The organism is Mizugakiibacter sp. (assembly GCF_039680435.1).
In the GTDB taxonomy this organism is placed as follows: domain Bacteria; phylum Pseudomonadota; class Gammaproteobacteria; order Xanthomonadales; family Rhodanobacteraceae; genus Mizugakiibacter.
The window spans coordinates 1-55,664 of sequence record NZ_JBDKSX010000077.1; the positions used below are offsets into that span (position 1 = coordinate 1).

At 71.5% G+C, this 55,664-nt stretch carries 54 protein-coding genes and 1 tRNA gene (1 of these 55 running past the window's edge); 23 read left to right on the top strand and 32 right to left on the bottom strand.

The window, feature by feature from the left end:
- From ABFC67_RS07860 to ABFC67_RS07870, 3 genes are all read right to left on the bottom strand, one after another.
- The coding region (locus ABFC67_RS07860) for an L-aspartate oxidase (RefSeq protein WP_346737444.1) at positions 1-1,234 on the bottom strand (1,234 nt) is incomplete at its 3' end.
- 124 nt (positions 1,235-1,358) lie between these two features.
- Positions 1,359-2,375, bottom strand: a complete 1,017-nt coding sequence (gene nadA, locus ABFC67_RS07865; RefSeq protein ID WP_346737445.1) for a quinolinate synthase NadA — start codon at positions 2,373-2,375, stop codon at positions 1,359-1,361.
- Positions 2,376-2,454: 79 nt separating this feature from the next.
- The gene (locus tag ABFC67_RS07870; protein WP_346737446.1) at positions 2,455-2,733 is read right to left on the bottom strand and encodes a DUF2007 domain-containing protein; all 279 of its coding nucleotides are present in this window, start codon (positions 2,731-2,733) and stop codon (positions 2,455-2,457) included.
- 73 nt (positions 2,734-2,806) lie between these two features.
- Between ABFC67_RS07870 and ABFC67_RS07875 the strand changes: the two genes are divergently transcribed.
- From ABFC67_RS07875 to ABFC67_RS07895, 5 genes are all read left to right on the top strand, one after another.
- The gene (locus tag ABFC67_RS07875) at positions 2,807-3,325 is read left to right on the top strand and encodes a DinB family protein (protein ID WP_346737447.1); all 519 of its coding nucleotides are present in this window, start codon (positions 2,807-2,809) and stop codon (positions 3,323-3,325) included.
- An 85-nt stretch (positions 3,326-3,410) separates the two neighbouring features.
- Positions 3,411-5,144, top strand: coding sequence for a glutamine--tRNA ligase/YqeY domain fusion protein (locus tag ABFC67_RS07880; protein ID WP_346737448.1), 1,734 nt, complete (start codon positions 3,411-3,413; stop codon positions 5,142-5,144).
- A 56-nt stretch (positions 5,145-5,200) separates the two neighbouring features.
- Positions 5,201-5,761, top strand: coding sequence for a nucleoside deaminase (locus ABFC67_RS07885; protein WP_346737450.1), 561 nt, complete (start codon positions 5,201-5,203; stop codon positions 5,759-5,761).
- A 17-nt stretch (positions 5,762-5,778) separates the two neighbouring features.
- Positions 5,779-6,819 carry a 23S rRNA (cytidine(2498)-2'-O)-methyltransferase RlmM gene (gene rlmM, locus ABFC67_RS07890; protein ID WP_346737505.1) on the top strand — a complete coding sequence of 347 codons (1,041 nt, stop codon included), beginning with the start codon at positions 5,779-5,781 and terminating at the stop codon, positions 6,817-6,819.
- Positions 6,820-6,900: 81 nt separating this feature from the next.
- Positions 6,901-7,599 carry a VTT domain-containing protein gene (locus tag ABFC67_RS07895; protein WP_346737451.1) on the top strand — a complete coding sequence of 233 codons (699 nt, stop codon included), beginning with the start codon at positions 6,901-6,903 and terminating at the stop codon, positions 7,597-7,599.
- Positions 7,600-7,627: 28 nt separating this feature from the next.
- On the opposite strand, the gene ABFC67_RS07900 is transcribed toward ABFC67_RS07895, so the two are convergent.
- The 20 genes from ABFC67_RS07900 to clpB all read right to left on the bottom strand — a co-directional run bounded on the left by ABFC67_RS07900 (position 7,628) and on the right by clpB (position 26,072).
- Positions 7,628-7,840: a hypothetical protein gene (locus ABFC67_RS07900; RefSeq protein WP_346737452.1), complete on the bottom strand. Its 213-nt coding sequence runs from the start codon at positions 7,838-7,840 to the stop codon at positions 7,628-7,630.
- Positions 7,841-7,891: 51 nt separating this feature from the next.
- Positions 7,892-7,966 (bottom strand) — tRNA-Lys (locus ABFC67_RS07905).
- Between the two features lie 78 nt (positions 7,967-8,044).
- Positions 8,045-8,719, bottom strand: a complete 675-nt coding sequence (gene queC, locus ABFC67_RS07910; protein ID WP_346737453.1) for a 7-cyano-7-deazaguanine synthase QueC — start codon at positions 8,717-8,719, stop codon at positions 8,045-8,047.
- A gap of 100 nt (positions 8,720-8,819) precedes the next feature.
- Complete coding sequence (gene queE, locus ABFC67_RS07915) at positions 8,820-9,509, bottom strand: 7-carboxy-7-deazaguanine synthase QueE (RefSeq protein ID WP_346737454.1); 690 nt, start codon at positions 9,507-9,509, stop codon at positions 8,820-8,822.
- Between the two features lie 10 nt (positions 9,510-9,519).
- Entirely contained in the window at positions 9,520-10,395 is an 876-nt protein-coding gene (gene ybgF / locus ABFC67_RS07920; protein ID WP_346737455.1) for a tol-pal system protein YbgF, read from the bottom strand.
- 11 nt (positions 10,396-10,406) lie between these two features.
- Positions 10,407-10,910 carry a peptidoglycan-associated lipoprotein Pal gene (pal, locus tag ABFC67_RS07925; RefSeq protein WP_346737456.1) on the bottom strand — a complete coding sequence of 168 codons (504 nt, stop codon included), beginning with the start codon at positions 10,908-10,910 and terminating at the stop codon, positions 10,407-10,409.
- Between the two features lie 72 nt (positions 10,911-10,982).
- Entirely contained in the window at positions 10,983-12,299 is a 1,317-nt protein-coding gene (gene tolB / locus ABFC67_RS07930) for a Tol-Pal system beta propeller repeat protein TolB (protein ID WP_346737457.1), read from the bottom strand.
- Positions 12,300-12,304: 5 nt separating this feature from the next.
- Positions 12,305-13,285, bottom strand: coding sequence for a cell envelope integrity protein TolA (locus ABFC67_RS07935; RefSeq protein WP_346737458.1), 981 nt, complete (start codon positions 13,283-13,285; stop codon positions 12,305-12,307).
- Positions 13,272-13,721 carry a protein TolR gene (gene tolR / locus ABFC67_RS07940; RefSeq protein ID WP_346737459.1) on the bottom strand — a complete coding sequence of 150 codons (450 nt, stop codon included), beginning with the start codon at positions 13,719-13,721 and terminating at the stop codon, positions 13,272-13,274. The genes ABFC67_RS07935 and tolR overlap by 14 nt, the downstream gene beginning before the upstream one ends.
- A 24-nt stretch (positions 13,722-13,745) precedes the next feature.
- Positions 13,746-14,432, bottom strand: coding sequence for a protein TolQ (gene tolQ, locus ABFC67_RS07945; protein ID WP_346737460.1), 687 nt, complete (start codon positions 14,430-14,432; stop codon positions 13,746-13,748).
- A gap of 129 nt (positions 14,433-14,561) precedes the next feature.
- Positions 14,562-14,999, bottom strand: a complete 438-nt coding sequence (gene ybgC, locus ABFC67_RS07950; RefSeq protein ID WP_346737506.1) for a tol-pal system-associated acyl-CoA thioesterase — start codon at positions 14,997-14,999, stop codon at positions 14,562-14,564.
- Positions 15,000-15,035: 36 nt separating this feature from the next.
- On the bottom strand, positions 15,036-16,076 hold the full coding sequence (gene ruvB / locus ABFC67_RS07955; RefSeq protein WP_346737461.1) for a Holliday junction branch migration DNA helicase RuvB: 1,041 nt from the start codon (positions 16,074-16,076) through the stop codon (positions 15,036-15,038).
- Between the two features lie 104 nt (positions 16,077-16,180).
- Positions 16,181-18,073 (bottom strand): potassium transporter Kup, encoded by a 1,893-nt coding sequence (locus tag ABFC67_RS07960; RefSeq protein ID WP_346737462.1) that lies wholly within the window; start codon positions 18,071-18,073, stop codon positions 16,181-16,183.
- A gap of 23 nt (positions 18,074-18,096) precedes the next feature.
- Positions 18,097-18,693 (bottom strand): Holliday junction branch migration protein RuvA, encoded by a 597-nt coding sequence (gene ruvA / locus ABFC67_RS07965; RefSeq protein WP_346737463.1) that lies wholly within the window; start codon positions 18,691-18,693, stop codon positions 18,097-18,099.
- Positions 18,690-19,262 (bottom strand): crossover junction endodeoxyribonuclease RuvC, encoded by a 573-nt coding sequence (gene ruvC, locus ABFC67_RS07970; protein ID WP_346737464.1) that lies wholly within the window; start codon positions 19,260-19,262, stop codon positions 18,690-18,692. The genes ruvA and ruvC overlap by 4 nt, the downstream gene beginning before the upstream one ends.
- A 106-nt stretch (positions 19,263-19,368) precedes the next feature.
- A complete protein-coding gene (locus ABFC67_RS07975; protein WP_346737465.1) occupies positions 19,369-20,100 on the bottom strand; it encodes a YebC/PmpR family DNA-binding transcriptional regulator in 732 nt (243 codons plus the stop codon).
- A gap of 39 nt (positions 20,101-20,139) precedes the next feature.
- Positions 20,140-20,766, bottom strand: coding sequence for an alpha/beta fold hydrolase (locus ABFC67_RS07980; protein WP_346737466.1), 627 nt, complete (start codon positions 20,764-20,766; stop codon positions 20,140-20,142).
- A gap of 276 nt (positions 20,767-21,042) precedes the next feature.
- The gene (gene aspS, locus ABFC67_RS07985) at positions 21,043-22,842 is read right to left on the bottom strand and encodes an aspartate--tRNA ligase (RefSeq protein WP_346737467.1); all 1,800 of its coding nucleotides are present in this window, start codon (positions 22,840-22,842) and stop codon (positions 21,043-21,045) included.
- A gap of 236 nt (positions 22,843-23,078) precedes the next feature.
- Positions 23,079-23,372, bottom strand: coding sequence for a zinc ribbon domain-containing protein (locus ABFC67_RS07990; RefSeq protein WP_346737468.1), 294 nt, complete (start codon positions 23,370-23,372; stop codon positions 23,079-23,081).
- 114 nt (positions 23,373-23,486) lie between these two features.
- Positions 23,487-26,072, bottom strand: coding sequence for an ATP-dependent chaperone ClpB (clpB, locus tag ABFC67_RS07995; RefSeq protein ID WP_346737469.1), 2,586 nt, complete (start codon positions 26,070-26,072; stop codon positions 23,487-23,489).
- Positions 26,073-26,225: 153 nt separating this feature from the next.
- On the opposite strand from clpB, the gene otsB reads away from it, so the two are divergent.
- The 4 genes from otsB to ABFC67_RS08015 all read left to right on the top strand — a co-directional run bounded on the left by otsB (position 26,226) and on the right by ABFC67_RS08015 (position 31,172).
- Positions 26,226-27,020 (top strand): trehalose-phosphatase, encoded by a 795-nt coding sequence (gene otsB, locus ABFC67_RS08000; RefSeq protein ID WP_346737470.1) that lies wholly within the window; start codon positions 26,226-26,228, stop codon positions 27,018-27,020.
- Complete coding sequence (locus ABFC67_RS08005; RefSeq protein ID WP_346737471.1) at positions 27,017-28,798, top strand: glycoside hydrolase family 15 protein; 1,782 nt, start codon at positions 27,017-27,019, stop codon at positions 28,796-28,798. Before otsB ends, ABFC67_RS08005 begins: the two co-directional genes overlap by 4 nt.
- Positions 28,795-30,171 (top strand): alpha,alpha-trehalose-phosphate synthase (UDP-forming), encoded by a 1,377-nt coding sequence (gene otsA / locus ABFC67_RS08010; RefSeq protein WP_346737472.1) that lies wholly within the window; start codon positions 28,795-28,797, stop codon positions 30,169-30,171. The genes ABFC67_RS08005 and otsA overlap by 4 nt, the downstream gene beginning before the upstream one ends.
- A gap of 104 nt (positions 30,172-30,275) precedes the next feature.
- On the top strand, positions 30,276-31,172 hold the full coding sequence (locus ABFC67_RS08015) for a GGDEF domain-containing protein (protein ID WP_346737473.1): 897 nt from the start codon (positions 30,276-30,278) through the stop codon (positions 31,170-31,172).
- 32 nt (positions 31,173-31,204) lie between these two features.
- On the opposite strand, the gene pgeF is transcribed toward ABFC67_RS08015, so the two are convergent.
- Together pgeF and rluD are read right to left on the bottom strand one after the other, a co-directional pair.
- Positions 31,205-31,960 carry a peptidoglycan editing factor PgeF gene (gene pgeF, locus ABFC67_RS08020; protein ID WP_346737474.1) on the bottom strand — a complete coding sequence of 252 codons (756 nt, stop codon included), beginning with the start codon at positions 31,958-31,960 and terminating at the stop codon, positions 31,205-31,207.
- A gap of 1 nt (position 31,961) precedes the next feature.
- Entirely contained in the window at positions 31,962-32,933 is a 972-nt protein-coding gene (gene rluD, locus ABFC67_RS08025) for a 23S rRNA pseudouridine(1911/1915/1917) synthase RluD (protein ID WP_346737475.1), read from the bottom strand.
- Between the two features lie 80 nt (positions 32,934-33,013).
- Here rluD and ABFC67_RS08030 point away from each other — a divergent pair, with 80 nt between their 5' ends.
- A complete protein-coding gene (locus ABFC67_RS08030; protein ID WP_346737476.1) occupies positions 33,014-33,844 on the top strand; it encodes an outer membrane protein assembly factor BamD in 831 nt (276 codons plus the stop codon).
- A 115-nt stretch (positions 33,845-33,959) separates the two neighbouring features.
- Here the strand turns inward: ABFC67_RS08030 and ABFC67_RS08035 are convergent, their stop codons facing one another.
- The 3 genes from ABFC67_RS08035 to sucC form a co-directional block, all read right to left on the bottom strand.
- Positions 33,960-35,573, bottom strand: a complete 1,614-nt coding sequence (locus ABFC67_RS08035; RefSeq protein ID WP_346737477.1) for an NAD+ synthase — start codon at positions 35,571-35,573, stop codon at positions 33,960-33,962.
- Positions 35,574-35,725: 152 nt separating this feature from the next.
- Positions 35,726-36,601 (bottom strand): succinate--CoA ligase subunit alpha, encoded by an 876-nt coding sequence (gene sucD / locus ABFC67_RS08040; RefSeq protein ID WP_346737479.1) that lies wholly within the window; start codon positions 36,599-36,601, stop codon positions 35,726-35,728.
- Positions 36,602-36,618: 17 nt separating this feature from the next.
- Complete coding sequence (gene sucC, locus ABFC67_RS08045) at positions 36,619-37,782, bottom strand: ADP-forming succinate--CoA ligase subunit beta (RefSeq protein WP_346737480.1); 1,164 nt, start codon at positions 37,780-37,782, stop codon at positions 36,619-36,621.
- Positions 37,783-38,077: 295 nt separating this feature from the next.
- On the opposite strand from sucC, the gene ABFC67_RS08050 reads away from it, so the two are divergent.
- Both ABFC67_RS08050 and ABFC67_RS08055 read left to right on the top strand, forming a co-directional pair.
- Positions 38,078-39,706, top strand: a complete 1,629-nt coding sequence (locus ABFC67_RS08050) for an ATP-binding protein (protein WP_346737481.1) — start codon at positions 38,078-38,080, stop codon at positions 39,704-39,706.
- A gap of 116 nt (positions 39,707-39,822) precedes the next feature.
- Complete coding sequence (locus ABFC67_RS08055) at positions 39,823-41,205, top strand: sigma-54 dependent transcriptional regulator (protein WP_346737482.1); 1,383 nt, start codon at positions 39,823-39,825, stop codon at positions 41,203-41,205.
- A gap of 241 nt (positions 41,206-41,446) precedes the next feature.
- On the opposite strand, the gene ssb is transcribed toward ABFC67_RS08055, so the two are convergent.
- On the bottom strand, positions 41,447-41,938 hold the full coding sequence (ssb, locus tag ABFC67_RS08060; protein ID WP_346737483.1) for a single-stranded DNA-binding protein: 492 nt from the start codon (positions 41,936-41,938) through the stop codon (positions 41,447-41,449).
- 172 nt (positions 41,939-42,110) lie between these two features.
- Between ssb and ABFC67_RS08065 the strand changes: the two genes are divergently transcribed.
- Positions 42,111-43,115: a polyprenyl synthetase family protein gene (locus tag ABFC67_RS08065; protein ID WP_346737484.1), complete on the top strand. Its 1,005-nt coding sequence runs from the start codon at positions 42,111-42,113 to the stop codon at positions 43,113-43,115.
- 84 nt (positions 43,116-43,199) lie between these two features.
- On the opposite strand, the gene ABFC67_RS08070 is transcribed toward ABFC67_RS08065, so the two are convergent.
- Positions 43,200-43,988, bottom strand: a complete 789-nt coding sequence (locus ABFC67_RS08070; protein ID WP_346737485.1) for a dienelactone hydrolase family protein — start codon at positions 43,986-43,988, stop codon at positions 43,200-43,202.
- Between the two features lie 99 nt (positions 43,989-44,087).
- Between ABFC67_RS08070 and ABFC67_RS08075 the strand changes: the two genes are divergently transcribed.
- The gene (locus ABFC67_RS08075; RefSeq protein ID WP_346737486.1) at positions 44,088-44,546 is read left to right on the top strand and encodes a cytochrome c; all 459 of its coding nucleotides are present in this window, start codon (positions 44,088-44,090) and stop codon (positions 44,544-44,546) included.
- A 174-nt stretch (positions 44,547-44,720) separates the two neighbouring features.
- Here ABFC67_RS08075 and ABFC67_RS08080 read toward each other — a convergent pair whose 3' ends face one another.
- Together ABFC67_RS08080 and ubiH are read right to left on the bottom strand one after the other, a co-directional pair.
- Complete coding sequence (locus ABFC67_RS08080) at positions 44,721-45,902, bottom strand: UbiH/UbiF/VisC/COQ6 family ubiquinone biosynthesis hydroxylase (protein ID WP_346737487.1); 1,182 nt, start codon at positions 45,900-45,902, stop codon at positions 44,721-44,723.
- Positions 45,899-47,107: a 2-octaprenyl-6-methoxyphenyl hydroxylase gene (ubiH, locus tag ABFC67_RS08085; RefSeq protein WP_346737488.1), complete on the bottom strand. Its 1,209-nt coding sequence runs from the start codon at positions 47,105-47,107 to the stop codon at positions 45,899-45,901. The genes ABFC67_RS08080 and ubiH overlap by 4 nt, the downstream gene beginning before the upstream one ends.
- A gap of 52 nt (positions 47,108-47,159) precedes the next feature.
- On the opposite strand from ubiH, the gene cobC reads away from it, so the two are divergent.
- The 9 genes from cobC to rsmA form a co-directional block, all read left to right on the top strand.
- Positions 47,160-47,765: an alpha-ribazole phosphatase family protein gene (gene cobC / locus ABFC67_RS08090; protein ID WP_346737489.1), complete on the top strand. Its 606-nt coding sequence runs from the start codon at positions 47,160-47,162 to the stop codon at positions 47,763-47,765.
- Between the two features lie 10 nt (positions 47,766-47,775).
- A complete protein-coding gene (locus ABFC67_RS08095) occupies positions 47,776-48,339 on the top strand; it encodes a DUF6580 family putative transport protein (protein WP_346737490.1) in 564 nt (187 codons plus the stop codon).
- A 167-nt stretch (positions 48,340-48,506) separates the two neighbouring features.
- Positions 48,507-49,076 (top strand): cob(I)yrinic acid a,c-diamide adenosyltransferase, encoded by a 570-nt coding sequence (locus ABFC67_RS08100; protein WP_346737491.1) that lies wholly within the window; start codon positions 48,507-48,509, stop codon positions 49,074-49,076.
- Positions 49,073-49,273 carry a hypothetical protein gene (locus ABFC67_RS08105; protein WP_346737492.1) on the top strand — a complete coding sequence of 67 codons (201 nt, stop codon included), beginning with the start codon at positions 49,073-49,075 and terminating at the stop codon, positions 49,271-49,273. The genes ABFC67_RS08100 and ABFC67_RS08105 overlap by 4 nt, the downstream gene beginning before the upstream one ends.
- 2 nt (positions 49,274-49,275) lie before the next feature.
- Positions 49,276-50,193 (top strand): histone deacetylase family protein, encoded by a 918-nt coding sequence (locus ABFC67_RS08110; RefSeq protein ID WP_346737507.1) that lies wholly within the window; start codon positions 49,276-49,278, stop codon positions 50,191-50,193.
- A gap of 78 nt (positions 50,194-50,271) precedes the next feature.
- Positions 50,272-52,545, top strand: a complete 2,274-nt coding sequence (gene lptD / locus ABFC67_RS08115) for an LPS assembly protein LptD (protein WP_346737493.1) — start codon at positions 50,272-50,274, stop codon at positions 52,543-52,545.
- Positions 52,546-52,582: 37 nt separating this feature from the next.
- Positions 52,583-53,914, top strand: a complete 1,332-nt coding sequence (locus ABFC67_RS08120; RefSeq protein ID WP_346737494.1) for a peptidylprolyl isomerase — start codon at positions 52,583-52,585, stop codon at positions 53,912-53,914.
- Positions 53,915-53,919: 5 nt separating this feature from the next.
- On the top strand, positions 53,920-54,927 hold the full coding sequence (gene pdxA / locus ABFC67_RS08125) for a 4-hydroxythreonine-4-phosphate dehydrogenase PdxA (RefSeq protein WP_346737508.1): 1,008 nt from the start codon (positions 53,920-53,922) through the stop codon (positions 54,925-54,927).
- Between the two features lie 67 nt (positions 54,928-54,994).
- On the top strand, positions 54,995-55,664 hold the 5' portion of the coding sequence (gene rsmA, locus ABFC67_RS08130) for a 16S rRNA (adenine(1518)-N(6)/adenine(1519)-N(6))-dimethyltransferase RsmA (protein ID WP_346737495.1). The gene runs 107 nt beyond the window's last position; the window shows 670 of its 777 coding nt (coding positions 1-670); it begins with the start codon at positions 54,995-54,997; its stop codon lies beyond the right edge, outside the window.

Here is a 55,664-nt window from a genome sequence, read left to right on the forward strand (position 1 = left end):
TTGCGTCGGCAGCCGGAGTTCGATGGGGAACATCGGCCGGCACCTGGCCCAAGATGTCTTGCGCGGCAGCCCGTCCCGTCACCACGCACTCCAGCAGCGAATTGCTGGCCAGGCGGTTGGCGCCGTGCACGCCGCTGCACGCCGCTTCGCCGACCGCGTACAGCCCGGGCAGCGAAGTGCGCGCCTGCGCGTCCACGCGCACGCCGCCCATGTAGTAGTGCGCGGCAGGCACCACCGGAATCGGCTCGCGGCGCGGATCGAGGCCGCGCGCCGCGCATGCCGCGAACACGGTGGGGAAGCGCGCGGGGAAGGCGTCGCCGACCGCGCGCGTCGCGTCCAGGTAAGCGCGCCCGCCGCGCTCGCATTCCGCCCACACGGCGCGTGCGACCACGTCGCGCGGGGCCAGCTCGGCGTCCGCGTGCAGCGCCGGCATGAAGCGCCGGCCGCGCGCGTCCAGCAGCACCGCGCCGGCGCCGCGCAGCGCTTCGGTCAGCAGCGGCAGTTGGCCGCGCTCGCCGTCGCGCGGCGCCAGCGCGGTCGGGTGGAACTGCACGAATTCGAGGTCGGCGAGCTCCGCGCCGGCGGCCAGCGCCAGCGCCAGCCCGGCGCCGTCGGCGTAGGCCGGGTTGGTGGTGTAGCGGTACAGCGCGCCGATGCCGCCGCTGGCCAGCACCACCGCGCCGGCGCGCCACAGTTCCGGGCCCCGTTCGCCGTGCGCCCACGCGCCGACCACGCGGCCGTCGCCGGCACGCGCCAGCTCGAACGCGGTGCGCCGCTCCAGCACGGTGACGTGCGGCGCCGCGCGCACCGCCGCGCGCAACGCACGCATCAGCTCGGCGCCGCTGGCGTCGCCCTGCGCATGCACGATGCGCGCGTGCGCGTGCGCGGCCTCGCGGCCCAGCGCGTAGGCGCCGTCCGTGGCGCGGTCGAAGCGCGCGCCCAGCGCGTCCAGCCAGCGCACGGTATCCGGCGCGGCCGCGGTCAGCCGCGACACCGCGTCGGCGTCGTTGAGCCGCTGGCCGGCGGCGAGCGTGTCGGCGGCGTGCTGCGCCGGGCTGTCGCCCGGCCCCAGCGCGGCGGCGATGCCGCCCTGCGCCCAACGGCTGGCGCCGTCCTCGCCCGGCGCGCCGCGCGTCAGCACGGCAACGCGCCGCGGCGCCGCCGCGAGCGCGGTGGCGAGACCGGCGACGCCGGAGCCGACCACCAGGATGTCGAACGCAGTTTGTGACGTCACGCTTGTCGTCCCGTATTTGCCACGCACACGCCTTTGGCATGGGAGTGGGGAGTGGGGAGTGGGTGCGCAGTCGCTGCCGCACCGTGCTTTCCCCTACTCCCTACTCCCTACTCCCCGCCCGCGATCACGCGGCCTCGCGCCGCCCGACCGCGAGCATGCGCTCCAGCGAGCGCCGCGCGCGCTCGATCACTTCCGGCGCGATCTCGATGCGGTTGCTCATGTTCTGCAGCACGTTGTGGATCTTCGGCAGGGTGTTCTTCTTCATGTACGGGCACAGGTTGCACGGCCGGGTGAACTCGATGTGCGGGAACTCGGCGGAGACGTTGTCGCTCATCGAGCACTCGGTGATCATCACCACCCGCTTCGGCTGCGCCTTGCGCAGGTGCGTGACCATCGCCGCGGTGGAGCCGACGAAATCGGCCTCGGCCAGCACCTCCGGCGTGCACTCCGGATGCGCCAGGATGTGCACCTCGCCCTGCTCGGCGCGGATGCCGCGCATCTGCGCGGCGGTGAAGCGGTCGTGCACCTCGCAGGCGCCGTGCCACAGGATCAGCTTGACCTTGGTCTGCGTGGCCACCCACTTGCCGAGGTACTGGTCGGGCAGGAAGATCACGCGGTCCGAGCCCAGCGACTCGACCACGTGCACGGCGTTGGCCGAGGTGCAGCACACGTCGACCTCGGCCTTCACCTCCGCCGAGGTGTTGACGTAGGCGACCACCGGCACGCCGGGATAGCGCTGCTTCAGCAGGCGCACGTCGGCGGCGGTGATCGAGGCGGCCAGCGAGCAGCCGGCCTCGAGGTCGGGAATCAGCACCGTCTTGGCCGGGTTCAGCACCTTCGCCGTCTCGGCCATGAAGTGCACGCCGCACAGCACGATCACGTCGGCGTCGGTGCGTGTCGCCTGCTGCGCCAGCGCCAGCGAGTCGCCGGTGAGGTCGGCGACGGCGTGGAAGATCTCGGGCGACTGGTAGTTGTGCGCGAGGATCACCGCGTTGCGCTGCTTCTTCAGGCGCAGGATCGCGTCGATCCAGGGCAGGTGCGCCTGCCACTCGAGTTCCGGCATCACGCGACTGACGCGGGTATACAGGTCGGCGTAGCGGCGCTGCAGTTCGGGCAGCGAAGCGGCGACGGGGGGTAGCATGGCGGCCTCCTTATGCTCACGACGAGCATATATAGCCCGAAATGCTACATCCGAGCAAAAGGACGGGCAAGCGGCGAGGTCAAGCCGGCTGCGGATTGCCGTCCGGCAGCGCTTCGTCCGTGTCGGCGTCGTCGCGCGCGGCGGCCAGCAGGTCGCGCTCCAGCTCGCGCACCCGCGGCATGGCGGCATCGACCAGGCTGTCCGGCACCATCACCGCGATCAGGTCGCGCGCCGGCAACTGGCCGACGCCGCCGGTCAGGTATTCGCCGGACACGAAGGCGGGGATGCCGGCCTGCTCCAGCGCACCCTTGACCAGGTGTGCGTCGATGATCGATTCGGCTCGATAGACGATGCGCATGCCGTCACGCTAACGCCGCGCCCACGGCGCCGCAAGCACGCTAGGATCGTCGCTTATCCAGCCGGAGCGCCCCATGGACCTGCACCAGCACATGCGCCTGATGGCCGACTACCACCACTGGGCGTTCGCGCGCCTGTACGCCGAGGTGGACACGCTCGACGAGGAGACCTACCGCCGCGACGTCGGCCTGTTTTTCCGCAGCGTGCACGGCACGCTCAACCATCTGCTGCTGGTCGAGCATCTGTGGCAGGCGCGGCTGCGCGGCACGGTGTTCGCGGTCAGCGGGCTCGACCAGGAACTGGAGCCGGACCGCACGCGGCTGCGGGCGCGCATCCTCGAGTTCGCGCGCGGCTGGCGGCCGTTCGTGGACGCACTGACGCCGGCGCAGGTCGCCGGCGACCTCGACTACCGCAACACCGAGGGCAAGCCCTTCACCCTGCCCTGCGCCAGCCTGGTGCTGCACGTGTTCAACCACGCCACCCACCACCGCGGCCAGATCACCACCGCGCTGACCCAGCACGGCGGCAAGGCGCCGGTGCTGGACCTGCCCTACTTCCTGCTCGCCGTGCCGCGCGAGGCGCTGCACGGCTGAGGCGCGGCCCGCGGCGCGGGCGCCGGCGGCGGGCCTCCGCTACACTTGCGCGCTTCGGTCCCCACGCATCCGGCAACGTCTCACCATGGCGAACGAAACGCCCGTCGCGCAGCACTTCATCCGCCAGATCGTGGCGGCCGACAACGCCTCCGGCAAGCACGGCGGGCGCGTGGTCACGCGCTTCCCGCCCGAGCCGAACGGCTACCTGCACCTCGGCCACGCCAAGTCGATCTGCCTCAACTTCGGCATCGCCGCGGAAAACGGCGGCACCTGCCACCTGCGCTTCGACGACACCAATCCGGGCAAGGAGGACGTCGAGTACGTCGAGTCGATCAAGGACGACGTGCGCTGGCTCGGCTTCGAATGGGACCTGCTGCGCCACGCCTCCGACTATTTCGAGGTGTTCTACCGCGGCGCCGAGAAGCTGATCCGCCTCGGACTCGCCTACGTCGACGACCTGAGCGCCGACGAGGTGCGCGCCTACCGCGGCACGCTGACCGAGCCCGGGCGCAATTCGCCGTGGCGCGAGCGCGGCGTCGAGGAGAACCTCGACCTGTTCCGGCGCATGCGCGCCGGCGAGTTCGCCGACGGCGCCAAGACGCTGCGCGCCAGGATCGACATGGCCGCGGGCAACATCAACCTGCGCGACCCAGCGATCTACCGCATCCGCAAGGTGCCGCACCAGAACACCGGCGACGCCTGGTGCATCTACCCGATGTACGACTACGCGCACTGCGTGTCGGACGCCGTCGAAGGCATCACCCATTCGCTGTGCACGCTGGAATTCGAGGACCATCGGCCGCTGTACGACTGGTTCCTGGAAAAGCTCGACCTGCCGAACGATCCGTCGCTGACCGAGCCGCTGCGCGCCGCCGGCCTGTGGCTCGCGCCGGGCAGGCCGCAGCAGATCGAGTTCGCGCGCGGCAATCTCGACTACACCGTCATGAGCAAGCGCAAGCTGATCGCGCTGGTGCAGGAAGGCCTGGTCGACGGCTTGGACGACCCGCGCATGCCCACGCTGGCCGGCGTGCGCCGGCGCGGCTTCACGCCCGCGGCGATCCGCGCGTTCTGGGAGCGCGTCGGCATCAGCAAGCAGAACAGCGTGATCGACGTCGGCGTGCTGGAAGGCTGCGTGCGCGAGGACCTCGACGCCGCCGCGCCGCGCCGCCTCGCGGTGCTCGATCCGCTGAAGCTGGTGATCGCCAATCTGCCGGACGGCCACGCCGAAACGCTCACCTTCCCCAACCACCCGAAGGACGAATCCTTCGGCACGCGCGCCGTGCCGTTCTCGCGCGAGCTGTGGATCGAGCGCGAGGACTTCATGGAAGCGCCGCCGAAGGGCTTCCACCGCCTGGTGCCGGGCGGCGAGGTGCGCCTGCGCGGCGTCGGCATCGTGCGCTGCGACGCGGTGATCAAGGACGCCGCCGGCGCGATCGTCGAACTGCGCTGCACGCTCGATCCCGACACCCGTGCGGGCATGCCGGGCGCCGAGCGCAAGGTGAAGGGCACGATCCACTGGGTCAGCGCACGCCACGCGCTGGCTGCCGAGGTGCGCCTGTACGACCGCCTGTTCAACGTCGCCGCCCCGGACGACGACCGCGACGGCAAGACCTACAAGGACCACCTCAACCCGGACTCCAGGCGCGTCGTGCGCGGCTACGTCGAACCGTCGCTGGGCGACGCGGCGCCGGAGGCGCGCTTCCAGTTCGAGCGCCTCGGCTATTTCGTCGCCGACCGCCGCGACCACGCGCCCGGCCGGCCGGTGTTCAACCGCGCGGTCACGCTGCGCGACACCTGGGCGAAGCAGGCGAAAGGCTGACGCCGGTCACGCCGCGGGCCGCTGCTAGAATCGCGCGGATCGCAAGGTAGCCGCGCATGCTCTACGCCCAGGTTCATCTCACCCTGCCGCCCTGGGTCCACCAGGTGGTCGATCCGCTGCGCGTCTATGCCGACGACGATGCGCGCATCGCGCTGGCGATCGAACTGGCGCGGCGCAACGTCGAACTGCGCACCGGCGGGCCGTTCGGCGCGGCGGTGTTCACCGAGGCCGGCCGGCTGGTGTCGGTGGGCGTCAACCGCGTGATCGCGCAGAGCTGCTCCGTCGCGCACGCCGAGATCATGGCGCTGATGACCGCGCAGACGCGCATGCAGCGCTACCGCCTCAACGAGGACGGCCACCGCTTCGCGCTGGCCGCCAGCGCCCAACCCTGCTGCCAGTGCTACGGCGCCACCGTCTGGGCCGGCATCGACGAGCTGTTGATCGGCGCGCGCAACGAGGACGTCGCCGAACTGACCGAATTCGACGAGGGCCCGCTGCCGGCAGACTGGATCGGCGAGCTGCAGCGTCGCGGCATCGCGGTCAAGCGCGACCTGCGCCGCGACGAAGCGCGCGCGGTGCTGGCCACCTACGCGCAGGCCGGCGGCGCGCGCTACTGATGGCGACGATCGAGCCGCTGGCCGGGCGCCTGCTGTACTGCCGCCCCGGCTTCGAGCGCGAATGCGCGCAGGAGCTGGAAACCGTCGCCGCGGCCGCAGGCGCGTCCGGCTTCGCGCGCGCCGCCGCGGACAGCGGCCTCGCCGAATACGTGCTGCACGACACCGCCGCGCAGGCCGCGCTGGATGCCGCCGCCGGCTGGCGCGGGCTGGCCTTCGCGCGCCAGTCGCTCGGCCTGCTCGCGCGCGTGCGTGGACTCGATCCGCAGGATCGCCTCGGACCGCTGCTGGACGCGCTGCGCGCGCGCGGCGAGGTCTACGCCGACGTGTGGATCGAACACGCCGACAGCGACGCCGGCCGCGAGCTGGCCGGCCTGTGCCGCAGCTTCGCGCCGGTGCTGCGCGCGGCGCTGCGGCGCGAACGGCTGCTGGGCGACGACGCGCCGCGCCGGCTGCACCTGTGCTTCGCTTCCGGCACCGACGCGCTGCTCGCCGCCGAACCGCCGGCGCGCGCCGCGCCCTGGCCGGGCGGCATCCCGCGCCTGCGCTTCCCGCGCGGCGCGCCCAGCCGCTCGACGCTGAAGCTGGAGGAAGCGCTGCTGGTGCTGCTCGACGACGCCGAGCGCGCGCGCTGGCTGACCCCGGGCATGCGTGCGGTCGACCTCGGTGCCGCGCCGGGCGGCTGGACCTGGCAGATGGTGCGGCGCTCGATCCGCGTCATCGCGGTCGACAATGGCCCGATGGACGCCGCGCTGATGGACAGCGGCCTGGTCGAGCACCGCCGCGAGGACGGTTTCCGCTACCGGCCAGCGAAGCCGGTCGACTGGCTGCTGTGCGACATGGTCGAGCAGCCGCGCCGCATCGCCGCGCTGATGGCGCAGTGGTTCGCCGAGGACCGCTGCCGCATGGCGCTGTTCAACCTGAAGCTGCCGATGAAGAAGCGCTACGACGAGGTGCGCCTGTGCCTCGGCCTGCTGCGCGACGCCGGCTTGCGCGACCTGCGCGCCAAGCAGCTCTATCACGACCGCGAAGAAATCACCGTGTTCGCCCGGCGCGGCTGAGACGCGCCTGGCTGCGGCCGCCCGGCCGCTCACGGTATGCTTGGCGTTCCGCCACGCCCGGACGTCGACGCCCGGTCCCACATGAGCCGACTACGCGCCGTCCTGCCGCTGCTGCTGCTGATCGCCACCGGCGCCCTGCTGTTCGCATCGGGCGCGTTGGACCGCTTCCGCCCCGAGCACCTGGCCGCCTCGCAGGCGGGGCTGCGCGCGTCGGTGGCGGCGCATCCCGCGCTGTCCGCGCTCGGCTACGTCGGCGCGGTCGCGCTGAGCATCGCCACCGGCATCCCCGGCAGCCTGTTCGTGATCCTCGCCGGCGGCCTGCTGTTCGGCGTCGCCGCCGCCACCGCGCTGACCGGTATCGGGCTCACCCTCGGCTCGCTGCTGCTGTTCCTGGCCAGCCGCTTCGCCTTCGGCAGTGGCCGCCAGCCGCCGGCGCTGGCCGAACGCCTGCGCGCCGGCTTCCAGGCGCACCCGCTGAGCTACACGCTGTTCCTGCGCCTGGTGCCGGTGTTTCCCTTCGGTGGCGTGACCGTGGCGCTGGCCTGGCTGCGCTGCCCGCTGTGGCTGTTCCTCGGCGCGACCGCGTTCGGCGGTTCGCTGATGGCGGTGTTCGAAACCTCGATCGGCGCCGGCCTCGGCACCACGCTCGCCGAAGGCCATCCCGCCGACCTCGGCCTGCTGCTGGAGCCGCGCGTGCTGCTGCCGATGCTGGCGCTCGGCCTGCTCGCGCTGCTGCCCGTGCTGCTGCGGCGCCGACGCCGCCCGCTGCCGCCGGGCTGACGCGCCGCGGCCGCGCGTCATGTCGCGGTCATCCGCGCGGCCGCGGCCTGCAACATGCGCGGGCCAGACTGCGCGCCGTCGATGCCGACGGAGCGCCCTCATGCAGGATCACCTCGTCGCCGCCGCAGGCGAGCGCCGCCGGGCCGAGGTCTGGCGCGATTTCGCCCGCGCCTGCCGCAACCGCGGCGACGAGCGGCTGGCCGCCGAAGCGATCGAGCTTGCGCTGCTGCACGAGCGGCACGCGGCGCTGCTCGAAGTCGTGCGCCCGGATGTGCGTCGCGATGCGGGGAGTTGGTGGGCCGTGAAGGGATCGAACCTTCGACCAACGGATTAAAAGTCCGCTGCTCTACCGCTGAGCTAACGGCCCGGGTTTGCCTCGAAGAGCGAGACGGCGAAGCGCGCTCCCGGCGTGGCCGGGGCTGCGGATTCTAACCGGCTGCCATCGTCAACGGTAGCGCGTCGGGTCGGCGACGCCGGCCTCGCGGAAGCCCTGCGCGCGCAGGCGGCAGGCGTCGCAGCGGCCGCAGGCGCGGCCGTCGGTGTCGGCCTGGTAGCAGGACACGGTGGCGGCGAAGTCGACACCGAGGCGCACGCCCTCGCGCACGATCGCCGCCTTGCTCATCGCGATCAGCGGCGCGTGCACGCGGAGATTCGCGCCCTCGACGCCGGCCTTGGTGGCGAGATTGGCGAGCCGTTCGAACGCCTCGATGAAGGCCGGCCGGCAGTCGGGGTAGCCGGAGTAGTCGACCGCGTTGACGCCGCAGAAGATGTCGGCCGCGCCGAGCACTTCGGCCCAGCCCAGCGCGATCGACAGCATGATCGTGTTGCGCGCCGGCACGTAGGTGACCGGGATGCCGGCACCGCCCTGCTCGGGCACCGCGATGTCGTCGGTCAGCGCCGAGCCGCCGATGCTGCGCAGGTCCACGCGTACCGTCTTGTGCGCGACGGCGCCCTGCACCCGCGCGATGTGCGCGGCGGCATCCAGCTCGGAGGTGTGGCGCTGGCCGTAGGCGACGCTGAGCGCGTGGCAGGCGAACCCTCGCTCGCGCGCGATCGCCAGCGTCACTGCCGAGTCCATGCCGCCGGAGACGAGGACGACGGCGTTGCGGGGGGTGGTCATGCGGAAGTGTTCCCGTTGCAGGGGGCGTCAAAAGTCGAAGGTCAAAAGTCGATGAAGATCACGGCGCAACGCGTGCCGTTGACCTTTGACTTTGCCGCGCTCACCGCCCCGGCGCCTCGCCCCACAGCGCCTTGTGCAACTGCAGCTGGAAGCGCACCGGCAGGCGGTCGGCGAGGATCCACTCGGCCAGTTCGCGCGGCGGCAGCGCGCCGTACACCGGCGAGAACAGCACCGTGCAGCGCTCGGCGATGCGGTGTTCGCGCACGCGCGCGACCGCCCAGTCGTAGTCGGCGCGGTCGGCCAGCACGCACTTGACCTGGTCGCGCGGGGTCAGGTGTTCGAGGTTGGACCACAGGTTGCGCGCCGATTCGCCGGAACCGGGCGCCTTGAGGTCCATCACCTTGCGCACGCGGCGGTCCACGCCGGACACGTCGAGCGCGCCCGAGGTTTCCAGCGCCACGTCGTAGCCGGCGTCGCACAGCCGCGCGAGCAGCGCCAGGCAGCGCTTCTGCGCCAGCGGCTCGCCGCCGGTGACGCAGACGTGGCGCGCGCCGTAGCCGGCCACCTCGGCGAGAATCGCGTCGATGTCGCGCCATTGGCCGCCGTGGAAGGCGTATTCGGTATCGCACCACACGCAGCGCAGCGGGCAGCCGGTCAGGCGCACGAACACGGTCGGCCAGCCGACCGCATCGGCCTCGCCCTGGATCGAATGGAAGAGCTCGCTGACGCGCAGCCGTCCGGACGACGCTTCCGCCGCCGGCGCGGCAGGCTCGGGAACGGGCGCCGTCATTGCCGTGCGCTCAGCGCCCGGCCTGCAGCTTCAGCGCGCGCAGGCGCCCCTCGGCAAGGCGGGCGGGCGTGGTGTTGGGATACTTGGCGATCACGCCGTTGAACGATGCCGCGGCCGCGTCCCACTGCTTCAGCTCGTACTGGCAGTAGCCGACCTTGAGCAACGCATCGGCGGCCTTGGCGCTCTGCGGGTAGCGGTCGAGCACCTTCTGGAAGGCGTCCACCGCGATCGGGTAGTTCTGCGTCGCGTAGTACGACTCGCCCAGCCAGTAGTAGGCGTTGGGCGTGAGTTCGGTGTTCGGGTATTGCTGGATGAAGGCCTTGAAGCGGCGCGAGGCCTCGGCGAAGTCGCCGCCGCGGATCGACTGGAAAGCCTGGTCGTAGGCGGCCTGCGCGTCGGCCGGCGTGCCGCCCGCGGGAGCGGCGGCCGCTGCCGCGGGAGCCCTCGACGGCGCGCCCTGGGCCGCTGCGGCCGGCGCCGTCGGCGCGGGCGCGGCGGCGGTCGGCGGATTCGTACCGGCGGGTGCCGGGGGATTGGCGCCCTGGGCGCCCGGGCCGGCCTGGCCCGCGGCCGGCGTCCGCCCTTCCAGGCGGCCGATGCGCGAATCGAGGTCGACGTACTGATCCTTGTTGCGCTGCTGCAGCTCCTGCAACTGGTGGCTGAGTTCCTCCACCTGGCCCTGCAGCTGCTGCACCTGCGACTGCAAGGCCTGCACCTGGTTGACCAGGCTGACGCTGCCCTGCTCCTGCTGCGCCTGCTGCTCGAGGCGGGCGACCCGCTCGGCCAGGCTCAGGCGCTCCTGCGCCTGCACGGACACAAATGCGGCGGCGGCCACGAGGGCCGCCGCCAGGCGACTGACAACCTTGCGGGTGCCGGTCACGTTCATCGCTTACGCCCTTACTTCGCCGTGTAGACGAACTCGACGCGGCGGTTCTTCGACCAGCACGCCTCGTTGTGCTCGCGGCAGGTCGGACGCTCTTCGCCGTAGCTCACCACGTTGAGCTGGCTGGCGGAACCGCCGGCCGCCTGCAGCGCGCTCGACACCGCGTTGCCGCGACGCTCGCCCAGGCCCATGTTGTATTCGCGCGAGCCGCGCTCGTCGGCGTTGCCCTCGAGGGTCATGCGCGCATCCGGGCGGTCCTGCAGGTACTTGGCGTGGCAGGCGACGATCTGCTGGAACTCCGGCTTGATCTCGCTCTTGTCGAAGTCGAAGTAGACCACGCGCTGACGCAGGCACGCGTCGGTGTCGAGGTCGGCCGGGGTGTACTTGCCGGTGGTCGGCGCCGCCTCGGTGGCCGGCGCAGCCGCTTCGGGCTGCGGCTTGACTTCCTGCTTCTTGGCGCAGGCTGCCACGCCGATGCACAGCAGTGCAGCCATGGTGACGCGAACAGTCGTGTTCATTGTTGTTCCCTCAATAGATGGTGGTCGACAGTACGGTACGGGGTGTTTTTTCGGCCGGTTGCCCGGCGGTTGTCAGCGTTGCCGGAAGGGGCCCCATGCGGGCTCGCGCACGTCGCCATCGGCGAGGACGAGGCGCTGCCGCACGCGGCCATCTTCCGACACCGCGTAGAGCACGCCGCGGGGCCCTTCGGCCGCGGCGTAAAGAAGCATGCTTCCGTTCGGAGCGAAACTGGGCGACTCGTCCATATCGCCAGGAGAAACAAAGTGATACTGGTCGCCGATACTACGGTCCATGACCGCAATACGATACACGTTTCCGTTGCCCTGCACCATGGCGATCTGCTTGCCGCCGTAGGCGATCGAGGCGCGCGCGTTGTACTGGCCCTGGAAGGTGAGCCGTTGCGGGTTGCCGCCGGTCACCGGCACCTGGTAGAGCTGCGGCTTGCCGGAACGGTCGGACGTGAACACCAGGTTCTGGCCGTCCGCGGTCCAGGTCGGCTCGGTATCGATCGAGAAATTGTTGGTGAGGCGGGTCAGCGCCTTGCTGCCCAGCTCCATCACGTAGATCTCGGGATTGCCCTCGTAGGACAGGGTCAGGGCCAGCCGGCTGCCATCCGGCGAGAACGCCGGCGCGCCGTTGATGCCGCGGCGCGCGCTGATCAACTGGCGCGAACCGGTGGCGACGTCCTGGATGTAGATCGCCGAGTCGCCGCGTTCGAACGACACGTAGGCCAGGCGCTTGCCGTCCGGCGACCACGCCGGCGACAGCAGCGGCTCGCGCGAGCGCACCACCACCTGCGGGTTGTAGCCGTCGGAGTCGGCGACCATCAGCGAGTACTGGATGTTCTTGCCGACGCCGGTGGCGGTGACGTAGGCGATGCGCGTCCAGAACGCGCCGCGCACGCCGAGGATCTTCTCGTAGATCAGGTCGGCGATCTGGTGCGCGACCCCGCGCAGGTCGCCGGGCTGGCCGGTGATGGCCAAGCCGAGCATGCGCTGCTGCGTGCCCACGTTGTACAGCTCGAACTCGACGCGCAGCGCGCCGCCGCCGGCGTCGCCGACGCGGCCGACCGTGATGTAGTCCTGCTTGAGCAGCTTCCAGGTCGGGAACTTGATTTCCCCGCCGCGCGTCGGGAATTCCACCACGTCCTGCCGGGGCAGCGCGCGGAACTTGCCGGAGCGGTTGAGATCCATGCGGATCACGTCGGCGACGTCGGTCGACGGCGGCAGCCCGGGCGTCTCGTTGGCGAACGGCACGATCGCGATCGGGATCGCCGACGGCACGCCGTTGACGATGTCGAGGGTCAGCCCCTGCGCATCGGCGCGGCCCGTGGCCACGGCGGCGCAGACGAGCGCGAATGCGGCGAGGAGGAATTTGAAGCTACGCATGGTTCTCAGTCCTGGACCGTGAAATTCAGGGTGACGTCGCGCGAGAACACGTTCTCGAAGCCCTTGTAGGGCAGCGGCGACGCCTTGCCGACGGCGTTCTCGACCGAACGCCGGCCGAGATCGTCGTAGGGGCAGCTCGGGTCGACCCTGGCGCTGATCACCTCGCCGCCCGGAATCTGCACGATGTGGATCGGGCACACCGCACCCTTCGGGATGTTATCCGGCCGCAGCCAGTTCTGCGTGATCACGCTGATCAGCGCGGCCTGGTACTGCGCCGACAGCGAATTGTCCTGGCCGGCCATGCCGGAACGCGCCTGCGCGGCTTCCGGCACGGTGGCATCGGTGGCCGCGGCATCGCGCGTGCTCTGCTTGGCCTGCTCCTTCTTCAGATCGGCCAACTGCTGCAGGCGCTGCTGCTCCAGCTTGCTCTTGCGCTCGGCGGCGAGGCGCTGCTGCTTGATCTCCTCGAGCTGCTTGATCAGCTCGCGCGCCTTCTGCTGCTGCGCTTCCAGCTCCGCCTGGCGCATGCGCTCGCGTTCTTCCTGCTCCTTCTTTTCCTGCTCGGCCTTCTGCTGCGCCTCGGCGACGACCTTCTCCTGGTCCTTGACGTCGGGCTGCTTCGGCGGCGGCGGCAGCACCTTGACCGGCTCCGGCTCCGGCTTGGGCGGCGTCGGCTGCGGCACCTGCGGCGGCGGCGCGCTGGCCTGCGACGGCTTCGGCGGCTCGCTCTTGACCTTCGCCGGCTTCGCCGCCGCCGGCGGCGGCGCGCCGGCCGGCCCGACCAGGGTCGCCTCGATCACCGGCCCGGGCAGCGCGACCGGTTTGGCGCAGGTCACCGGGTTCATCCAGCCGGGCAGGTGCAGCACGCCGAAAAAACCCTCCCAGCTCGCGCAGGACAGCGTCGCCAGCCACAGGAAGGCGAGGATGCCGACATGCAGCAGCGCGGAGAGGACGACCGCACGCGGCGTCGTATCAACCTCGTCCATGGCCCCCACGCGGCTCCTGCACCGGCTGGCTCATCAGCCCCACCTTGGGCACGCCGGCCTGCTGCAACAGCACCATCGCCTGATAGATGCGGCCGTAGTCGACGCGCTCGTCGCCGCCGATCAGCACCGGCACCTCGGGATTCTGCCGCACGAACGCGGCGACCTTCTGCACCAGCGCGTCGGCCTCGATCGGCTCGCGCGTCGCGCCGCCCAGCGTCAGGAACAGGTTGCCGTCCTTGTCGACGCTGACCAGGATCGGCTGCTTGTCGTTCTGCAGCGACTTCGCCGCGGCCTGCGGCAACTGGATGTCCACGCCGAGGTTCAGCAGCGGCGCGGTCACCATGAAGATGATCAGCAGCACCAGCATCACGTCGATGTACGGCACGACGTTGATCTCGGCCTTCAGCTTGCGCTTGCGACGGTGCATGTTCTGCATGGCGGTATCCCCTCCGGCGTCGGCTCAGGCGCGGTCGTCGGACTGGATCTGGCGCTGCAGGATGGAGGAGAACTCGTCCTGGAAGGTGTCGTAGCGCGTGGAGATGCGTTCGAGCTTGGTGGTGTAGCGGTTGTAGACCCACACCGCCGGGATCGCCGCGAACAGGCCCATCGCGGTGGCGACCAGCGCCTCTGAGATGCCCGGCGCGACCATGGCGATGGTCGCCTCCTTGACGCTGCCCAGGCCCTGGAACGCGGCCATGATGCCCCACACCGTGCCGAACAGGCCGACGTAGGGGCTGATCGAGCCGACGTTGGCGAGGAATTCGAGATTGCGTTCGAGGCGGTCGACTTCGCGCATCACCGCCACGCGCATCGCGCGCTGCGCGCCTTCCAGCACCGAGCGCGGGTCCAGGCTCTTGCGCTGGCGCTGGCGCGCGAACTCGCGGAAGCCGGCCTCGAACACGCCCTCCAGGCCGCGCGCGCCGTCGCCCTTGCCGCTGACTTCGCGGAACAGCGCGGCGAGGTCGGTGCCGGACCAGAAGCGGTCCTCGAAGGCGTCGGCGTCGCTCATCGCGCCGTCCAGCATCGCCTTCTTGCGGAAGATGATCACCCACGAGGCGAACGAAAAGCCGATCAGGAGCAGCAGCACCGCCTTCACCGGCAGGCTGGCATGCAGCACCAGGTCGAGGATGTTCAGCGAACCGTTCATGCGTCGATGTCCCTCAGGGTGTCGCGTCTGTCTCGTTGCAAGCCCGCCCGGGCCCGCCGCCCACCTGCCGCGAACGGGCCCGCGCGTGCGCGGGCCCGTCGCTTGCGGCAGCGCCCGCGCGCGTCCGTATCAACCGTCCGCCAGCCGCTCCGCCAGCAGCCGCGGAATCGGCGCGGGCCGGAATCCGTCCGCTTCCACGCACGCCGCGCGCACCGTGGCCCGCACCAGCGCCGTGCCGTCGCCGACCCGCTCCAGCGCCTGCGCGAACTCCAGGCTCGCGGCGCGGCGGCGGACCGGCGTCACGCAGGCATCGACCTCGTCGTCGAGCCGCGCCGGGCGCAGGAACTCGATGGCGAGGTCGCGCACCACGAAAACGATGCCGTGCTCTTCGCGCACGCGGGTCTGGTCGATGCCGTGCGCGCGCAGCCATTCGGTGCGGGCGCGCTCGAGGAAGCGCAGGTAGCTGGCGTGGTAGACCACCCCGCCCGCGTCGGTATCTTCCCAATACACCCTTATCCGCCACCTGAACGGAGGCGGAAGCGAAGCGGGATCAGGCGGGTTCGGCAGCGGCACCGGCGGGCCTCGCGGCGGTTGCGGAAAGCATCACTCGGCGCCCTTCTCCGCGAACAGGTCGGCCGCGGCCGGGGTGCGCGGCGGCGCCAGGCCGAAGTGGCGCCAGGCGCGCGCGGTGGCCATGCGCCCGCGCGCGGTGCGGGTCAGGAAGCCCTGCTGGATCAGATACGGCTCCAGCACGTCCTCGATGGTGCCGCGATCCTCGCTGAGCGCGGCGGCCAGCGAATCGGCGCCGACCGGGCCGCCGTCGAAGCTCTCGATGATCGTGCGCAGCAGGCGGCGGTCCAGCTCGTCGAAGCCTTCCGGATCGACCTTGACCAGATCCATCGCCGCCATCGCCGCGTCGCGGGTGATGGTGCCGCCGGCTTTGACCTCGGCGAAGTCGCGCGCGCGCCGCAGCAGGCGGTTGGCGATGCGCGGCGTGCCGCGCGAGCGGCGCGCGATCTCGGTCGCGCCGTCCGCGTCGCAGGCGATGCCGAGGATTCTCGCCGAACGGCGCACGATCGCGGTCAGCTCGGCCGGCGAGTAGTACTCCAGCCGCTGCACGATGCCGAAGCGGTCGCGCAGCGGCGAGGTCAGCAGGCCGGCGCGGGTGGTCGCGCCGATCAGGGTGAACGGCGGCAGGTCCAGCTTGATCGAGCGCGCGGCCGGCCCCTCGCCGATCATGATGTCGAGCTGGAAGTCCTCCATCGCCGGATAGAGCACCTCCTCGACCACCGGCGACAGGCGGTGGATCTCGTCGACGAACAGCACGTCGCGCGGCTCGAGGTTGGTCAGCAGCGCGGCGAGGTCGCCGGCGCGCTCCAGCACCGGGCCGGAGGTCGAGCGCAGGTTGACGCCCAGCTCGTTGGCGATGACGTGCGACAGCGTGGTCTTGCCGAGGCCCGGCGGGCCGAAGATCAGCACGTGGTCCAGCGCCTCGCCGCGCCGGCGCGTCGCCTCGATGTAGATCGCCAACTGCTCGCGCACCGCCTGCTGGCCGAGGTACTCGTTTAGGCGCCGCGGCCGGATCGAAGCCTCGATGGCCTCGTCCTCGCGGGTGGCGGCGGCGGCGATGACGCGGTCGGTCATGGCGGCATTATGCATTGAGACGGGAGTGGGGAGTGGGGAGTGGGAAGTGCACTGCGTATAGCCATCGCACTTACTCACTACTTCCTACTTCCTACTCCCATTTATCAAATCTCCACCTGCGTCCCCAGCTCGATCAGCCGGTTGCCGGGGATGCGGAAGAAGGCGGTCGCCGGCATCGCGTTGCGCGACATGAACGCGAACACCTTGTCGCGCCACAGCGCCATGCCGGGGCGGCTGCTGGCCACCACGGTTTCGCGGCTGAGGAAGAAGGTGGTGTCCATCATGTCGAAGCCGAGGCCCTTGGCCGCGCAAGCGCCCAGCAGCGCCGGGACGTTCGGGTCCTCGGCGAAGCCGACGCGCAGCAGCAGCCGGAAGAAGTCGTGGCCGAGCGCCTGCAGCTCGATGCGCTCCTCCGGCTCCGCGGTCGGCGTGTCCAGCGTCTCCACGGTGAGCAGCACGTTGCGCTCGTGCAGCACCTTGTTGTGCTTGAGGTTGTGCAGCAGCGCGTGCGGCACCGCTTCCTGGTTGGCGGTGAGGAATACCGCCGTGCCGGGCACGCGCAGCGGCGGGTGCCCGGCGATGTTGGCGACGAACGGCTCCAGCGCCAGGCCGCTCTGCTTGATCTCGCGCATCACCAGCTCGCGGCCGCGCCGCCAGGTGGCCATCAGCGTGAAGATCACCGCGCCCAGCACCAGCGGGAACCAGCCGCCGTGCTCGACCTTGTCGGCGTTGGCGGCGAGGAAGGCCAGGTCCACGGTGAGGAACACCAGGCCGACCGCGCCGACCTTCGGCCAGCTCCAGTGCCACAGCCGGCGGAACACGATCATCACCAGGATCGAATCGATGGTCATGGTGCCGACCACCGCGATGCCGTACGCCGCGGCCAGGTTGCTCGACGAGCGGAAGCCGAGCACCACGGCGAGGGTCAGCACCAGCAGCATGCGGTTGACCCACGGCAGGTAGATCTGGCCCATCGTCTCGCGCGAGGTGTGGCGCACCCGCATGCGCGGCAGGTAGCCGAGCTGGATCGCCTCGCGCGTCACCGAGAACGCGCCGGAGATCACCGCCTGCGAGGCGATCACCGTCGCCACCGTGGCCAGCGCGATCATCGGATACAGCAGCGGCTCCGGCACCAGCAGGTAGAACGGGTTCTGCACCGCGCGCGGGTCGGCCAGCAGCAGCGCGCCCTGGCCGAAGTAGTTCAGCATCAGGGCAGGCAGCACGAAGCTGAACCACGACATGCGGATCGGCCGCTTGCCGAAGTGCCCCATGTCGGCGTACAGCGCCTCGGCGCCGGTGATGCACAGCACCACCGCGCCCAGCGCGAAGAACGCGCCCCAGCCGTTGTGCACGAAGAATTCCAGCGCGTAGTGCGGCGACAGCGCCAGCAGCACTTGCGGCTGCTCGGCGATGTGCATGACGCCGAGCGCGGCGATGGCGCAGAACCACAGCATCATCACCGGACCGAACACCGCGCCGACCCTGCCGGTGCCGCGGCTCTGGAACGCGAACAGCAGCACGATGATCGCCGCGGTCAGCGGCACCACGTACGGCTGCAGCGCCGGCGCGGCGACCTCGATGCCCTCCACCGCCGACAGCACCGAGATCGCCGGCGTGATCACGCCGTCGCCGAAGAACAGCGCGGCGCCGAACAGGCCGAGCACGGCGATCCACCAGCGCGTCGCCGGCATGCCGCGCACGCTGCGCTGCGCCAGCGCGGTCAGCGCCATGATGCCGCCCTCGCCCTTGTTGTCGGCGCGCATGATGAAGCCGGCGTACTTCACCGACACGACCATCACCAGCGACCAGAACACCAGCGACAGCACGCCGAGCACGTTGCCCGGCGTGGCCGCCACGCCGTGCACGCCGAACGTCTCCTTGATGGTGTACAGCGGACTGGTGCCGATGTCGCCGTAGACGACGCCGATCGCGCCCAGCGCCAGCGCGGCGACGCGCTTGCCGAGATCATGCGAGGTTGCGCTCGCTGCCTGGGTCATGACCGGTGTTCCTGGAGATGCGCTCAGCCGCCGAGCGCGGCCCGCAGCGCCTTGCGGATGATGGCCTCGGCGTCGTCGCCGTCCTTCGCCGCGTCCTTGACGAGGCGCTGCGCCTCGGCCGGCTTGTAGCCGAGCTGCTGCAGCGCGACGGTGGCCTCCGCCACCGGATCCTTGGGTACCGCGCCGCCGACGCCGGCCAGCGGCACGCCGCCGGCGATGCCGTCGACGCGGTCGCGCAGCTCGACCACGATGCGCTCGGCGGTCTTCTTGCCGATGCCCGGGATCTTGGTCAGCGCGACCACGTCGCCAGCCTGCACCAGCCGCGCGAACTCGGCGGTGGACACGCCGGACAGCACCGCCAGCGCGATCTTGGCGCCGATGCCGCTGACCTTCTGCAGGCTGCGGAACAGCGCGCGCTCGGCGTCGCGCAGGAAGCCGTACAGCGCGACCGTGTCCTCCTTGACCGCGTAGTGGGTCAGCAGGGTCACCTCGCGGCCGAGCTCGGGCAGGTCGTACAGCGTCGACATCGGCACTTCCAGCTCGTAGCCGACGCCGTTGACGTCGATCACGATCCACGGCGGCTGCTTGCCGACCAGCCTGCCCTGCAACCGTCCGATCATCGCCTGCGCCTCCAAGCGGTGCGGGGAATGCCGATGCGGCCGACCGTGGCGCGCGTGTGCGCGTGCGCGATCGCCACCGCCAGCGCGTCGGCGGCGTCGGCCTGCAGCGGCCCCTTCAGGCCAAGCAAGACCGAGACCATGTGCTGCACCTGCGCCTTGTCGGCGCCGCCGCCGCCGACCACGGCCTGCTTGATCTCCGTCGGCGCGTACTCGTGCACCTCCAGCGCGCGGCTGACCACGGCGCAGATCGCCGCGCCGCGCGCCTGGCCCAGCTTCAGCGCGGAATCGGGGTTGCGCGCCATGAACACGCGCTCGATCGCCGCCTCTTCCGGCCGATGCTCCTCGATGATCGCGCACAGCCCGTCGTAGATGCGCTTGAGCCGCAGCGGAAAGCTGTCGGCGTCGGCAACCGCCAGGGCCGTGTGGAACACGTGTGCCGTCTTGCCCGCGCCGTCGGCGTCGACAATGCCGACGCCGGTGCGCTGCGAGCCTGGATCGATGCCGAGGATGCGCACCTGGCGGGACCCCGGACTCGGGACTCGGGACTCGACAGAGCGTGGATGCGGCATGGCCGTGGCGCGGCGGCCTACGAAAACCGCCGCGTGGCGTTCGCGGCCACGGCTACCGGGACGGGGCCCTCGCCCGGAGCCCTGAATCCCGGGTCCCGAGTCCCGCTCATGTCCCGTTCGCCGGCAGTTCGGCGTTGTGGTAGACCTCGCTCACGTCGTCGAGGCCTTCCAGCTTCTCGACCAGGTCGAGCAGGGTCTCCGCGGTCTCGGCGGACACCGCCACGCGGTTGTTGGGGCGCATGCCGACGCCGGCATGCTCGGCGCGCAGGCCCGCCGCGATCAGCGCCTGCTGCACCGCCTCGAAGCTTTCCGGCGCGCACAGCACGGTGCTCTCGCCGCCCTCGTTGATCACGTCGTCGGCGCCGGCATCGAGCGCCGCTTCCAGCACCTTCTCCTCCGCCGCCGCGTCGCCGCGCGTGGCGTACGCCAGCTCGCCGCAGCGGGTGAACTGGAACGCCACCGAGCCGCTGGTGCCGAGATTGCCGCCGTGCTTGGTCAACGCGTGGCGCACGTCGGCCACGGTGCGCGTCGGGTTGTCGGTGAAGCATTCGATGATCAGCGCCACGCCGCCCGGACCGTAGCCCTCGTAGCGCAGGTCCTGCATGTCGGCGCCGCCGTCGGCGCCGGAGCCGCGCTTGATCGCGCGCTCGATGGTGTCCTTGGTCATGTTGGCCGACAGCGCCTTGTCCACCGCCGCGCGCAGGCGCGGATTGCCGGCCGGATCGGCCACGCCCGAGCGCGTGGCGACGGTGATTTCGCGGATCAGCTTGGTGAACACCTTGGCGCGCTTGGCGTCCTCGGCGTTCTTGCGGCCTTCGATGGACGGGCCTCTACCCATGGGACTACCTGCGGCTGGCTGACTGGCAAGCGCGCGATTTTACCCCAGTCCGCGCTCGAAATGCCCGAGCTGCAGGAACGCCGCGGCCTGACCGGCGGCCTCGGCCGAGAACAGCAGGCCGGTGTGCGAGGCCGGCACCACGCAGTGGTCGGCGATGCCCGGCAGCCGCGTCTCGGCCACCGCCACGGTGCCGTCGTGCTCGCCGTCGAAGCGGCCCAGCCACGCGCCCAGGCCGATCGGCAGCCGGCCGGCGATCACGCCGACGTCGCGCGCGCCGTCCCAGCGTTCGAGGCCGTCGCGCAGCAGCGCGAAGCTCTGCCCCATCAGCATGGCGCCGCCCGGAAAGCCGGCCAGCCCGCGCGCGGCGGCGCTGCCAGCCAGCGGCGAGCCGAGGCAGACGATGCGCCCCGGCGGCAGCTCCAGCGCGGCCGCCGCGCGCAGCGCGATCAGGCCGCCCAGGCTGTGTCCGAGCAGGTGCAGGCGCCGCGCGCCGAGCCTGTCCGCCCGCTCCGCCAGGCGCCGCGCCGTCAGCTCCGGCGCGGCCGCGACGCTCAGGTACTCGAACGCATGCACCGCGAAACCGGCCGCGGCGAGCCGGCGCTTCAGCGCGCCCAGCGCGAAACCGCGCATCCACAGGCCGTGCAGCAGGATCACGTGGTCGGGCATGGGGTGCTTCGGGAGTCGGGAGTCGGGAGTCGGGAGTCGGGAGTCGGGAAGAGCGTAACGACGCGCCGTCATTCCGGCGAACGCCGGGACCCGGCGCTTCGATTATGCGAAACGTGCTGCGTCGGTGGCCATGCGCTTCATGCGACGTACCGCGCCGCATCCCCGCTTGCGCGGGAAGGGCGCGGGGCGGGTCGCCTGCGCGCAGGCTCCTGCCGCGGTATCCGCCACGGAACGAGGCCGTGGGCGACGAACGCGAACGGGAACGACGGCGCGTTGTTACGCCTTGCCCGGGTCCCGGGCCCCGGGTTCCGCGTCCCGCAGGCCTTCCGCCACGCGCACGTGCAGCTCCTTCAACTGCGCCGCGGGAATCGCCGAGGGCGCGTCGGTCATCAGGTCCTGCGCGCTGGTGGTCTTGGGGAAGGCGATCACGTCGCGGATCGAGTCGGTGCCCGCCATCAGCGCGGCGATGCGGTCGATGCCGAAGGCGATGCCGCCGTGCGGCGGCGCGCCGAACTTCAGCGCCTCCAGCAGGAAGCCGAACTTGGCCTGCGCCTCCTCGGCGCCGATGCCGAGCAGGTCGAACACCGCGCTCTGCATGTCCGGGCGATGGATACGGATCGAGCCGCCGCCGATCTCGTTGCCGTTCAGCACCATGTCGTAGCCGCGGCTGACCGCGTTGGCCGGGTCGGCCTTGAGCGCGGCGATGTCGTCGACCTTGGGCGCGGTGAACGGGTGGTGCAGCGCGACGTAGCGCTGCGCCTCGGCGTCGTATTCGAACATCGGGAAATCGGTGACCCACAGCGGCCGCCAGGCGTTCTCGACCAGGCCGCGGTCGCGGCCGACCTTGAGCCGCAGCGCGCCCATGAAGTCGGTGACGGTCTTCCACGCGCCGGCGCCGATCAGCAGCAGGTCGCCGTTCTGCGCGCTGGTGGCGGCGAAGATCGCCGAAAGCGCCGCGTCGTCGAGGAACTTCACCACCGGCGAGGTCAAACCTTCCCGTCCCTTGGCAAGGTCGTCGATGCGGATCCAGGCCAGGCCCTTCGCGCCGTGCTTGGCGGCGTGCTCGGCGAGCAGGTCGATCTCGCGGCGGCTCAGGTCGCTGCCGCCCGGCACGCGCAGCGCGGCGACGCGGCCCTGCGGGTCGTTGGCCGGGCCGGCGAACACCTTGAACTCGACGTGTTTCACCGCGTCCGCGACATCGGCCAGCTCCAGCGCGATGCGCAGGTCCGGCTTGTCGGAACCGTAGCGGCGCATCGCCTCCGCCCAGGTCATGCGCGGGAACGGCGCAGGCAGTTCGGCCTCGACCACTTCCGCGAACGTGCGGCGGATCAGCGGTTCGACGAAGTCCTGCACGTCGCGCTCCCCGACGAACGCGAACTCCATGTCGAGCTGGGTGAACTCCGGCTGGCGGTCGGCGCGCAGGTCCTCGTCGCGGAAGCAGCGCGCGATCTGGTAGTAGCGGTCGAAGCCCGCCATCATCAGGATCTGCTTGAACAACTGCGGCGACTGCGGCAGCGCGTAGAACTGCCCCGGGTGCACGCGCGAGGGCACGAGATAATCGCGCGCGCCTTCCGGCGTGGCCTTGGTCAGGATCGGCGTCTCCAGGTCCTGGAAGCCGGCGGCGTCGAGCTGGCGGCGCAGCGCCTGCACCAGCTTGATGCGCGTGCGCATCATGCGCTGCATCTCCGGGCGGCGCAGGTCGAGGTAGCGGTACTTCAGCCGCGTCTCCTCGCTGGGATTCTCGTGCAGCGCGAACGGCAGGTCGCGCGCGGCGTTCAGCACCTCGATCGACTGCGCCAGCACCTCGACGCGGCCGGTCCTGACGCGGTCGTTGGCGCTGACGCGCCTGCGCACCGTGCCGGTGACGCGCAGGCAATACTCGTAGCCCACCGCGCTCGCCGTGGCGAACGCTTCGGCGGTGTCCGGATCCGCCACCACCTGCACGATGCCCTCGTGGTCGCGCAGGTCGAGGAACACCACGCCGCCGTGGTCGCGGCGGGTGTCGACCCAGCCGCACAGGGTGACGTTCCGGCCGATCAGGGACTCGTCGACGAGGCCGCAGTAGTGGGTGCGCATGCGCGAAAGCTCCGGCCGCCCGCAGGCGGATAAGGCAAGACGCGGAATGCTAAGGCCGGATTTGCTGCGCTGCAAACAAAACGCCCGCCGCGATCACGCTCGCGACGCCGGCGGCGCGGCCGGGGCGCGCCGGGTCGCGCGCGGGGTGCGCCGGCATCCGTCGCGGCGTCCTTGCACCCCGGGCACGGGGAAGGTGCGATCGCCGGCCCGCGCGGGGCGCGGCGGTGGCCTTGCGCTCAGCGGGTGCCCGACGCGGGCGTGTCGGCCTTGGGTGCGGCGGACTCGGCCTTGGCCGCGTCCTTTTTCGGCGCATCGTCCTTGTGCGCGAGGTTGCGCTTGGCGTCGCCGTCTTTCTTGAAGTCGGTCTCGTACCAGCCGCTACCGGCCAGGCGGAACGCCGGCGCGGTGACGCAGCGGTTCAACTCGGCGCGGCCGCACTCGGGGCAGTCGCGCGGGTCGGGGTCGGAAAGTCTCTGCAGGCGGTCGAAGCGATGGCCGCAGGCGCCGCATTCGAATTCGTAGATGGGCATGGGTGGCGGTGAAGCGGAAAAGAACGGAACAAGAGCGGAAGCGTCAAAGGTCAAGGGTCAAAAGTCAACAAAGCCCGCGGCCGCAACCGCCGGTTCGACCCTCGGCCTTCGGCATCATCCCTTGGCGAACGCCAGCCGGCCCTCGTGCACGCCGACCTGCACGCTGTCGCCCGGCTGGAAGCGGCCTTCCAGGATCTCGCGCGCCAGCGGGTTTTCCAGTTGCTGCTGGATCGCCCGCTTCAGCGGCCGCGCGCCGTACACCGGATCGAAACCGACGTTGCCGAGCAGGTCCAGCGCCTTGTCGTCGACTTCGAGCTTCAATTGGCGCTCGGCCAGGCGCTTCTCCAGGTAGCCGATCTGGATGCGCGCGATCGCGCGGATCTGCGCCTTCTCCAGCGGGCGGAACACCACCAGCTCGTCGAGGCGGTTGATGAACTCGGGGCGGAAGTGCGCCTGCACGACGCCCAGCACCGCCGATTTCATCTTGAGGTACTCCTCCTCGCCGTCGCCGCCGGTCATCTCCTGGATCAGGTTGGAGCCGAGGTTGGAGGTCATCACCACCACGGTGTTGCGGAAGTCGACGGTGCGGCCCTGGCCGTCGGTGAGGCGGCCGTCGTCGAGCACCTGCAGCAGCACGTTGAACACGTCGTGGTGCGCCTTCTCGACCTCGTCGAGCAGGATCACGCTGTACGGGCGCCGGCGCACCGCCTCGGTCAGGTAGCCGCCTTCCTCGTAGCCGACGTAGCCGGGCGGCGCGCCGATCAGGCGCGCGACCGAGTGCTTCTCCATGAACTCGCTCATGTCGATGCGCACCATCGCGTCGGCGGTGTCGAACATGAACTCGGCCAGCGCCTTGCACAGCTCGGTCTTGCCCACGCCGGTGGGACCGAGGAACAGGAACGAGCCGTTCGGGCGGTTGGGGTCGGACAGGCCGGCGCGCGCGCGGCGGATGGCGTCGGACACCGCGCGCACCGCCTCGTCCTGGCCGACCACGCGCTTGTGCAGCGCGTCTTCCATGTGCAGCAGCTTCTCGCGCTCGCCTTCCAGCATCTTCGACACCGGGATGCCGGTCCAGCGCGACACCACCTCGGCGATCTCCTCGGCGGTGACGCGGTCCTGCAGCAGGGTGAAGCCGCGCTGCTCCGCCTCCTGCGCGGCCTTGAGCTGCTTCTCCAGCTCCGGCAGCTTGCCGTACTGGATCTCGCTCATCTTCGCGTAGTCCTGGCGGCGCTGCGCGGCTTCGAGCTCGAGGCGCGCGGCCTCGATCTGCTCCTTGATCCTGGTCGCGCCCTGCAGCGTCGCCTTCTCCGATTTCCACACCTCGTTCAGGTCGGCGAACTCGCGCTCCAGCTTGGCGATGTCGGCTTCGAGGTCGGCGAGGCGCTTCTGCGATTCCTCGTCCTTCTCCTTCTTCAGCGCCTCGCGCTGGATCTTCAGCTGGATCAGCCGCCGCTCCAGCCGGTCGAGTTCCTCCGGCTTGGAGTCGATCTCCATGCGGATGCGCGACGCAGCCTCGTCCATCAGGTCGATGGCCTTGTCCGGCAGCTGGCGGTCGCTGATGTAGCGGTGCGACAGCGTCGCCGCGGCGACGATCGCCGGGTCGGTGATCTCGACGCCGTGGTGCACGGCGTAGCGCTCCTTCAGCCCGCGCAGGATGGCGATGGTGTCCTCCACCGACGGCTCGCCGACGAACACCTTCTGGAAGCGCCGCTCCAGCGCGGCGTCCTTCTCGACGTACTTGCGGTACTCGTCCAGCGTGGTCGCGCCGATGCAGTGCAGCTCGCCGCGCGCCAGCGCCGGCTTCAGCATGTTGCCGGCGTCCATCGCGCCCTCGGCCTTGCCGGCGCCGACCATGGTGTGCAGCTCGTCGATGAACAGGATCACCCGGCCTTCCTGCTTGGCCAGGTCGTTCAGCACGCCCTTCAGGCGCTCCTCGAATTCGCCGCGGAACTTGGCGCCGGCGATCAGCGCGCCCATGTCCAGCGCCAGCACGCGCTTGTCGCGCAGGCCCTCCGGCACCTCGCCGTTGACGATGCGCTGCGCCAGGCCTTCGACGATCGCGGTCTTGCCGACGCCGGGCTCGCCGATCAGCACCGGGTTGTTCTTGGTGCGCCGCTGCAGCACCTGCACGACGCGGCGGATCTCCTCGTCGCGGCCGATCACCGGATCGAGCTTGCCGGACTCGGCGCGCGCGGTCAGGTCGATGGTGAACTTCTCCAGCGCCTGGCGCTGGTCCTCGGCGCCCTCGCTCTGCACCTTCTCGCCGCCGCGCAGCTTGTCGATCGCCGCTTCCAGCGCGGCCTTGCTCGCGCCGGCCGCCTTCAGCGCCGCGCCGACCTCGCCCTTGTCCTCCAGCGCCGCCAGCACGAACAGCTCGCTGGCGATGAACTGGTCGCCGCGCTGCTGCGCCAGCTTGTCGGTGAGGTTGAGCAGGCGGCTGAGCTCGTTGCCGATGTTGAGGTTGCCCTCCTGGCCGGCCACGCGCGGCAGCCGCTCGAGGATCGCGGTCACGCGCTGGCGCAGCGCCGGCACGTCGACGCCGGCCTGGGTCAGCAGCGGCACGGTCGAGCCGCCTTGCTGGTCGAGCAGCGCGGCCAGCACGTGCGCCGGTTCGAGCATGTTGTGGTCGCGCCCGACCGCCAGCGATTGCGCGTCGGCCAGCGCCTGCTGGAAGCGCGAGGTCAGTTTGTCCATCCGCATGGGCAATCCCCTGCAAAACGATGGCGGCCACGGCCGCCGCTGCCCCGGAGGTGCGGGCCGCGAGGCGGGGATTCAAGCGGGTTTGGCCGCCCCCGCCCGTTGCGGCACAATCGCAAAGGTTTGATTTGCCCGTATCAACCCCAGATTTTCGAGGTGGACCCGCACCCGACACCCGCCCCACGGAATGCGCTGCCCGCACCGCCGCTGCCGCACCGCGCCGCGCGCTGGTCGCTGTTCCTGGATGTCGACGGCTCGCTGCTCGAGTTCGCAGCGAGCCCCGCCGGCGTGCGCGTGCCCCCCGCGCTGATCGCGCTGCTGCAGCGCTTGCACGCCGCGTTCGGCGGCGCGCTGGCCCTGGTCAGCGGCCGCAGCATCGACGACCTCGACCGGCTGTTCGCGCCGCTGCGCCTGCCGGCAGCCGGCATCCACGGCTGCGAGCTGCGCGACGCCGAAGGTGCGCGGCGCATGCTCGCCATCGACAGCCGCGTCGCCGGGCTGCTGCAGGCGCGCGCGCGCGAGCTCGCCGATGCGCTGCCCGGCGTGCTGCTCGAAGCCAAGGGTGCCGCCGTCGCCCTGCACTACCGTCGCGCGCCCGCGCTTGCCGCGCAGGTGCACGAGGGCGCGGCGCGCATCGCCGCGATGCTGCCGGGCATCGCCGTGCAGCCGGGCGCGATGGTCTGCGAACTGAAGCCGGTCGATGCCGACAAGGGGCGCGCGATCGACGCGTTGCGCGCCGCGCCGCCGTTCCGCGCGCGCACGCCGGTGTTCGTCGGCGACGACCTCACCGACGAGCACGCCTTCGCCGCGGTCAACCGCGCGGACGGCCTCAGCGTGCTGGTCGGCACGCGCCCCAGCGCGGCGCGCTACGCGCTGCCCGCCCCCGCCGACGTGCATGCCTGGCTGCAACGCGTCGCCGCCGCGCTCGAACGAGGAGACGCCCGCGCATGAACGCCGCCAATCTCGACCTCGGCATCGTCGGCAACGGCAAGATCGCCGCGCTGATCGACGCGCAGGGCCGCGTCGTCTGGGGCTGCTTCCCGCATTTCGACGGCGACCCCGCCTTCTGCGCGCTGCTGTCGCCGCGCCACGCCGGTGCCGGGGTGTGGGCGGTGGAGCTGGAGGACTTCGCCCGCGCCGAGCAACGCTACCTGCGCAATACCGCGGTGCTGGCGACGCGCCTGTACGATCGCCACGGCGGCATCGTCGAGATCACCGACCTCGCGCCGCGCTACAAGCAGCACGGGCGCATCTACCACCCGATGATGCTGGCGCGGCGCATCGCGCCGGTGGCGGGCACGCCGCGCATCCGCATGCGCCTCGCGCCGCTGGCCGGCTACGGCGCGCGCGTGCCGGCACGGACCTCCGGCAGCAATCACGTGCGCTTCCTGCTCGACGACGTGACGCTGCGCCTGACCTCGGACCTGCCGGTGCCCTACGTCACCGACGCGCTGCCGCTGATCCTGGAGCGTCCGCTGCACTGCGTGCTCGGCCCCGACGAGACCTTGACCCTGCCGGTCGACGACTTCGTCGACGCGCTGATGCGCCACACCCTCGACTACTGGCGCGAGTGGGTGCGCTACCTGTCGGTGCCGTTCGAGTGGCAGGAGGCGGTGATCCGTGCGGCGATCACGCTGAAGCTGTGCCAGTTCGAGGATACCGGCGCCATCGTCGCCGCGGTGACCACCTCGATTCCGGAAGCGCCCGGCACGCCGCGCACCTGGGACTACCGCTACTGCTGGCTGCGCGACGCGGCGTTCGTGGTGCGCGCGCTGAACCGCCTCGGCGCGACGCGCACGATGGAGGAATACCTGCACTACATCTTCAACCTAGCCGCGACGGACGGCGAGCTCGGCCCGGTCTACGGCATCACCTACGCGCGCGAGCTGCACGAGCGCGAAGCGCCCGATCTCGCCGGCTACCGCGGCATGGGCCCGGTACGCATCGGCAACGACGCCTGGCGGCAACGCCAGCATGACGTCCACGGCAGCGTGCTGCTGGCCGCCGCGCAACTGTTCTTCGACCAGCGGCTGGAACGTCCCGGCGACGCGGAAACCTTCGCGCGGCTGGAGCCGCTCGGCACCGCCGCGGCGCGGCTGGCCGGGCAGCCGGATGCGGGGCTGTGGGAGTTCCGCGGCAGCACGCGCGTGCACACCTACTCCGCGGCGATGTGCTGGGCCGCCTGCGACCGCCTGGCGCGCATCGCCGGCCAGCTCGGCCTGGCGGCGCGCGCGCGGCACTGGCGCGACGCCGCCGCGCGCCTGCGCAACGACATCGACACGCGCGGCTTCCACGGCGTGCGCGGCCACTTCGTCGACGCCTTCGACGGCGACCGCCTGGACGCCAGCCTGCTGCTGCTGGCCGACATCGGCTTCGTGCGCGGCGACGACCCGCGCTTCGCCGCCACCGTCGACGCGATCGGCCGCGAGCTGCGTCGCGGCGACTACCTGCTGCGCTACGCCGCGCCCGACGATTTCGGCACGCCCGAGACCAGCTTCACCATCTGCACCTACTGGTACATCGACGCGCTGGCCGCACTGGGCCGGCACGACGAGGCGCGCGAGCTGTTCGAACACCTCTTGGCGCGGCGCAATCCGCTCGGTCTGCTGTCCGAGGATCTCGACCCGCACAGTGGCGAGGCCTGGGGCAACTTCCCGCAGACCTACTCGCTGGTCGGCCTGGTCAACGCGGCGATGCGCCTGTCGCGGCCGTGGGAGGAAGCCCTGTGAGCCGGCTGGTGGTGGTGTCCAATCGCGTCGCGCTGCCGAAGGAGATCCGCGCCGGCGGGCTGGCGACGGCGATGCACGCCGCGTTGTCGGAGTGCGGCGGCGTGTGGTTCGGCTGGAGCGGCAAGCTGGCCGCCGCCAGCGCCACCGAGCTGCGCCGCCAGCGCGAGGGCCTGATCACCTACGCCACCCTCGACCTGTCGCGCCGCGACCGCGACGACTACTACGCCGGCTTCGCCAACCGCGCGCTGTGGCCGCTGTTCCACTGCCGCACCGACCTGGTCGACTACCAGCGGGAAACCTATGCCGGCTACCAGCGCGTCAACGCGATGTTCGCCGAGCACCTGGCCGCGTTGCTCGAACCGGACGACGTGGCCTGGGTGCACGACTACCACCTGATCCCGTTGGCCGCGCACCTGCGCCGGCGCGGCGTGGCCAGCCGCATCGGCTTCTTCCTGCACACGCCGCTGCCGCCGGCCGACCTGCTGGTGACCCTGCCGCACCATCGCGATCTGATCGAGGCGCTGGCCGCCTACGACCTGGTCGGACTGCAGACGCCGCGCGACCTGCGCGCATTGCAGGACTATTTCTGCCACGAAGCCGGCGCCGAGCTGGCCGACGACGACACGATCCGCACCGCGGATGGACGCCGCTTCCGCGCGGGCTGCTTCCCGATCGGCATCGACACCGCCGCGGTCGCCGAGAGCGCGGCGCGCGCGGCAACCGGCAGCGCGGTGGCGCACCTGCGCGAGAGCCTGGCCGAGCGCGCGCTGGTGATCGGCGTCGACCGGCTCGACTACTCCAAGGGCCTGCCCGAGCGCTTCGCGGCGTTCGGCCGCCTGCTGGAGTCCGCGCCGCACCTGCGCAGCCGCGTATCGCTGCTGCAGATCGCACCGCCCTCGCGCAGCGAGGTGCCGGAATACCGCGCCATCCGCCGCGAACTCGAACGCATCGCCGGCCACATCAACGGCGCCTACGCGGAACCGGACTGGGTGCCGATCCGCTACGTCAACAAGGCGTTCCCGCAGGCGACGCTGGCCGGCTACTACCGCGTCGCCCGCGTCGGGCTGGTGACGCCGCTGCGCGACGGCATGAACCTGGTCGCCAAGGAATACGTCGCCTGCCAGGATCCGGCCGATCCGGGCGTGCTGGTGCTGTCGCGCTTCGCCGGCGCGGCCAACGAGCTGAAGACCGCGCTGCGGGTCAATCCCTACGATCAGGACGAAGTCGCCGACGCGCTGCGCGCCGCGCTGGTGATGCCGATGGAGGAACGGCGCATGCGCTGGCAGGCGATGATGGAGGTCATGCGCCGGCAGGACATCACCGCCTGGCGCGGCGCCTTCCTGCGCGCCCTGGCGCGCACCGCCGCAAGCTGAACGGCGCCAGCATCGCCGCCCGTAGCGTGACCGCCGTCCGCGTTCGCCGGCGGCGCTTTGCACAGGATGCCGCGTGGGGAGGCAGCACGGTTGCAGGAGGCTCCATGCGCTTGTTCCCGAAGTGGCAGCGGCACCCGCCGTCGCTGGGACTGTACGCGCGGCTCGCCGCGCGCAATCGCCCGCGCAGCTACGCCGGCAAGTTCTTCGCAGTGGCGTTCGTGACCCTGCAGTTGCCGCTGCTGGCGCTGCTGGCATGGCTGCTCACCACGCGCACGGTCGACCGCGACACGTGGCTGCTGCCGGCGCTGGCCGCACTGCTGGCCGGCACCCTGCTGGCGTTCCGCGGCTTCCGCCAACTGGTCGCGCCGATCGAACTGGCGGCGCAGGCGCTGCGCGATTTTCTGCACGACGGCACTCCGGCCGCGCTGCCGCAGCACTACCGCGACACCGCCGGCCGGCTGCTGCGCGACGTGCGCTACGTCACCGCGGCGCTGGCGCGCGAGCGCGGCGAGCTGGAAAAGCTGGCGCAGTCGGACTTCCTCACCGGCCTGATGAACCGCCGCGCCGCCGACCGCGCGCTGCACGAGATCGAGGGCGCCTGGCCGCGCTGCGTCGGCATGCTCGACATCGACCGCTTCAAGTCGGTCAACGACCGCCACGGCCACGGCGTCGGCGACGCCGTGCTGGCCGAACTCGGCGACCTGCTGCGCGCCTCGCTGCGCGAGAGCGACTGGGCGGCGCGCTGGGGCGGCGAGGAATTCCTGCTGTTGATCCACGCGTCGCTGCCGGACGCGCGCAGCGCCTGCGAGCGCCTGCGCGCCCGCGTCGCCGAGCGCCGCTTCGCCGGCGAAGCGCGGCTGCGCATCAGCTTCAGCGTCGGCCTCGCCGAAGTCGAACCCGGCTGCGCGCTGGACAGCGCCATCGAACGCGCCGACGCCGCCCTGCTCGTCGCCAAGCGCAACGGCCGCGACCGCGTCGAGCTGTACGCGCCGGCAGGCTGAGCGCCGCGCCCGGCATCCGCCCGCAACCCGTCCTAACTGGCGTTCTGCGCGATCCACACCAGGCTGGCGAAGCGCCCGCTGCGCGCGCCGTCGCGGCGATAGGAATGGAAGCGCGGGTCGGCGCGGGTATCGAAGCCGCCGCCGTGCACGCGGGTCACGCCGGCGGCGGCGAGGCGGCGGCGCGCCAGCGCTTCGAGGTCGCAATGCCAGTGGCCGGGGCGGGTCGGCGCGAAGGCGATGGCAGCGCCGGGGTCGGCATCGACGAAAGCCGCGCGCACTTCCTCGCCCACTTCGTACGACGCCGCGCCGATCGCCGGGCCCAGCCACGCCAGCACGCGCGCCGGCGGCGCGGCGAGCGCGCCCAGCGTCGCTTCCAGCACGCCGGCCGACAGCCCGCGCCAGCCGGCATGCGCGGCGGCGACGGCGCCGCCGTCGTCACGCGCGAACAGCAGCGGCAGGCAGTCGGCGGTGAGGATGGCGAGCACGCGGCCGGGCGTGCGCGTCAGCGCGGCGTCGGCCTGCGGCTCGCCGCCGGGCGCGGCGGCATCGGCATCGACCACCCGCGTGCCGTGCACCTGGCGCAGCCACAGCGGCGCGGACGGCAGCGCCAGCGCGTCGGCCAGCGCGGCGCGGTTGGCGGCGACCGCGGCCGGGTCGTCGCCGCTGCGCGCGCCGAGGTTGCACGGCCCGAACGGCGCCACCGACACCCCCGGCGCTGCGCGCGTGGCGACCGCCGCGCGCACGCGCGGCGGCGCGGGCCAGTCCGGCTGCAGAAAGCCGGTGCGCACCTCAGCGCGACTCCGCGGCCAGGGCGGTGTCCGCGCGCAGCGCCTCGACCAGCGCGGCGAGGTCGGCCGGCCGTTCGGCGGCAAATTCGAGCGGCCGGCCATCGACCGGGTGCGCGAAGGCGAGCCGTTCGGCGTGCAGCGCCTGGCGGCGGAAGCCTTTCAGCGCCTCGACCAGCGCCGGGCTGGCGCCGCGCGGCAGCCTGAGGCCGCCGCCGTACAGCGGGTCGCCGACCAGCGGGTGGCCGATGTGCGCCAGGTGCACGCGGATCTGATGCGTGCGCCCGGTTTCGAGATTGCATTGCAGCAGCGTGTGCGCGCGAAAGCGCTCGCGCACGCGGTAGTGCGTGACCGCGCGCCTGCCGCCGTCGCCGTCGCGCACGGCCTGGCGCAAACGATCGACCGGATGGCGGCCGAGCGGCGCGTCCACCGTGCCGCCGGCAACCAGCGTGCCCAGCACCACCGCCTCGTACTGGCGGTGCACGTCGCGCGCGGCGAGCATCGCCACCAGCGCGGTATGCGCGCGCAGCGACTTCGCCACCACCATCAGGCCGGAGGTGTCCTTGTCGAGGCGGTGCACGATGCCCGCGCGCGGCACCTGCGCCAGCGCCGCATCGTGGTGCAGCAGGGCGTTCTGCAGCGTGCCGGCCGGGTTGCCGGCGCCGGGGTGCACGACCAAACCGGCCGGCTTGACCAGCACCAGCAGGTCGGCGTCCTCGTAGCGGACGTCCAGCGCGATCGGCTGCGGCACCATCGCGACCTCGTCCTCGAGGCGCGGCGTCAGCTCGACCGTCTCGCCGCCGCGCACCACGTGGCGCGGGGCGACCGCGGCGCCGTCGAGGCGCGCCGCGCCGGCGCGTATCCACGCGCTGAGGCGCGAACGCGAGAACTCGGGGAACATCCGCGCCAGCGCCTGGTCGAAGCGCCGACCCGCCTCCTCCGGCGGGATCGCGGTCCGGCGTACCGGTTCGTTCATGCCGCCCTCCGCGGGCGCGCTGCCGGCCGGGGGCCGGTTTGGGCTATCATGGCCATTCGTGTTTGCCTCCGGGTATTTCCATGCGCGTCGCCCCGATCCTGCGTCTGCCGCTGCTCGCCCTGCTCGTGCTGCTGGTGGGCTGTTCGCACTTCGGCAAGAACAAGCGCGACGAAGCCGAAACGCTGCCGGTCGAGCAGGTCTACGCCAAGGCGAAACAGTCGCTGCAGATCGGCAACTACGGCCGCGCCGAGAAAGCCTACCAGCGCCTGATCGCGCGCTTCCCGTTCGGGCCGTACACCGAGCAGTCCGAGCTCGAACTGGCCTATGCGCAGTACAAGAGCGACAAGCCGGACGACGCCTACTCGACGATCAACCGCTTCATCAAGACCTATCCGACCAACAAGCATATCGATTACGCGTACTACCTGCGCGGCCTGATCAACTTCAACCGCACCAACTCGTTCCTCGAGAACTACATCAAGCGCGACCGGTCGCGTCGCGATCCGGGCTACGCGGTGCAGGCGTTCAACGACTTCTCCGACCTGGTCACGCGCTACCCGAACAGCCGCTACGCCAACGACGGCCGCCAGCGCATGATCTACCTGCGCAACGGCCTCGCGCAGTACGAGCTGAACATCGCGATGTACTACCTGCGCATCCAGGCCTACGTCGCCGCCGCCGACCGCGCCGAGTACATCATCGAGCATTATCAGCAGACGCCGCAGGCGGCCGATGCGCTGGCGGTGATGACCAAGAGCTACCGCAAGCTCGGCCAGACCAAGCTCGCCGACGACGCCGAGCGCGTGCTCAAGCTGAACTACCCCAACCACCCGTATCTCGCCGACCAGAAGGGCTGGCCCAAGCGGCCGTCGACGATCCGCCGCATGATCCCGCTGTCGGGGCATTACTGAGGCGGGACTCGGGACTCGGGACTCGGGAAAGGCTCGACCGGTCGTCATTCCCGCGCCAGCGGGAATCCATCTCGTCCTTTCCGGTCGCCCGCACGCAGGCTCCTACCGGCGGGCGTCAACGCCAGCCTGAGGTGATCGGGTAGCGGCGGTCGCGGCCGAACGCGCGCGTGGTGATGCGCGGGCCCGGCGCCGACTGCCGGCGCTTGAACTCGTTGGCCAGCACCAGCCGCGCGACGCGGCGCACCGTTTCGGCGTCGAAGCCGGCGGCGACGATCTCGGCCTGCGACTGCTCGCCCTCGACGAAGCGCTCGAGGATCGCGTCCAGCACCTCGTACGGCGGCAGCGAGTCCTGGTCGGTCTGGTGCTCGCGCAGCTCGGCCGAGGGCGCGCGCTCGATCACCGCCGGCGGGATCGCCTCGCCGCGCGCGTTGCGCCAGCGCGCCAGGCGGTACACCAGCGTCTTGTACACGTCCTTCAGCGGCGCGTAGGCGCCGCACATGTCGCCGTACAGCGTGGCGTAGCCGACCGCCATCTCGCTCTTGTTGCCGGTCGACAGCAGCAGGCGGCCGCTCTTGTTGCTGAGCGCCATCAGCATCACGCCGCGGCAGCGCGACTGCAGGTTCTCCTCGGTGACGTCGGCCGGCTTGCCGGCGAAGGCCGGCGCCAGCGTGCCGAGGAACGCCTGGAACGCCGGCTCGATCGACAGCACCTGGTAGTCCACGCCGAGACGTTCCGCCTGCGCCCGCGCCTCACGCAGCGATAGCTCGGAGGTGTAGCGCGTCGGCAGCATCACCGCACCGACGCGCGAAGACCCCAGCGCATCCACCGCCAGCGCCAGCGTCAGCGCCGAGTCGATGCCGCCTGACAGCCCGAGCAGCACGCCGGGAAAGCCGTTCTTGTCGACGTAGTCGCGCACGCCGCGCACCAGGCCGGCGTAGACCGTGGCCTCGATGCCGGTATCTGCGGCGCGCGGCCAGTCGAGCGCGGCCAGGCGATGCGTCGCCGGGTCGTACTCGGCATGCAGCAGCGCGTCGACGAACGCCGGCGCGCGCGCCGCGACCGTGCCGTCCGGCTGCACCAGCAGCGCGCCGCCGTCGAACAGCAGGTCGTCCTGGCCGCCGACCGCGTTGACGTAGGCGATCGCCACGCCGTTGTCGCGCGCGCGTTGCGCCAGAACGCGCTCGCGCGTCGTCGCCTGCTGCAGGTCGTAGGGCGAGGCGTTGATCACCAGCAGCAGCTTGGCGCCGGCCGCCGCGGCCTTCGCCGCGGGCTCCGGTTCCCAGATGTCCTCGCAGACCAGCAGGCCGACGCGCACGCCGTCGATCTCGGCCACCGCGGCGTCGTGGCCCGGGCGGAACCAGCGCTTCTCGTCGAACACGGTGTAGTTCGGCAGCGCCTGCTTGCGATAGGTCAGCGCGATGCGGCCGTCGCGCAGCAGGCTGGCGGCGTTGTACACCTCGCCCTGCGCGTGCGGGTGGCCGACGATCGCGGCGATGCCCTGCGCCGTGCCCGCCAGCTCCTGCAGCTCCTGCGTGCAGGCCTCGAGGAAGCTCGGCCGCAGCAGCAGGTCCTCCGGCGGATAGCCGCTCAAGGTCAGTTCGGGAAAGGCGACCAGCGCCGCCCCGCCGGCGCGCGCCTGCGCCATCAGTTCGCGCGCGCGCGCCGCGTTGGCGGCGACCGCGCCGACCGGAAGATCGTGCTGGGCCAGCGCAAAGCGCAGCTTGGCCATCGGCTTCTCCTTGGCGTTCGTGGCGCTACTGCGCCTTTATGCTCTGCGGGAGCATAACACGAGGCTCCGCGCCGGCCGCGCCCGCCGCCAGCGCAAAACAAAGGCCGCGGCATGCCGCGGCCTATGTCCGGACGGGTCGCTGCCGCGCAAGCTTACTTGCGCATGCGCTCCGCCAGCGTCTTGCCGAGGTCGGCCGGTGAACGCACCGTGGTCACGCCCGCCTTTTCCAGCGCCTCGAACTTGGCTGCGGCGGTGCCCTTGCCGCCGGAGATGATCGCGCCGGCGTGGCCCATGCGCTTGCCGGCCGGGGCGGACGCGCCGGCGATGAACGACACCACCGGCTTCTTCACGTACTCGGCGATGAACTCGGCCGCTTCTTCCTCGGCGCTGCCGCCGATCTCGCCGACCATGATGATGCCCTCGGTCTGCGCATCGTCCTGGAACAGCTTCAGGCAGTCGATGAAGTTCATGCCCTGGATCGGGTCGCCGCCGATGCCGATCACCGTGCTCTGGCCGAGACCGACGTTGGTGGTCTGGAACACCGCCTCGTAGGTCAGCGTGCCGGAGCGCGAGACGATGCCGACCTTGCCCGGCGTGTGGATGTGGCCCGGCATGATGCCGATCTTGCACTCGCCCGGGGTGATGATGCCGGGGCAGTTGGGGCCGATCAGCACGGTATCCGGATAGCCCTTCAGCGCGTTCTTGACGCGCAGCATGTCCAGCACCGGAATGCCTTCGGTGATGGTGACGATCACGCGGATGCCGGCGTCGGCGGCTTCCAGGATCGCGTCGGCCGCGAACGGCGGCGGCACGAAGATCACCGAGGCGTCGGCGCCGGTGTCGTCCACCGCGTCCTGCACGGTGTTGTAGACCGGCAGGCCGATGTGCTCGCTGCCGCCCTTGCCCGGCGTGACGCCGCCGACCAGCTTGGTGCCGTAGTCGACCGCCTGCTCGGAGTGGAAGGTGCCCTGCTGGCCGGTGAAGCCCTGGCAGATGACCTTGGTGTTCTTGTTGACCAGTACGCTCATGAGTTCTTTCCTTCCCCTCAGGCCGCGGCGGCCGCAACGGCCTTCCTGGCGGCGTCGTTGAGGTCGTCCGCCGGGGTGATCTTCAATCCGGAGTTGGCCAGCAGCTCGCGGCCCTGCTCGACGTTGGTGCCCTGCAGGCGCACCACCACCGGGATGGTCAGGCCCACTTCCTTGACCGCCGCGATGATGCCCTCGGCGATCAGGTCGCAGCGCACGATGCCGCCGAAGATGTTGACCAGGATGCAGCGCACCTTGTCCGAGGACAGGATCAGCTTGAACGCCTCGGTGACGCGCTCCTTGGTGGCGCCGCCGCCGACGTCGAGGAAGTTGGCCGGCTCGCCGCCCGCCAGCTTGATCACGTCCATCGTCGCCATCGCCAGGCCGGCGCCGTTGACCATGCAGCCGATGTTGCCGTCCATGGTCACGTAGTTGAGGCTGTGTTCCTGCGCGACCGCCTCGGCCTGGTCTTCCTGCGTCTTGTCGCGCATCGCGGCGAGGCGCGGATGGCGGAACTCGGCGTTGTCGTCGGAATTGACCTTGCCGTCCAGCGCCATCAGCTCGCCCGATTTGACGATCGCCAGCGGGTTCAGCTCGATCAGCGCGAGATCCTGCTCCATGAACAGCTTGTACATGCCGAGCATGATCTTGGTGAGCTGGCCGACCTGCTTGGGATTGAGGCCCATCGCGAAGCCGAGCTTGCGGCACTGGTAGGGCTGCAGGCCCTGCACGTAATCGACGGTGACGGTGTGGATCTCGTCCGGCGTTTCGCGCGCCACCTGCTCGATGTCGACGCCGCCGCGCGCGGAGGCGATGAACGCCACCGCCTTGCTGCCGCGGTCGACCAGGATCGACAGGTACAGCTCCTTGGCGATGTCGTTGGCGTCGGTGACCAGCACCAGGTTGACCGGCAGCGCGCGGCCGCCGGACTGGTAGGTCTCCATCCTGCGGCCGAGCATGCCGGCCGCCGCGGCCTTGACCTCGTCGAGGCTCTTGCAGAACTTGACGCCGCCGGCCTTGCCGCGGCCGCCGGCGTGGATCTGCGCCTTCACCATCCACTGCTCACCGCCCAGCGCGCGGGCGGCTTCCGCCGCCTGCTCCGCGGTGGCGGCGACCTTGCCCGGCGGCACGGCGATGCCGTACTCGGCGAACAGCTCTTTGGCCTGATATTCGTGGAAATTCATGCCTGCACCTTGAACGAACGGAAACGGGAAACGCGCCGCGAACGATGCGCGCACGGCGCGCAACGGACTGCGCAGGGGGCACGCGTGCGGCCTGTGAGCCGGCGCGGCGCGAGCAAGACAACGGGATATTGTCCCGGAAGCGTCCGTCGATGGCAAAGGGGACGCCCCCGGCCGTCGCGCGCCCGGCAAGCCGGAGCTCCCTAGGCAAGCGCGCCCGACCCGCTTACCTTAGGCACATGAGCCCGCCCTTCCCCGTCCGCAGTCCGCACCAGGCCCGTTGAGCCGGGGTCCCGCCGTGTCCACCGCCGTCGCCCATGCCTCGCACGCGCCCTCCGGCGCCGGCGCGCTGCGCCGCGAGATCTACTTCTTCAACCTGTTCCGCGTGCTGCAGGCGGCGGTATACATCGGCCTGAGCTTCAGCCCGCTGGCGGCCGACTGGATCCCGCTGCGCGAGCCGCTGCTGGGCCGGCTGACCGCGGTGCTGTACCTGCTGTTCGCGCTGCTGGCGCTGGTGCAGACGCGCGTCTGGCAGCAGCATGCGCGCGCGGCGATCGCGGTCGCGCTGTGCGCGGACGTGCTGGCGGCGCTGCTGACCATCGCCGCGCTGCCCACCGCGCTCAACGGCGTGGCGCTGATGCTGGTGGTGGACATCTCCGCCGGCGCGCTGCTGCTGCCGCTGCGCCACGGCATGTTCTTCGCCGCGCTGGCCACGCTGGCCGTGCTCGGCCACACCTTCTCGGAAAGCTCCGGCGCGCGCGACGTCGAGCGCGACATGCTGGAGTCGGCGCTGTTCGGACTGGCCTATTTCGCCGCCGCCTCGCTGTGCTACGCGCTCGGCAAGCAGATGCGCGAGACCGAGGCGCTGGCCGAGCGCCGCGGCCTCGACCTGGCCAACCTGGCCCAGGTCAACGAGCTGATCATCCGGCGCATGCAGACCGGCGTGCTGCTGGTCGACGAGGCCAACCGCGTCCACCAGATGAACGAGTCGGCGTGGATGCTGCTCGGCAGCCCGCCCGCGGACCGCCGCGACCTCGGCGCGGTGGCGCCGGAGCTGTCGCGCCGGCTCTACCACTGGCGCACCTCGGACAAGACCGACCAGACCTCGGTGGCGCTGGCCGAGGGCGTGCCCGAAGTGGTGCCGCGCTTCACCCGCCTGGCCGCCAACGACGATTCGCACGTGCTGATCTTCCTCGACGACACCTCGCTGGTGTCGCGCCGCGCCGAGGAGCTGACCCTGGCCTCGCTGGGCCGGCTGTCCGCCTCGATCGCGCACGAGATCCGCAACCCGCTGGCGGCGATCCGCTATTCCGCGCAGCTGCTGGCCGAATCCGAGGACCTGCCCGCCGCCGACCAGCGCATGGTCGAGATCATCAACAACCACTGCGGGCGGATGAACGACATCATCGAGAACATCCTGCAACTGTCGCGCCGCGACCGCTCGCGGCCGGAGGTGCTGGACCTGAACGCCTGGGCGCTGGCCTTCACCGACGAGTACAAGGAATCCAACGACATCGGCGCCGACTCGCTGCGCGCGATCGTGCAGCCGCGCACGGTCGAGGCGCTGGCCGATCCGCAGCACCTGCAGCAGGTGGTGTGGAACCTCGTGCAGAACGCGCTGCGCTACGGGCGCATGCCGGGCGAGTCGGCGCGGGTGATGGTGGTGGCGCGCCACGCCTCCGACTTCGGCCCGCCGGTGATCGAGGTGATCGACCGCGGTCCAGGCATCCCGCCGAAGGTCGCCGCGCAGATCTTCGAGCCGTTCTTCACCACCCACGAATACGGCACCGGGCTGGGCCTGTATCTCGCCAAGCAGATGTGCGAGGCCAACCAGGCCACGCTCGAGTACGTGCCGGTGGCCGGCGGCGGCAGTTGCTTCCGCATCACCCTGACCCCGCCGGCGAACGCGCCGGGCGCGCCGGCCTGACGCGCGCGCTTTGCCGCGCGGCCGGCGCGCGGTACCCTCGCCGGGCGTACGCGCCGAGCGCAGCGCCCGAACGCCCGCGTCCGTCCGCACCCCCTGAGTCCAGCCAAGATCCGCCCATGAGCAAGCAGACCGTCCTGGTCATCGACGATGAACGCGACATCCGCGAACTGCTGACCATCACCCTCGGCCGCATGGACCTCGACGTCGATGCGGCCAGCAACGTCAGCGAAGCCAAACGCATGCTCGGCGAGCGCAGCTACGGCCTGTGCTTCACCGACATGCGCCTGCCCGACGGCTCCGGCCAGGAGCTGATCGAGCTGATCGCGCGGCAGTACCCGGAGACGCCGGTGGCGATGATCACCGCCTACGGCAACGTCGACGCGGCGGTCAACGCGCTCAAGGCCGGCGCCTTCGACTTCGTCTCCAAGCCGGTCGACATCGGCATGCTGCGCCGGCTGGTGCAGACCGCGCTGAGGCTGTCCGAGGAACGCCGCGGCGGCGACGCCGCGGTGGTTGCCGCCGCCAGCGCGCGCCTGATCGGCGATTCGCCGGCGATGCAGCAGGTGCGCGGCACCATCGGCAAGCTGGCGCGCAGCCAGGCGCCGGTCTACATCAGCGGCGAATCCGGCGTCGGCAAGGAGCTGGTCGCGCGGCTGATCCACGAGCAGGGCCCGCGCGCCGGCGGGCCGTTCGTGCCGGTCAATTGCGGCGCGATCCCCTCCGAGCTGATGGAGAGCGAATTCTTCGGCCACAAGAAGGGCTCGTTCACCGGCGCGCATGCCGACAAGGAAGGCCTGTTCCAGGCCGCCAACGGCGGCACCCTGTTCCTCGACGAAGTCGCCGAGCTGCCGGTGCACATGCAGGTCAAGCTGCTGCGCGTGATCCAGGAGAAGGCGGTGCGCCCGATCGGCGGCCGCGGCGAAGTGCCGGTCGACGTGCGCATCCTCTCGGCCACGCACAAGGATCTCGCGCACCTGGTCGAGCAGGGCCACTTCCGCCAGGACCTGTTCTACCGCATCAACGTGATCGAGCTGCGCGTGCCGCCGCTGCGCGAGCGCCGCGAGGACGTGCCCAAGCTGGCCGGTCGCATCCTGCTGCGCCTGGCCGAGGAAAGCGGCGGCAGCGATCGGCCGACCCTGCGCCCGGCCGCGCTGCAGGCGCTGGTCGACTACGACTTTCCCGGCAACGTGCGCGAGCTCGAGAACATCCTCGAACGCGCGGTGGCGCTGTGCGAGAACGGCCAGATCGAGGTGGCCGACCTGATGCTGTCGACGCGCGGCCCGCGCGTGGCCGTCGGCACCGCCGACGAGGACGAGGACGATCCCGCCGAGATCCCGGCGGGCGAGATGCCGCTCGACGACTACATCTCCAACCTCGAGCGCGAGAAGATCATGAAGGCGCTGCAGGAAACCCGCTACAACAAGACCGCCGCGGCGAAGAAGCTCGGCATCACCTTCCGCGCGCTGCGCTACAAGTTGAAGAAGCTCGGCATCGATTGAGAGCGGGAGACGGGTAGCGCCTCTCCGTCATTGCAGCGCAAGCCGAGACGACGGGATCGGGTCGTCGCGGGGTCACAACGTCCGCTTACGCTCCACGCGTGCGCGCCATTTCTTCCCGTCTCCCGCAGCCGTACGCTGCCAGGAACGTTTTCAACCGCGCGAGACTGGCAAAAAAAAAGCAAAGCCCTCTGGAAAGAGGGCTTTGCGTCGATCTTGCTCAACAGTCTGCTGGAGGGGTTCTCTAGAACGGTATGTCGTCGTCCTCGAAACCGTCGCCGCCGCCGGACGGCGTCGGCGCGGACGGCGCCGGGGCGCGGCTGCCGCCCTGCGGGCGCGCCTGCTGCGGGCGCTCGCGATAGCCGCCGCCCTCGCCGCGCGAGGCGCCGCCTTCGCCGCCGGGGCCGCCGAGCAGCTGCATCTCGTTGGCGACGATCTCGGTGAAGAACTTTTCCTGGCCGTCGTTGCCGGTGAACTTGTCGGTGCGGATCGAGCCCTCGACGTACACTTGGCGACCCTTCTTCAGGTACTCGCCGGCGATCTCGGCGAGCTTGCCGAAGAACTTCACCCGGTGCCACTCGGTGCGTTCCTGGGTTTCGCCGCTCTGCTTGTCGCGCCACGACTCGGTGGTGGCGAGGCGGATGGTGGTGATGGCCGAGCCGGAGGCGGTATAGCGCGTTTCCGGATCCGCGCCGAGGTTGCCGATCAGGATGACCTTGTTGACGCCGCGTGCCATGGAACGCCCCTCGAATGCGCGTGTCGGGAATGGGCCGGGATCGTAGCATGCTACGCACGCGCCCGGACCGGACCCGCGCCGCGCCGGCGCGTAGGGCGGATCTGCCGGCGCGCGTCCGCCGGCGCCGCCCCGCGCAGCCTATAATCCGCGCTCCATTCGCCCCGGAGCCCGCATGAGCCTGCCCGCCGCCGACGCCGTCGAATCCCCGCGCGGTTTCGCCGCGGTGCGCGCGCTGGCCGGCGCCGACATGGCGCGGGTGGATGCGCTGATCCGTGCGCGGCTGGCCTCCGACGTGGTGCTGATCAACCAGATCGCCGAGCACATCGTCGGCGGCGGCGGCAAGCGCCTGCGGCCGATGCTGCACGTGCTGGCCGCGCGCGCCGCCGGCTACGAGGGCACGCAGCACGTCCAGCTTGCGGCGGTGATCGAGTTCATCCACACCGCCACGCTGCTGCACGACGACGTGGTCGACGGCTCCGACCTGCGCCGCGGGCGCAAGACCGCCAATGCGCTGTGGGGCAACGCGGCCAGCGTGCTGGTCGGCGACTTCCTCTATTCGCGCGCGTTCCAGCTGATGGTCGAGCTGGACCGCATGCGCGTGATGCGCATCCTCGCCGACACCACCAACGCGATCGCCGAGGGCGAGGTGCTGCAACTGCTCAACATCGGCAACCCGGACACCGACGAGGCCGCCTACCTGCGCGTGATCGAGCGCAAGACCGCCGTGCTGTTCGCCGCCGCCACCGAGCTGGGCGCGGTGCTGGCCGGCCTGCCGGAAGCGCAGGAGCAGGCGCTGCGCCATTACGGCATGGAGCTCGGCTACGCCTTCCAGATCGCCGACGACCTGCTCGACTACGTCTCCGACGCCGACACGCTGGGCAAGAACGTCGGCGACGACCTCGCCGAGGGCAAGCCGACCCTGCCGCTGATCTACGCGCTGCAGACCGCGCGTGCCGACGAGGCCGCCGCGCTGCGCCGCGCGATCGAGTCGGGCGGGCTGGAATCGCTGGACCGCATCGTCGCCGCGATCCGCGACTCCGGCGCGCTGGAGCGCACTCGCGCGCGCGCGCGACGGCACGCCGACGCGGCGCGCGCGGCGCTCGCCACGATCGCGCCCTCGCCATGGCGCGACGCGCTGGCCGCGCTGGCGGACCATGCGGTCGAGCGGACGTCCTGAGACGCCTGAGGGGTCGCCTGCACGCAGGCTCCTGCAAGCGGCGGGCCGGGGGTAGGAGCCTGCGTGCAGGCGACCGCGACGCGCTCAGGGCATGCCGGCGAACGCCTCGTCCAGCCAATCACGCATCAGCCGGTAGCTGCGCCGCGCCGCGCGCGCGTCGTAGCGGCAGCCGGGCGCGTGGTCGTCGACCTCGGTGAAGCAATGCACCGCGTTGCCGAGCACGACGAATTGCCAATCCGCGCCGCTGCCGCGCATCTCGTCCATGAAACTGTCGGCGTCGGGCATGGTGCCCTTGTCGTCGGCGCCGTTCATGACGAGCACGTGCGCCTTGATGTTCTTCGCCAGCGCCGGATCGTCGGTGCCGAGGCCGCCGTGGAAGCTGACCACCGCGGCGACGTCGGCGCCGCTGCGCGCGAGGTCCAGCACCGCCGAGCCGCCGAAGCAGAAGCCGATCGCGGCGAGGCGCGTCGCGTCGACCGGCGCGCTCGCGGCCTGCGCACGCAGCACCTCCAGCGCCCTGTCGACGCGCTTGCGCATCAGCGCGCGGTCGGCATACAGCGGCTTGACCGCCTGCGCAGCCTCGTCGTTGCTCTTCGGCCGCACCTGCTCGCCGTACATGTCGGCGAGCAGGATCACGTAGTCGCGGCCCGCGATGCCCTTGGCCTTGGCCACCGCGCCGTCGTTGACGCCGCGCCAGTTCGGCACCATCAGCAGGCCGGGGCGTTTCGCGGCGACCGCGTCGTCGTACACCAGTACGCCGCGGAACGCGGTGCCGTCGAGCGTGTAGGCGACCGGCTTGGCGACCATCGCCGCCTGCGCCGCTCCGGCGGCGCCGAGGGCCAGCAGGGCTAACATCGCAATCGTCTTGCGCATGGCGGTGCCTCCTCGGGAAGTCGCAGAAGCTTAGCCCGCACCTTCCGGCGGCGGTAGATGGCGTTGCTAGACTGTCGGCTCACTGCCAGGAGACAACCGATGCGCCCAGCTTTCGCCGCCGCCATGCTCGCCACCGCCGGTTTCGTCCTCAGCGCGGGCGTGACGGCCGCGGTCAAACCGGAAACCGCGATCCACTACCGCCAGGGCGTCTATCACGCCATCGCGTGGAACTTCGCGCCGATGAACGCGATGGTGCGCGGCAAGCAGCCGTGGGACCAGGCCGACTTCGCCCGGCGCGCCGCACGCGTCGCGTTCTACAGCCAGCAACTGCTGGAAGGCTTCCCGCCCGGTTCCGACGCCGGTGCCAAGACCGACGCCAAACCGGCGATCTGGCAGAACACCGCCGACTTCAAGGCGAAGATGCAGGCCTTCCAGGACGCCTCGGCCGATCTCGCCAAGGCGGCCGCCGGCAGCGACGTCGAGGCGAGCAAGCAGGCGTTCGCCAAGACGGCGGAAGCCTGCAAGAGCTGCCACGAGAAGTACCGGGCGGAGGACTGAGGCGGGGCCGGGAGACGGGAGACGGGAGACGGGAGACGGGGGGCGCGCAGCGCCCCGCCCGTCATGCCGGCTTGTGCCGGAATGACGCGGTGGGAGTTTTGCGCGACCACGACGACCACGCATGCTCACCGCTGCGCGCCATCCTTTCCGCCTCCCGCTACCCGGCCCTCCGCTTCATACCCCCGCCGCATGCTCGGCCAGGCGGCGCTTCAGCGGCGTCAGGCGGTCGAGCAGGCGCACGCCCAGCCCGCGCAGCGCGACCAACGGTTCGGCCTGCCAAGCGAACACGCGCGCCAGCACGTCGAACGACAGTGCGTCCAGCGTGTCGGCGCTGCGTCGCCGGCGCGCGTAGCGGCGCAGCACATGGACCGCGCCGATATCGCCGCCGGCATCGCGCGCGGCGAGCAGCGTGTCGCGCAGCTCGGTCACGTCGCGCAGGCCGAGGTTGACGCCCTGTCCGGCCAGCGGATGCACCGCGTGCGCGGCGTCGCCGAGCAGGACGAAGCGTTCGGCGTCGTAGCGCTCGGCCAGCTTGAGGTGCAGCGGAAACGCCGCGCGCGGCGTGGTGGCGACGACGCGCCCCAGGCGGAAATCGCCGGCGAGGCCGACCTCGGCGCAGAACGCCGCATCGTCCAGTGCCAGCACGCGCGCGGCTTCGGCGTCCGGCAGCGACCACACGATCGAGCAACGTCCGTCCGCCAGCGGCAGCAACGCGATCGGGCCGCCGGGCAGGAAACGTTGCCAGGCAGTGTGCTCGTGCGGCCGCTCCGTCGTGACGTGCGCGACCACCGCGCGCTGGCCGTAGTCGCGGCCGCGCGTGGCGATGCCGGCGCGCCCGCGCAGCGGCGACTGCGCGCCGTCGGCGGCGACCAGCAGGCGCGCGGACAGCGCGCTGCCGTCGGCCAGTTCCAGCGCCGCGCGCTCCTCGCGCGCGGCGAAGTCGCGCACCTCGGCGGGGCACAGCCGGCGCACGCCGGCCGCATCCAGCGCCTGCCACAGGCGGTCCTGCACCAGCCGGTTCTCGACGATCCAGCCGAGCGCGTCGCGGCCCTGCTGCGCGGCGTCGAAGTCCAGCGCCGCGCCGTTTTCGGCGTCCCACACGTGCACGTGCCGGTACGGCGACACGCGCGCGGCGGCGATCGCCTCCCACACGCCGAGATCGCGCAGCAGCGTCGCCGACGACGGCGCCAGTGCGACCACGCGCAGGTCCACCTCGTCCTCGCTCCGCCACGGCGCCGGCGCACGCGCCTCGATCAGGCATGTGTCGAAGCCGGCGCGCGCCAGCGCCAGCGCGCAGGCGGCGCCGACCATGCCGCCGCCGACCACGGCGGCGTCGGGGATCGCGCGGCGGCTCATCCGGCGGGCTCCAGCACGGCGCGCGGCGGCGTGCCGCGGAAACCCATGCCGCGCCGCGCCAGCGCGCGCTTCAGCGGCGGCACGCGGTCGCAGGCGATCAGCGCCAGCGAGCGCAGCGGCGCCAGCGCGGGCTCGGCCAGGCAGGCCAGGCCGACCAGACCGTGGCTCATCGCCATGGTGCCTTCGCGGTCCGCTGCGCGGCGCGCGGCGTATTCGCGCAGCAGCGCGGCGGCGCCGGGATCGGCGGCGTCCGCGGCCAGCTCGGCCAGGGTCAGCGCGTCGCGCAGGCCGAGGTTGAATCCCTGCGCGCCGATCGGGTGGATCGTCTGCGCGGCGTTGCCGACCAGCACCGCGCGCGGCGCGGTCAGCGCAGCCGCGGCGACGCGGCGGATGCGGTAGGGGTGGCGCTTGCCGGGCCGCGCGAGGCGCCCCAGCCGCCAGCCGAAGCGCGCCTGCGCCAGCGCGAGGAAGGCGTCGTCGTCCAGCGCGGCGACGCGCTCGCCGTCGGCGGCGGGCACGGTCAGCACCAGCCCGGCGCGGCCGTGTCCCAGCGGCAGCAGCGCCACCGGACCCGCGTCGCCGAAGCGCTCGAAGGCGCAGCCGTCGGGCTCGCGTTCGGGCGTCAGCGTGGCGACGAACAGCGTCTGCGCGTAATCGTGCACTTCGGCGCCGATGCCGAGCCGCGCGCGCACGAACGACTCGGTGCCGTCGGCGCCGACCAGCAGGCGCGCGACGATCTCGCGCTCGCCGTCGGCGCCGCGCACGACCGCGCGCCAGCCGTCGGCGTGCGGTGCGAGTTCGACCAGCGACGCGGGCGCACAGCGCGTCAGCCGCGTGCAGGCCGAGAGGCGCGCCAGCAGCGCGCGGCCGAGTTCGCGCGCCGGCAGGGTCCAGCCCAGCGCGTCCACGCCGAACTCGGCGGCGGCCAGACGCGTCGCGCCGAACTCGCCGGCGCGGCTGACGTGCACGCGGCGGATCGGCGTCGCCTGCGCCTCGGCGTGCGCCCACACGCCGAGCGCGCGCAGACCGTTGCCGCTGGCGCGCGCGAGCGCCAGGTTGCGCTCGTCGTAGCTCGGCTGCGCGTCCGCGCGCGGCGCCGCGGCCTCGACCAGCACGGCGTCGCGGCCGGCGGCGTCCAGCGCGATGGCCAGGCTGGCGCCGACCAGGCCGCCGCCGACGATCAGGATTTCGGTGCGTTCGGGCATGCCGGCATGATACGTGCCGACGCTAAGATGGCGCCATGACGCGGAGCAGACGATGGAGCTGATCCTGGTGCGCCATGGTGGCGCCGACGCGCCCACCGGCGTGTGCGTCGGCCAGTCCGATCCGCCGCTGGCGGTGGCCGGTTTCACCGCCGTGCAGCGGCTCGCCGCGGGCTGGACCGCGCCGCCGCCGCGCTTCCTGTTCAGCTCCGACCTCAAGCGCGCGCAGCAGAGCGCGCAGGTGCTGGCCGCGCGCTTCGCGCTGGAGCCGCTGGCCGACCCGCGCCTGCGCGAGGCCGACTTCGGCGAGTGGGAAGGCCAGCGCTGGGAGGCGGTGATCGCGCGCGACGCGGCGCGCTACCGGCACTGGACCGAGAACTGGGTGATCCAGCCGGCGCCCGGCGGCGAGAGCTTCGCCGACGTGGTGCGCCGCACCGGCGCCTGGCTGTCCGCGCTGCTGGCGACCACGCGCGAAGGCGACTGCGTGCTCGCGGTCGCCCATCAGGGCTCGATCCGCGCGCTGCTGTGCCACGCGCTCGGCCTGCCGCCGTCGCGCGCGCCGGCGCTGCGCGTCGATCCGGCGCACGCGGTGCGCATCGCCTGCCGCAGCGGACAGTTTGAAGTATGCTATTCGAACGTTCCGCGCTTTCAGTGGGAGTAGAGACGCCGTCATGGAATCCGCCGCTCCGGCCCGCACCTTCACGCCCCGCACCCTGGTCCTGACCGGCATGATCGCCTTCGCGGTCGGCGTGCGCCTGCTGATCCACTTCGTGCCCGGCGTGCTGCCGTGGCACTTCACGCCGGTCGAGGCGATCGCGCTGTTCGGCGGCGCCTACTTCACCGACCGGCGCCTGGCGTTGCTGGTGCCGCTGGCGGCCATGCTGGTTGCCGACCTGGTCATCGGCACCTACGCGCTGATGCCGGTGATCTATGCCTGCATCGCCGCCAGCACGCTGCTCGGCTTCGGCCTGCGCGGCCGCGTGACGACGCTGCGCGTGGCCGGCTACGGCGTGCTCGGCTCGGTGCTGTTCTTCGCGGTCACCAACTTCGCCGAGTGGGCGGTCGGCGGCACCGAGTTCTGCCGCGCCGGCCTGCTGCCCTGCTACGTCGCCGCGCTGCCGTTCTTCAAGACCTGGCTGGCCGGCACCCTAGTGTGGAGCGGCGTGCTGTTCGGCGGTTTCGCCCTGCTCAGCCGCAGCGTCCCGGCGCTGGCGCCGCAGCCGGCGCACGCCTGACCGGCGGCCTCGACGCCCGCGCGCGGCGCGGGCTCGGGCATCCCCTGCCGCACGCAACGCGCCGCGTTCCCCCCGCGGCCGCATGCGCGGGCATGTTGCAGCGCGCGCTGCGCGGCCGCCGGCGCGGGGTTTACCATGAAGGCTCCCTCTTCACCGCGGAGTGCACCGTGGGCAACCGCCTCTCCAGGATCTATACCCGCACCGGCGACGACGGCAGCACGGGACTCGGCGACGGTTCGCGCGTAACCAAAGACTCGGCGCGCGTCAGCGCCTACGGCACGGTCGACGAGCTGAACTGCACCATCGGCATGGTGCTGGCGGCGGACGGCGTGTCCGCCGATGTTCGCGAAGTGCTCACCCAGGTGCAGCACGACCTGTTCGACCTCGGCGGCGAGCTGTGCATCCCCGGCATGGCGATGATCGAGGACAAGGACATCGAGCGGCTGGAAAGCACGCTCGACCGCCTCAATGCGGACCTGCCGGCGCTGAAGGAATTCATCCTGCCCGGCGGCGGCATGGCGGCGGCCTGCTGCCAGTTGGCGCGCACCGTGTGCCGGCGCGCCGAGCGCGCGGCGGTGACGCTGGCGCGCGGCGAGACGATCCGCCCGCAGGCGCTGCGCTACCTCAACCGCCTGTCCGACCTGCTGTTCGTGGTGTCCCGCGTGCTGGCCCGCGCCAGCGGCCACGGCGAAGTGCTGTGGCAGCACGAGCGGCGCCGCAAGGGAACATCGCCATGAGCGCAAAAGCCTACTTCGTCACCAGCAGCGCGGCATTCGCGCTGCTCGCGCTGGGACACGCGTGGCGACTGCTGCAGGGCTGGAGCCTGCACCTGGGGCCGCTGTCGATCCCGACGTGGGCCTCGTGGATCGTCCTGCTGGCCGGCGCCACGCTGGGCGGATGGGGACTGATGCTGTACCGCCGCACCGCTGCGTGACGCTGCGCCTCTACACCCACGCCGCCTGCCTCGGCCACCACGCCGGCCCGGGGCATCCGGAGGCGCCGGCGCGCCTGGAAGCGGTGCTGCAGGCCCTGGACCACGACCGCTTCGTTGCGCTCGACCGCGTCGAGGCGCCCGCGGCGACCCGCGAACAGCTGCTGCGCGTGCACGCGGCGGAGCACCTCGCACGGGTGTTCGGCGCGGCGCCGCAGCAGGGCTTCAGCCGCCTCGATCCGGACACCGCGATGTCGCCGGGCTCGCTGGAGGCCGCGCTGCGCGCCGCCGGCGCCTGCTGCGCGGCGGTGGACGCGGTGCTGGCGGGCGAGGCCCGCCGCGCGTTCTGCGCGGTGCGCCCGCCCGGCCACCACGCCACCCGCGACGCGGCGATGGGTTTCTGCCTGTTCAACAACGTCGCCGCGGCCGCGGCGCACGCGCTGGACGCGCACGGGCTGAAGCGCGTCGCGGTGGTCGACTTCGACGTGCACCACGGCAACGGCACCCAGGCGATCTTCTGGGACGAGCCGCGCGTGCTGTACGTCTCCAGCCACCAGATGCCGCTGTACCCCGGCACCGGCGCGATCAACGAGCACGGCGCCGGCAACATCGTCAATGCGCCGCTGCCGCCGGGCAGCGGCTCGGCGCAGTTCCGCGAGGTCTGGGAACACGCCCTGCTGCCGCGCCTGTTCGCATTCCGCCCGCAACTGGTGCTGGTCTCGGCCGGCTTCGACGCGCACCGGCTCGACCCGCTGGCCAACCTCGACGTCGAGACCGAAGACTTCGCCTGGATCACGCGCCGGCTGGTCGACCTGGCCGAGGCGCACGCCGGCGGGCGGCTGGTGTCCAGCCTCGAGGGCGGCTACAGCCTGACCGCCCTGCGCGCGGCCTGCGCCGCCCACGTCGGCGCGCTGCTGGACTGAACCGCGACGGCGGCGATTTGCCGCCGGACCGCGCTTTCAGGCATCTTACGCCCCTTCGCATCCTGGACGATCGGCCCCGTGCAGCGTCGCACACGTCCCTTGCCGCAACGGCGGCTTCTCGCACTCGCCACCACCCTCGCCCTGTACGGCGCCGCCGGCGCGGCGCAGGCCGGCGACGTCTGTCCGCTCGGCGCATTCACCTGTCCGAAGGCGCCGGTCAGCTACGCGCTGTGCAAGCCGAACGCGCTGCTCGACTTCTACGAGCCGGGCCTGCCGCAGGATCCGCAGCTGCGCGAGCAGACGCCGGCGGACATCGACGCCGCGCGGCTGCAGAGCCCGGACAGCAACGTATTCCACCTCAGCGGCGACGTGCGCATGCAGCGCGCCGACCAGTTGCTGCGCAGCGAGCGCCTCGACTACACGCGCGACAGCACGGCCTACAGCGCCAGCGGCGACGTGCGCTACCAGGACCACGGCCTGCTGTTCTCCGCGGCCGCGATGCAGGGCACCACGACGCCCAACCGCGCACGCGCCGACGACGTGCGCTACCAGTTGCTGCAGTCGCACGGCAACGGCGTCGCGCGCAGCGCCGAGCTGGAGGACCAGGAGCACAGCCGCTACCGGGACGTCACCTATTCGACCTGCGACCCGGGCGCGCGCCAGTGGGAGATGCACGCCGGCTCGCTCAGCATCGACCGCGCCACCGGCGTGGGCCGCGCGCGCAACGTCAGCATGTGGTACGGCGGGGTGCCGTTCTTCTACTTCCCGTACCTGCGCTTCCCGGTCGACGACCGCCGCCAGACCGGCTTCCTGTACCCGTCGCTGGTGAACTCGAACAACGCCGGGTTCAGCATCACCCTACCGTTCTACCTCAATCTGGCGCCCAACTACGACGCCACGCTCTATCCGCGCAGCTACTCCGCGCGCGGCTACATGCTCGGCGGCGAGTTCCGCTACCTGACCGAATCCAGCAAGGGCCAGCTCGATTTCGCCTGGCTGCCGGACGACCGCGAAGCGAACCGCGATCGCGGCTCGCTGGTGTTCCGCAACACCACCGCGGTGGCGCCGGGCTGGAGCTTCAACACCAACGTCAACCGCGTGTCCGACGCGCGCTACTTCGAGGATTTCGGCAACAGCCTGGTCGTCGCCGCGACCTCGGTACTCGGTTCCAGCGCCTACCTCAACGGTTCCGGCGACTGGTGGTCGGCGGGCCTCGGCGTCGACGCCTACCAGTTGACCGATCCCACCCTGTCGGTGCGCAGCGAGCCCTACAAGCGCCTGCCGCGCCTGTTCCTCAACGCCGAGAACGGCGTGTTCGGCGAGGACAGCGGGCTGCGCTGGGGCGTGCAGAGCGAAGCGGTGGCGTTCCGCAAGCCGGACGCGCTGGAGGGCGACCGCTTCGACCTGTTCCCCTACCTGACCTGGCCGTTCGAGGGCGCCGCCTGGTTCGTGCGGCCGCAGGTCGGCTACCGCTACACCACGTACGACCTCGACCGCGGCGCCGACAGCAGCCCGCACCGCGGCGTGCCGATCGCCGACGTCGACGCCGGCCTGGTGTTCGAGCGCGACGCCAACCTGTTCGGCGACAGCTACACGCAGACGCTGGAACCGCGCCTCTATTACCTGCGCGTGCCCTACCGCAACCAGGACAACCTGCCGCTCTTCGATTCGCGCCTGCTGACCTTCGACTACTGGCAGTTGTTCAGCACCAACCGCTTCGCCGGCGCCGACCGCCAGGGCGACGCCAACGACCTCACCGTGGCGCTGACCACGCGCCTGCTCGACGACGGCGGCGTCGAGCGGCTGTCGGCGAGCCTCGGCCGCATCTACTACTTCGACCCGCAGCGCGTGCAGCTGCCGGGCCATCCCGACACCGATTTCGCCGGTTCCAACTACGTCGCCCAGTTCACCCTGCAACTGAGCGACCGCTGGCGCATGACGGCCTCGCAGCAGTGGAACCCGAACACCAACATGACCGACGTCTCCACCGTCGGCTTCCAGCGGCGCATCGCCGACGACGGCATCCTGAACTTCGCCTACCGCTACCGGCGCAACCTGCTGGAACAATACGACGTGTCCGCGGTCCTTCCGGTCAACGAGCGCTGGAGCCTGGTCAGCCGCTGGAACTACTCGGTGCGCGACCATCGCACCCTCGAGGCCTTCGCCGGCGTGCAGTACGACAGTTGCTGCGTGGCGGTGCGCCTGCTGCAGCGCCACTACGTGCACAACTTCCAGGGCGAGAGCACCAATGCCACTTATTTCGAGATCGAATTCAAGGGCATCGGCAACGTCGGCCAGCAGACGGGGACCTTCCTGCGCCGTGCTATCCTTGGCTATCAAGGCTACGACTGATCGTGCCGCGTCCCGCGCGGCCTGAGGCCACCCACGCATGAAACGCATCGCCGCCCTCTTCCTGCTGGCGCTGGCCGGCAGCGTCGCGCCCCAGGTGCGCGCGCAGTTGCTGCAGCCCACGCAGGCGCAGCCGCTCGACCGCATCGCCGCCGTGGTCAACGACGACGTGATCCTGCAGAGCCAGCTCGAGCAGGCCGTGCAGAACATCCAGCGCCAGTACGCCAACCGGCCGCAGCAGTTGCCGCCGCAGGACATCCTGCAGCGCCAGGTGCTGGAGCGCCTGATCCTCGAGCGCCTGCAGGTGCAGAAAGCCAACGACCAGGGCGTGCGCGTCGCCGACCAGGAGGTCGACAACGCGATCGCCAACGTCGCGCGGCAGAACAACCTGAGCCTGCCGCAATTGCGCCAGGCGCTGGCCCAGCAGGGCTACGACTACGCGCAGTACCGCAGCCAGTTACGCGACCAGATCATGGTGCAGCGCCTGCGCGAGAAGGTGCTGCAGGGCGCGGCGCAGGCCAGCGATACCGAGATCGACAACCTGCTGTCCAGCCCCGGCTTCAAGAGCGGCGAGGTGCACCTCGCGCACATCGTGGTCGGCGTGCCGCAGGGCGCCAGCGCCGACGACATCGCCAAGGCGCAGGCCAAGGTCGAGCAGCTGCAGGCCGACCTCAAGGGCGGCATGGACTTCTCCGCCGCCGCGATCCGCTATTCCGACGCGCCGGACGCGCTGGAAGGCGGCGACCTCGGCTGGCGCCGCTACGACGAGGTGCCCAGCGCGTTCGTCAACATGGTCGCCGGCATGCAGCCCGGCCAGATCACCGACGCGCTGCGCGGCCCCGGCGGCTTCCAGATCCTCAAGCTGGTCGACAAGCGCGACGCCGCCGCCAAGCAGATGGTCACCGAGTACCACGCGCGCCACATCATGGTGCGCACCTCGGAGCTGGTCAGCCCGCAGCAGGCCGAACAGAAGGCCAGCGACCTGTACCAGCGCATCGTCGACAAGCACGAGGACTTCGCCAAGCTGGCCAAGGAAGATTCCGACGACACCAGCAGCGCCAACCTCGGCGGCGACCTCGGCTGGTTCCAGCAGAACGCGTACGGCACCGCGATCGGCCAGGTGCTGGCCGGGCTGAAGGACGGCGAAGTGTCGAAGCCGTTCCAGATCGAGGACGCCTGGCATGTGGTGCAGCGCCTCGGCACGCGCGAAGTCGACCGCAGCCGCGAGATGCAGCGCGAGCAGGCGCAGCAGGCGATCCAGAACCGCAAGGCCGAGGAGGTCTACGACGACTTCCTGCGCGGCATCCGCGCCGACGCCTTCGTCGACATCCGCCTCGGCCAGGGCGCCGCCGCGGGCGCCAACACGCCGTGACCGCGGTGCCCGCGCTGCCGCGCCTCGCCGTCACGCCCGGCGAGCCGGCGGGCGTCGGGCCGGAACTGGTCGCGCGCCTCGCCGCGACGCCGATCGCCGCGGACCTCGTCGTTATTGCCGATCCCGATCTCATGGCGCGTGCCGCGCGCGCCGCCGGCGTGGCGCTGCGCATCGAGCCGTACGATCCCGAGCGCCGCGTCGCGCTGCGCGCGCCCGGAACGCTGCGCGTGCTCGCCACGCCGCTGCGCGCGCCGGAACAGCCCGGCAAACCGGATCCGCGCAACGCCTTCTACGTGCTGAACACGCTGGCGCGCGCCGCCGACGGCTGCCTCGCCGGCGAATTCGACGCGCTGGTCACCGGCCCGGTGCAGAAGTCCTCGATCGCCGACACCGGCGAGCCGTTCAGCGGCCACACCGAATTCTTCGCCGAACGCGCCGGCGCGGACGTGGTGATGATGCTGGCCAGCGACACGCTGCGCGTGGCGCTCGCCACCACCCACCTGCCGCTGGCCGAGGTGCCGGCGGCGATCACCCGCGAGCGCATCGAACGCACGCTGCGCATCGTCGCGCGCGAGCTCACCGCCAAGTTCGGCATCGCGCGGCCGCGCATCGCCGTGCTCGGCCTCAACCCGCACGCCGGCGAGGGCGGCCATCTCGGCCGCGAGGAGATCGACACGATCGTGCCGGCCATGGACACGCTGCGCGCCGAGGGCCTCGACCTGCTCGGCCCGCTGCCCGCCGACACCGCGTTCGTGCCGGCGATGCGCGCGCGCTATGACGCGGTGCTGGCGATGTACCACGACCAGGCGCTGCCGGTGCTGAAGAGCGAGGCGTTCGACCGCACCGTCAACCTCACCCTCGGCCTGCCGTTCGTGCGCACTTCGGTCGACCACGGCACCGCGCTGGAACTCGCCGGCACGGGCCGCGCCGATCCGGCCAGCCTGGTGGCTGCCGCCGGCATGGCGCTGGACCTTGCCGGAAGAAAAGCGGGACGGGGAACGCGAGACGAATAAGGCTGCACCGCCATTCGCCCCGCGCACCCGCCCGGTTCCCCATGCCTCCCCATCCGTTGCTCGCCCCATGAGCGCCCGCCCCAAGAAAAGCTTCGGCCAGCACTTCCTGCACGAGCGCGGCTACATCGAGCGCATCGTCGCGGCGATTGCGCCGAAACCGGGCGACCGCGTGGTCGAGATCGGCCCCGGCGAAGGCGCGCTGACCCTGCCGCTGCTGGACGCGGCCGGCACGCTGACCGCGATCGAGCTGGATACCGACCTGATCCCGCAACTCGAGGCGCGCGCGCGCGATCGCGGCGCGCTGACGATCGTCCACGCCGACGTGCTCACGGTCGACTTCACCGCGCTGGCCGCGGGCGGCAAGCTGCGCCTCGCCGGCAACCTGCCCTACTACATCTCCAGCCCGATCCTGTTCCACTGCCTCGCGCACGCGGATGCGATCGCCGACATGCACTTCATGCTGCAGAAGGAAGTGGTCGAGCGCATGGCCGCCGCGCCGGGCAGCAAGACCTACGGCCGGCTCAGCGTGATGCTGCAGCTCGCCTGCCGGGTCGAGCCGCTGTTCCGCGTGCCGCCGGGCGCGTTCCGCCCGCCGCCGAAGGTGGACTCGGCGGTGGTGCGCCTGGTGCCGCTGCCGCCGGCCGAACGCCCCGACGCCGATCCGCAGCGCCTCGCCGCGATCGTCAAGGCCGCCTTCGGCCAGCGCCGCAAGACGCTGGGCAACGCGCTGAAGGGCG

Excerpts from the sequence above, each read along its gene's own strand:
- nadA (WP_346737445.1), bottom strand. The coding sequence starts at position 2,375 with ATGCTACCCCCCGTCGCCGCTTCGCTGCCCGAACTGCAGCGCCGCTAC.
- ABFC67_RS07870 (WP_346737446.1), bottom strand. The coding sequence starts at position 2,733 with ATGCGCATCGTCTATCGAGCCGAATCGATCATCGACGCACACCTGGTC.
- ABFC67_RS07875 (WP_346737447.1), top strand. The coding sequence starts at position 2,807 with ATGGACCTGCACCAGCACATGCGCCTGATGGCCGACTACCACCACTGG.
- ABFC67_RS07880 (WP_346737448.1), top strand. The coding sequence starts at position 3,411 with ATGGCGAACGAAACGCCCGTCGCGCAGCACTTCATCCGCCAGATCGTG.
- ABFC67_RS07885 (WP_346737450.1), top strand. The coding sequence starts at position 5,201 with ATGCTCTACGCCCAGGTTCATCTCACCCTGCCGCCCTGGGTCCACCAG.
- ABFC67_RS07895 (WP_346737451.1), top strand. The coding sequence starts at position 6,901 with ATGAGCCGACTACGCGCCGTCCTGCCGCTGCTGCTGCTGATCGCCACC.
- queC (WP_346737453.1), bottom strand. The coding sequence starts at position 8,719 with ATGACCACCCCCCGCAACGCCGTCGTCCTCGTCTCCGGCGGCATGGAC.
- queE (WP_346737454.1), bottom strand. The coding sequence starts at position 9,509 with ATGACGGCGCCCGTTCCCGAGCCTGCCGCGCCGGCGGCGGAAGCGTCG.
- ybgF (WP_346737455.1), bottom strand. The coding sequence starts at position 10,395 with ATGAACGTGACCGGCACCCGCAAGGTTGTCAGTCGCCTGGCGGCGGCC.
- pal (WP_346737456.1), bottom strand. The coding sequence starts at position 10,910 with ATGAACACGACTGTTCGCGTCACCATGGCTGCACTGCTGTGCATCGGC.
- tolB (WP_346737457.1), bottom strand. The coding sequence starts at position 12,299 with ATGCGTAGCTTCAAATTCCTCCTCGCCGCATTCGCGCTCGTCTGCGCC.
- ABFC67_RS07935 (WP_346737458.1), bottom strand. The coding sequence starts at position 13,285 with ATGGACGAGGTTGATACGACGCCGCGTGCGGTCGTCCTCTCCGCGCTG.
- tolR (WP_346737459.1), bottom strand. The coding sequence starts at position 13,721 with ATGCAGAACATGCACCGTCGCAAGCGCAAGCTGAAGGCCGAGATCAAC.
- tolQ (WP_346737460.1), bottom strand. The coding sequence starts at position 14,432 with ATGAACGGTTCGCTGAACATCCTCGACCTGGTGCTGCATGCCAGCCTG.
- ruvB (WP_346737461.1), bottom strand. The coding sequence starts at position 16,076 with ATGACCGACCGCGTCATCGCCGCCGCCGCCACCCGCGAGGACGAGGCC.
- ABFC67_RS07960 (WP_346737462.1), bottom strand. The coding sequence starts at position 18,073 with ATGACCCAGGCAGCGAGCGCAACCTCGCATGATCTCGGCAAGCGCGTC.
- ruvA (WP_346737463.1), bottom strand. The coding sequence starts at position 18,693 with ATGATCGGACGGTTGCAGGGCAGGCTGGTCGGCAAGCAGCCGCCGTGG.
- ruvC (WP_346737464.1), bottom strand. The coding sequence starts at position 19,262 with ATGCCGCATCCACGCTCTGTCGAGTCCCGAGTCCCGAGTCCGGGGTCC.
- ABFC67_RS07975 (WP_346737465.1), bottom strand. The coding sequence starts at position 20,100 with ATGGGTAGAGGCCCGTCCATCGAAGGCCGCAAGAACGCCGAGGACGCC.
- ABFC67_RS07980 (WP_346737466.1), bottom strand. The coding sequence starts at position 20,766 with ATGCCCGACCACGTGATCCTGCTGCACGGCCTGTGGATGCGCGGTTTC.
- aspS (WP_346737467.1), bottom strand. The coding sequence starts at position 22,842 with ATGCGCACCCACTACTGCGGCCTCGTCGACGAGTCCCTGATCGGCCGG.
- ABFC67_RS07990 (WP_346737468.1), bottom strand. The coding sequence starts at position 23,372 with ATGCCCATCTACGAATTCGAATGCGGCGCCTGCGGCCATCGCTTCGAC.
- clpB (WP_346737469.1), bottom strand. The coding sequence starts at position 26,072 with ATGCGGATGGACAAACTGACCTCGCGCTTCCAGCAGGCGCTGGCCGAC.
- ABFC67_RS08005 (WP_346737471.1), top strand. The coding sequence starts at position 27,017 with ATGAACGCCGCCAATCTCGACCTCGGCATCGTCGGCAACGGCAAGATC.
- ABFC67_RS08015 (WP_346737473.1), top strand. The coding sequence starts at position 30,276 with ATGCGCTTGTTCCCGAAGTGGCAGCGGCACCCGCCGTCGCTGGGACTG.
- rluD (WP_346737475.1), bottom strand. The coding sequence starts at position 32,933 with ATGAACGAACCGGTACGCCGGACCGCGATCCCGCCGGAGGAGGCGGGT.
- ABFC67_RS08030 (WP_346737476.1), top strand. The coding sequence starts at position 33,014 with ATGCGCGTCGCCCCGATCCTGCGTCTGCCGCTGCTCGCCCTGCTCGTG.
- ABFC67_RS08035 (WP_346737477.1), bottom strand. The coding sequence starts at position 35,573 with ATGGCCAAGCTGCGCTTTGCGCTGGCCCAGCACGATCTTCCGGTCGGC.
- sucD (WP_346737479.1), bottom strand. The coding sequence starts at position 36,601 with ATGAGCGTACTGGTCAACAAGAACACCAAGGTCATCTGCCAGGGCTTC.
- sucC (WP_346737480.1), bottom strand. The coding sequence starts at position 37,782 with ATGAATTTCCACGAATATCAGGCCAAAGAGCTGTTCGCCGAGTACGGC.
- ABFC67_RS08055 (WP_346737482.1), top strand. The coding sequence starts at position 39,823 with ATGAGCAAGCAGACCGTCCTGGTCATCGACGATGAACGCGACATCCGC.
- ssb (WP_346737483.1), bottom strand. The coding sequence starts at position 41,938 with ATGGCACGCGGCGTCAACAAGGTCATCCTGATCGGCAACCTCGGCGCG.
- ABFC67_RS08065 (WP_346737484.1), top strand. The coding sequence starts at position 42,111 with ATGAGCCTGCCCGCCGCCGACGCCGTCGAATCCCCGCGCGGTTTCGCC.
- ABFC67_RS08070 (WP_346737485.1), bottom strand. The coding sequence starts at position 43,988 with ATGCGCAAGACGATTGCGATGTTAGCCCTGCTGGCCCTCGGCGCCGCC.
- ABFC67_RS08075 (WP_346737486.1), top strand. The coding sequence starts at position 44,088 with ATGCGCCCAGCTTTCGCCGCCGCCATGCTCGCCACCGCCGGTTTCGTC.
- ABFC67_RS08080 (WP_346737487.1), bottom strand. The coding sequence starts at position 45,902 with ATGAGCCGCCGCGCGATCCCCGACGCCGCCGTGGTCGGCGGCGGCATG.
- ubiH (WP_346737488.1), bottom strand. The coding sequence starts at position 47,107 with ATGCCCGAACGCACCGAAATCCTGATCGTCGGCGGCGGCCTGGTCGGC.
- cobC (WP_346737489.1), top strand. The coding sequence starts at position 47,160 with ATGGAGCTGATCCTGGTGCGCCATGGTGGCGCCGACGCGCCCACCGGC.
- ABFC67_RS08095 (WP_346737490.1), top strand. The coding sequence starts at position 47,776 with ATGGAATCCGCCGCTCCGGCCCGCACCTTCACGCCCCGCACCCTGGTC.
- ABFC67_RS08105 (WP_346737492.1), top strand. The coding sequence starts at position 49,073 with ATGAGCGCAAAAGCCTACTTCGTCACCAGCAGCGCGGCATTCGCGCTG.
- ABFC67_RS08120 (WP_346737494.1), top strand. The coding sequence starts at position 52,583 with ATGAAACGCATCGCCGCCCTCTTCCTGCTGGCGCTGGCCGGCAGCGTC.